The 57,671-nt window shown below is 65.5% G+C and carries 46 protein-coding genes (1 of these 46 running past the window's edge); 30 read left to right on the forward strand and 16 right to left on the reverse strand.

Annotated elements, in window-relative coordinates; translation table 11 throughout:
- Positions 1-152 precede the first annotated feature (152 nt).
- The 5 genes from pgsA (at position 153) to AB0L58_RS31840 (ending at position 3,971) form a co-directional block, all read left to right on the forward strand.
- Entirely contained in the window at positions 153-809 is a 657-nt protein-coding gene (gene pgsA, locus AB0L58_RS31820; protein WP_364392489.1) for a CDP-diacylglycerol--glycerol-3-phosphate 3-phosphatidyltransferase, read from the forward strand.
- The gene (locus AB0L58_RS31825; RefSeq protein ID WP_364392491.1) at positions 806-1,300 is read left to right on the forward strand and encodes a CinA family protein; all 495 of its coding nucleotides are present in this window, start codon (positions 806-808) and stop codon (positions 1,298-1,300) included. The genes pgsA and AB0L58_RS31825 overlap by 4 nt, the downstream gene beginning before the upstream one ends.
- Positions 1,301-1,434: 134 nt before the next feature.
- A complete protein-coding gene (locus AB0L58_RS31830; RefSeq protein ID WP_364392493.1) occupies positions 1,435-1,872 on the forward strand; it encodes a helix-turn-helix transcriptional regulator in 438 nt (145 codons plus the stop codon).
- Between the two features lie 201 nt (positions 1,873-2,073).
- Positions 2,074-2,910 carry a phage shock protein PspA gene (pspA, locus tag AB0L58_RS31835; protein ID WP_364392495.1) on the forward strand — a complete coding sequence of 279 codons (837 nt, stop codon included), beginning with the start codon at positions 2,074-2,076 and terminating at the stop codon, positions 2,908-2,910.
- A 167-nt stretch (positions 2,911-3,077) separates the two neighbouring features.
- Positions 3,078-3,971, forward strand: coding sequence for a hypothetical protein (locus AB0L58_RS31840; RefSeq protein ID WP_364392497.1), 894 nt, complete (start codon positions 3,078-3,080; stop codon positions 3,969-3,971).
- Positions 3,972-4,092: 121 nt separating this feature from the next.
- On the opposite strand, the gene AB0L58_RS31845 is transcribed toward AB0L58_RS31840, so the two are convergent.
- The 4 genes from AB0L58_RS31845 to AB0L58_RS31860 all read right to left on the reverse strand — a co-directional run bounded on the left by AB0L58_RS31845 (position 4,093) and on the right by AB0L58_RS31860 (position 8,704).
- A complete protein-coding gene (locus tag AB0L58_RS31845) occupies positions 4,093-5,454 on the reverse strand; it encodes a HEAT repeat domain-containing protein (protein ID WP_364392499.1) in 1,362 nt (453 codons plus the stop codon).
- Between the two features lie 85 nt (positions 5,455-5,539).
- Positions 5,540-7,207 carry a hypothetical protein gene (locus tag AB0L58_RS31850; RefSeq protein ID WP_364392501.1) on the reverse strand — a complete coding sequence of 556 codons (1,668 nt, stop codon included), beginning with the start codon at positions 7,205-7,207 and terminating at the stop codon, positions 5,540-5,542.
- A gap of 34 nt (positions 7,208-7,241) precedes the next feature.
- Positions 7,242-7,808, reverse strand: coding sequence for a suppressor of fused domain protein (locus AB0L58_RS31855; RefSeq protein ID WP_364392503.1), 567 nt, complete (start codon positions 7,806-7,808; stop codon positions 7,242-7,244).
- Positions 7,809-7,888: 80 nt separating this feature from the next.
- Positions 7,889-8,704 (reverse strand): GH-E family nuclease, encoded by an 816-nt coding sequence (locus AB0L58_RS31860; protein WP_364392505.1) that lies wholly within the window; start codon positions 8,702-8,704, stop codon positions 7,889-7,891.
- 232 nt (positions 8,705-8,936) lie between these two features.
- On the opposite strand from AB0L58_RS31860, the gene AB0L58_RS31865 reads away from it, so the two are divergent.
- The 5 genes from AB0L58_RS31865 to AB0L58_RS31885 all read left to right on the forward strand — a co-directional run bounded on the left by AB0L58_RS31865 (position 8,937) and on the right by AB0L58_RS31885 (position 11,671).
- Positions 8,937-9,566: a TetR/AcrR family transcriptional regulator gene (locus AB0L58_RS31865; RefSeq protein ID WP_364392507.1), complete on the forward strand. Its 630-nt coding sequence runs from the start codon at positions 8,937-8,939 to the stop codon at positions 9,564-9,566.
- Between the two features lie 19 nt (positions 9,567-9,585).
- Complete coding sequence (locus tag AB0L58_RS31870) at positions 9,586-10,251, forward strand: VC0807 family protein (protein ID WP_364392509.1); 666 nt, start codon at positions 9,586-9,588, stop codon at positions 10,249-10,251.
- A gap of 157 nt (positions 10,252-10,408) precedes the next feature.
- Positions 10,409-10,858, forward strand: a complete 450-nt coding sequence (locus tag AB0L58_RS31875) for an SRPBCC family protein (protein ID WP_364392511.1) — start codon at positions 10,409-10,411, stop codon at positions 10,856-10,858.
- Positions 10,855-11,199 carry a metalloregulator ArsR/SmtB family transcription factor gene (locus tag AB0L58_RS31880; RefSeq protein ID WP_364392513.1) on the forward strand — a complete coding sequence of 115 codons (345 nt, stop codon included), beginning with the start codon at positions 10,855-10,857 and terminating at the stop codon, positions 11,197-11,199. Before AB0L58_RS31875 ends, AB0L58_RS31880 begins: the two co-directional genes overlap by 4 nt.
- A 28-nt stretch (positions 11,200-11,227) precedes the next feature.
- The gene (locus AB0L58_RS31885) at positions 11,228-11,671 is read left to right on the forward strand and encodes an SRPBCC domain-containing protein (RefSeq protein WP_364392515.1); all 444 of its coding nucleotides are present in this window, start codon (positions 11,228-11,230) and stop codon (positions 11,669-11,671) included.
- 106 nt (positions 11,672-11,777) lie between these two features.
- On the opposite strand, the gene AB0L58_RS31890 is transcribed toward AB0L58_RS31885, so the two are convergent.
- Together AB0L58_RS31890 and kdgD are read right to left on the reverse strand one after the other, a co-directional pair.
- Positions 11,778-12,911 (reverse strand): mandelate racemase/muconate lactonizing enzyme family protein, encoded by a 1,134-nt coding sequence (locus tag AB0L58_RS31890; RefSeq protein WP_364392517.1) that lies wholly within the window; start codon positions 12,909-12,911, stop codon positions 11,778-11,780.
- 17 nt (positions 12,912-12,928) lie between these two features.
- A complete protein-coding gene (gene kdgD, locus AB0L58_RS31895; protein ID WP_364392519.1) occupies positions 12,929-13,843 on the reverse strand; it encodes a 5-dehydro-4-deoxyglucarate dehydratase in 915 nt (304 codons plus the stop codon).
- A gap of 269 nt (positions 13,844-14,112) precedes the next feature.
- On the opposite strand from kdgD, the gene AB0L58_RS31900 reads away from it, so the two are divergent.
- From AB0L58_RS31900 to AB0L58_RS31915, 4 genes are all read left to right on the forward strand, one after another.
- Complete coding sequence (locus tag AB0L58_RS31900; RefSeq protein WP_364392521.1) at positions 14,113-15,498, forward strand: MFS transporter; 1,386 nt, start codon at positions 14,113-14,115, stop codon at positions 15,496-15,498.
- 280 nt (positions 15,499-15,778) lie between these two features.
- Positions 15,779-16,540 carry a DUF4239 domain-containing protein gene (locus tag AB0L58_RS31905; RefSeq protein ID WP_364392523.1) on the forward strand — a complete coding sequence of 254 codons (762 nt, stop codon included), beginning with the start codon at positions 15,779-15,781 and terminating at the stop codon, positions 16,538-16,540.
- Positions 16,541-16,588: 48 nt separating this feature from the next.
- Positions 16,589-17,512 carry a hypothetical protein gene (locus AB0L58_RS31910; RefSeq protein ID WP_364392525.1) on the forward strand — a complete coding sequence of 308 codons (924 nt, stop codon included), beginning with the start codon at positions 16,589-16,591 and terminating at the stop codon, positions 17,510-17,512.
- A 344-nt stretch (positions 17,513-17,856) separates the two neighbouring features.
- A complete protein-coding gene (locus AB0L58_RS31915; protein ID WP_364392528.1) occupies positions 17,857-19,131 on the forward strand; it encodes a cytochrome P450 in 1,275 nt (424 codons plus the stop codon).
- 66 nt (positions 19,132-19,197) lie between these two features.
- On the opposite strand, the gene AB0L58_RS31920 is transcribed toward AB0L58_RS31915, so the two are convergent.
- The 5 genes from AB0L58_RS31920 to AB0L58_RS31940 form a co-directional block, all read right to left on the reverse strand.
- Positions 19,198-20,487 carry a cytochrome P450 gene (locus AB0L58_RS31920; RefSeq protein WP_364392531.1) on the reverse strand — a complete coding sequence of 430 codons (1,290 nt, stop codon included), beginning with the start codon at positions 20,485-20,487 and terminating at the stop codon, positions 19,198-19,200.
- A 233-nt stretch (positions 20,488-20,720) separates the two neighbouring features.
- The gene (locus AB0L58_RS31925; protein ID WP_364392533.1) at positions 20,721-21,959 is read right to left on the reverse strand and encodes a cation:proton antiporter; all 1,239 of its coding nucleotides are present in this window, start codon (positions 21,957-21,959) and stop codon (positions 20,721-20,723) included.
- 30 nt (positions 21,960-21,989) lie between these two features.
- Positions 21,990-23,717: a 3-deoxy-7-phosphoheptulonate synthase gene (locus AB0L58_RS31930; protein ID WP_364392536.1), complete on the reverse strand. Its 1,728-nt coding sequence runs from the start codon at positions 23,715-23,717 to the stop codon at positions 21,990-21,992.
- 39 nt (positions 23,718-23,756) lie between these two features.
- Positions 23,757-25,244, reverse strand: a complete 1,488-nt coding sequence (locus AB0L58_RS31935; RefSeq protein ID WP_364392538.1) for an NAD(P)/FAD-dependent oxidoreductase — start codon at positions 25,242-25,244, stop codon at positions 23,757-23,759.
- Positions 25,245-25,863: 619 nt separating this feature from the next.
- Entirely contained in the window at positions 25,864-26,979 is a 1,116-nt protein-coding gene (locus AB0L58_RS31940; protein WP_364392540.1) for a hypothetical protein, read from the reverse strand.
- A gap of 280 nt (positions 26,980-27,259) precedes the next feature.
- Here AB0L58_RS31940 and AB0L58_RS31945 point away from each other — a divergent pair, with 280 nt between their 5' ends.
- The 5 genes from AB0L58_RS31945 to AB0L58_RS31965 all read left to right on the forward strand — a co-directional run bounded on the left by AB0L58_RS31945 (position 27,260) and on the right by AB0L58_RS31965 (position 45,307).
- A complete protein-coding gene (locus AB0L58_RS31945; RefSeq protein WP_169811369.1) occupies positions 27,260-27,433 on the forward strand; it encodes a hypothetical protein in 174 nt (57 codons plus the stop codon).
- A gap of 120 nt (positions 27,434-27,553) precedes the next feature.
- On the forward strand, positions 27,554-28,258 hold the full coding sequence (locus AB0L58_RS31950) for a PIG-L deacetylase family protein (RefSeq protein ID WP_364392542.1): 705 nt from the start codon (positions 27,554-27,556) through the stop codon (positions 28,256-28,258).
- A gap of 522 nt (positions 28,259-28,780) precedes the next feature.
- Complete coding sequence (locus tag AB0L58_RS31955; protein WP_364392544.1) at positions 28,781-42,871, forward strand: amino acid adenylation domain-containing protein; 14,091 nt, start codon at positions 28,781-28,783, stop codon at positions 42,869-42,871.
- A gap of 10 nt (positions 42,872-42,881) precedes the next feature.
- Positions 42,882-43,811 carry an aldo/keto reductase gene (locus AB0L58_RS31960; RefSeq protein WP_364392546.1) on the forward strand — a complete coding sequence of 310 codons (930 nt, stop codon included), beginning with the start codon at positions 42,882-42,884 and terminating at the stop codon, positions 43,809-43,811.
- Between the two features lie 131 nt (positions 43,812-43,942).
- Positions 43,943-45,307, forward strand: coding sequence for a wax ester/triacylglycerol synthase domain-containing protein (locus AB0L58_RS31965; RefSeq protein WP_364392548.1), 1,365 nt, complete (start codon positions 43,943-43,945; stop codon positions 45,305-45,307).
- 68 nt (positions 45,308-45,375) lie between these two features.
- Here the strand turns inward: AB0L58_RS31965 and AB0L58_RS31970 are convergent, their stop codons facing one another.
- The 3 genes from AB0L58_RS31970 to AB0L58_RS31980 form a co-directional block, all read right to left on the reverse strand.
- Positions 45,376-45,675 carry a type II toxin-antitoxin system PemK/MazF family toxin gene (locus AB0L58_RS31970; RefSeq protein WP_364392550.1) on the reverse strand — a complete coding sequence of 100 codons (300 nt, stop codon included), beginning with the start codon at positions 45,673-45,675 and terminating at the stop codon, positions 45,376-45,378.
- Positions 45,676-45,891, reverse strand: coding sequence for an antitoxin (locus tag AB0L58_RS31975; protein WP_364392552.1), 216 nt, complete (start codon positions 45,889-45,891; stop codon positions 45,676-45,678). It abuts the gene before it with no gap.
- A gap of 244 nt (positions 45,892-46,135) precedes the next feature.
- Positions 46,136-46,528 carry a hypothetical protein gene (locus AB0L58_RS31980; protein WP_364392554.1) on the reverse strand — a complete coding sequence of 131 codons (393 nt, stop codon included), beginning with the start codon at positions 46,526-46,528 and terminating at the stop codon, positions 46,136-46,138.
- Positions 46,529-46,643: 115 nt separating this feature from the next.
- Between AB0L58_RS31980 and AB0L58_RS31985 the strand changes: the two genes are divergently transcribed.
- From AB0L58_RS31985 to AB0L58_RS32000, 4 genes are all read left to right on the forward strand, one after another.
- Positions 46,644-47,300 carry a TetR/AcrR family transcriptional regulator gene (locus AB0L58_RS31985; protein WP_364392556.1) on the forward strand — a complete coding sequence of 219 codons (657 nt, stop codon included), beginning with the start codon at positions 46,644-46,646 and terminating at the stop codon, positions 47,298-47,300.
- A gap of 349 nt (positions 47,301-47,649) precedes the next feature.
- Complete coding sequence (locus tag AB0L58_RS31990; protein ID WP_364392559.1) at positions 47,650-48,087, forward strand: AMP-binding protein; 438 nt, start codon at positions 47,650-47,652, stop codon at positions 48,085-48,087.
- Positions 48,051-48,479 carry an AMP-binding protein gene (locus AB0L58_RS31995; RefSeq protein ID WP_364392562.1) on the forward strand — a complete coding sequence of 143 codons (429 nt, stop codon included), beginning with the start codon at positions 48,051-48,053 and terminating at the stop codon, positions 48,477-48,479. Before AB0L58_RS31990 ends, AB0L58_RS31995 begins: the two co-directional genes overlap by 37 nt.
- A gap of 14 nt (positions 48,480-48,493) precedes the next feature.
- On the forward strand, positions 48,494-49,093 hold the full coding sequence (locus AB0L58_RS32000) for a hypothetical protein (protein ID WP_364392564.1): 600 nt from the start codon (positions 48,494-48,496) through the stop codon (positions 49,091-49,093).
- A 65-nt stretch (positions 49,094-49,158) separates the two neighbouring features.
- Here the strand turns inward: AB0L58_RS32000 and AB0L58_RS32005 are convergent, their stop codons facing one another.
- Together AB0L58_RS32005 and AB0L58_RS32010 are read right to left on the reverse strand one after the other, a co-directional pair.
- Positions 49,159-51,423 carry a hypothetical protein gene (locus AB0L58_RS32005; protein WP_364392567.1) on the reverse strand — a complete coding sequence of 755 codons (2,265 nt, stop codon included), beginning with the start codon at positions 51,421-51,423 and terminating at the stop codon, positions 49,159-49,161.
- Positions 51,424-51,706: 283 nt separating this feature from the next.
- Positions 51,707-52,405: a MerR family transcriptional regulator gene (locus AB0L58_RS32010; protein WP_364392569.1), complete on the reverse strand. Its 699-nt coding sequence runs from the start codon at positions 52,403-52,405 to the stop codon at positions 51,707-51,709.
- A 295-nt stretch (positions 52,406-52,700) separates the two neighbouring features.
- Here AB0L58_RS32010 and AB0L58_RS32015 point away from each other — a divergent pair, with 295 nt between their 5' ends.
- The 7 genes from AB0L58_RS32015 to AB0L58_RS32045 form a co-directional block, all read left to right on the forward strand.
- Positions 52,701-53,123 carry a hypothetical protein gene (locus AB0L58_RS32015; protein ID WP_364392571.1) on the forward strand — a complete coding sequence of 141 codons (423 nt, stop codon included), beginning with the start codon at positions 52,701-52,703 and terminating at the stop codon, positions 53,121-53,123.
- 53 nt (positions 53,124-53,176) lie between these two features.
- On the forward strand, positions 53,177-54,061 hold the full coding sequence (locus tag AB0L58_RS32020) for an ROK family protein (protein WP_364392573.1): 885 nt from the start codon (positions 53,177-53,179) through the stop codon (positions 54,059-54,061).
- A gap of 354 nt (positions 54,062-54,415) precedes the next feature.
- On the forward strand, positions 54,416-55,567 hold the full coding sequence (locus AB0L58_RS32025) for a GAF domain-containing protein (RefSeq protein ID WP_364392575.1): 1,152 nt from the start codon (positions 54,416-54,418) through the stop codon (positions 55,565-55,567).
- A gap of 122 nt (positions 55,568-55,689) precedes the next feature.
- Complete coding sequence (locus tag AB0L58_RS32030) at positions 55,690-56,685, forward strand: conjugal transfer protein (RefSeq protein WP_364392577.1); 996 nt, start codon at positions 55,690-55,692, stop codon at positions 56,683-56,685.
- 18 nt (positions 56,686-56,703) lie between these two features.
- Positions 56,704-56,964, forward strand: coding sequence for a hypothetical protein (locus AB0L58_RS32035; protein WP_364392579.1), 261 nt, complete (start codon positions 56,704-56,706; stop codon positions 56,962-56,964).
- A complete protein-coding gene (locus tag AB0L58_RS32040) occupies positions 56,961-57,488 on the forward strand; it encodes a hypothetical protein (protein ID WP_364392582.1) in 528 nt (175 codons plus the stop codon). The genes AB0L58_RS32035 and AB0L58_RS32040 overlap by 4 nt, the downstream gene beginning before the upstream one ends.
- Positions 57,488-57,671 carry the 5' end (the start) of an ATP-binding protein gene (locus AB0L58_RS32045; RefSeq protein ID WP_364392584.1) on the forward strand. Its footprint extends 2,345 nt past the window's final position, so the window shows 184 of its 2,529 coding nt (coding positions 1-184); the start codon lies at positions 57,488-57,490; the stop codon falls past the right edge of the window. Before AB0L58_RS32040 ends, AB0L58_RS32045 begins: the two co-directional genes overlap by 1 nt.

The following is a 57,671-nucleotide window of genomic DNA, read 5'->3' on the forward strand; positions in this document are numbered from 1 at the left end:
CGGGAGCGCAGCGAGCGAGCCATGTCACAGTCGTGCACGCACGCGCCGGAGCTGAGCGCCGGCGAGGTGGAGGCTGTTCGGGAGCGCAGCGAGCGAGCCATGTCACAGTCGTGCACGCACGCGCCGGAGCCGAGCGCCAGCGAGGCGGAGGCGTGAGCGTGCAGCCCGAAGAGGTCGATCGACGCTGGGGCGAACCCGCGGTCCGCACCGGATTCGCGCCCGCCCAGGCCGATCCCGTCGTCCCGCTGATGAATATCGCGAATGTGCTGACCATGCTGCGCATCGCGCTGGTGCCGCTGTTCGTGCTCGCGCTGTTCACTGGCGGCGGCCAGGAGACCGGCTGGCGGATCGCGGCCGCCGCACTGTTCGGCATCGCCGCGATCACCGATCGCTTCGACGGGCAATTGGCACGCAAATACGGCCTGGTCACCGATTTCGGCAAACTCGCCGATCCGATCGCGGACAAGGCGCTGATCGGTTCGGCGGTGATCGGGCTTTCGATGCTCGGCGATCTCGCGTGGTGGATCACCCTGGTCATCTGCGGTCGTGAGATCGGGATCACGTTGCTGCGGCTGGTGGTGGTGCGGCGCGGGGTGATTCCGGCCGGACGGGGGGGCAAATTGAAGACGCTGGTGCAGTCCGTCGCGATCGCCGTACTGCTGTTGCCGCTGCACGGCGGATTCGCCACGGCGGGCATGGCATTGATGTATGTGGCCGTCGCACTGACGGTCATCACCGGTCTGGACTATGTGGGGCAGGCGGCGCGGGTGTGGCTCGCGGGAGGTCCGGGCCGGACGCGCGGCGCATGACCGATCCGTTGACAACCGGAGCGCCCGTCGTCGAATTGGTCCGTGAGCTGGGTATCGCGCAGCAGACGGTGGCGACCGCGGAATCACTGACCGCGGGTCTGCTCGCGGCGACTATCGCCGGGGTTCCGGGTGCGAGTGCGGTGCTGCGCGGCGGACTGGTCGTCTACGCGACGGAACTCAAGCACAGCCTCGCCGGTGTCAGTGACGAAGTGCTCGCGACCGAGGGACCGGTCGCCGCGAGCACCGCCGAGGAGTTGGCCGTCGGTGCGCGGCTGCGCTGCGGCGCGGATTGGGGAATCGGATTGACCGGCGTCGCCGGACCCGAATCCCAAGGTGGGCATGCCGTCGGCACGGTCTTCTTGGGACTGGCAGGGCCCGGACATACCGAGGTCATGCGGCTGAAACTGGACGGTGACCGGTGGGCGATCCGAATCGGCGCTACCCACAGCGCGGTACGGGAGTTGCGTCGTATCGTGGGAGGCGACCACTAGCCGGGTGCTTCGGCGCCTGGTTTGCCACCGCGGGAACCAACCGGCCCCTGTTCGACGTTGTGCCAGAAAGGACGGCGTGCGCAGCGCTGGTAGGCGCCCCGCGGACCCGGTTACTGGGAGCTAAGGAGAACGACATGACGCTGCTGCGAGAGGCGATCGGGGACAGTCTGCGGCGTGCTCGTCTCGCCCAGAACCGGACCCTGCGTGAGGTCTCCACCTCGGCGCGCGTGAGCCTGGGATATCTGTCGGAGGTCGAGCGTGGCCGCAAAGAGGCCTCCAGCGAACTGCTCGCCGCCATCTGCGCGGCCCTGGATGTGCCGCTGTCGCGGGTGCTGTGGGATGTGAGCACGATCATGGCCGGTGCCGACGGACTGCCCGCCGCCGCGCCCGCCCAGACCGTCGACGCGCCCGAGGCCGAGCGGACCGCCGCGGCCGAGCCGGCCGAGGCCACACCGGAGCCCGCGACCGCGACGATGTCGGTGGCCGGTGCTCGCCCGCAGATCGCCGAGGACACCCGGATCGTCATTCCAGCGCCCAAGGCCGACATGCTGGTCCTGGTGAAAAGCAACTGATCGACGGACGAGAGGTGGCGTCCGCGGCCGACGCTGCGCACCGGTGCCGAAAGCGGATAGATTCTGTACAGGCGTCGGTTGGGCCGGGTTCGCCCGGCCCGGGTGCCACATGGTGGAGGATAGGCACATATCGGGTGCGTGACGGTCGCGCACTAGAGTCGCGGTAAAGCGCGGCGCATCTTATGGAGGCGGGATCAATCGATGGCTAATCCGTTCGTCAAGGCCTGGAAATATCTGATGGCCCTCTTCGATTCGAAGATCGAGGAGCATGCGGATCCGAAGGTCCAGATTCAGCAGGCTATCGAGGAAGCTCAGCGTCAGCATCAGGCCCTCTCGCAGCAGGCCGCATCGGTCATCGGCAACCAGCGTCAGCTGGAGATGAAGCTGAACCGTCAGCTCGACGATGTCGAGAAGCTCAATGCCAACGCGCGTCAGGCGGTCCTGCTGGCCGACCAGGCCGCCGCGGCCGGTGATACCGAGAAGGCGATCCAGTACACCAACGCCGCTGAGGCATTCGCCGCGCAGTTGGTCACCGCCGAGCAGGCCGTCGAGGACCTCAAGGTGCTGCACGACCAGTCGCTGCAGGCGGCCGCGCAGGCCAAGAAGGCGGTCGAGCAGAACGCGATGCTCTTGCAGCAGAAGGTCGCCGAGCGCACCAAGCTGCTCAGCCAGCTGGAGCAGGCCAAGATGCAGGAGCAGGTCTCGGCATCGCTGCAGCAGATGGATTCGACGCTGTCCGCGCCCGGCACCACGCCGAGCCTGGATGCCGTGCGCGAGAAGATCGAGCGCCGCTACGCGAATGCGCTGGGTGCCGCCGAACTCGCGGGCAATTCGGTGCAGGGCCGGATGCTCGAGGTGCAGCAGGCCAGCATCCAGATGGCCGGACACAGCAAGCTCGAGCAGATCCGCGCCTCGATGCGCGGTGATGCGCTGCCCGCCGGTGGTGCGACCGCGCCGGCGATCAATCCGGGTGCGGCGCAGGCGAATCCGGCGCAGCCGCAGCCGCAGATGAACAAGGGTCAGACCGCGCAGCAGTAGCCCGTCGTTCGAGGTAGATACAGCGTTCGAAGTAATTACAGTTCGGCGAGGACTGGTTCGGTGGAAGACAAGGCACGGGTACCTGGCGGGTCGGCCGTCGGTCATGCTCGGGCCCTGCCTGTCCGGCCACCGTTGGTCGCGCCGAACGCGTGCCCTGGAGGAGAGCGATGAGCCCGCAGGGACCTCGCGAACAAGGTAAGGGTGGCGGTCGTCGTCGCGGTGCCGCGCTGGTACGCGCACAGGCGGCTCTGGCACCACAGCCGGGGAGCCTGCCCGAAAGCCTGCGCGAGGTCGGCGAACATGCGCTGGTGGCGGTGCGGCGCTGGGCGGATCCGCGTGAGCGGGAGTTGCGCAAGCGTCGCCGGGCTCGCCGCCGCAGCTTCCAATTGGGCACGGTCGGCGGTCTCACCACCGCGGGAACCGTTGGGTTGATGGTGATTTCGGCACCGGTGTGGGCCGTGGTCGTGGTCGGCGGGGGAGCGGTGGCACTGGTCACCGGCACCGCGCTGAGCGCCCGCCGCTACCTCCGAATGCGCGGCGCGCCGCTGCCGCAGGCGGTCTTCATGCCGCGCAAACAGCCACCGCCGTGGTCCTGCGCGCGTGGGCCGATTTCTCGCCTGGTTCGCGCGGAGAAGGCATTACATGGGCTCGGCACGCAGATCGCCCGCTCGAATCGCCTCCCCGAAGACGAACTCGTCGACATGATCGAAACCGCGGGCTCGGGTGCGGCCGCACTGCACGCGCTGGCCGCCGATATCACCGCGATGGAACAGGCACTCGGCGCCATAGGCCGCTCGAAATCTGTTGCTGCCGTTGGTCTTACCGAGAATATGCAATTCGCGCTCGGCCGCCTCGATAGCGGCGTCGCCGAGTACGAACAGGTGGTCGCCGCGGCCGGGCGGATTCTCGCGGTTCCCGAAAGCGCGGTGCTGCGGCACAATTTCGACACCATCGTCGCCGATCTGCGCGATGCGGCCGACCGCCTCGATGGGTGGGCGCAAGCCCTCACCGAGGTGGCCGACCAGCACGCACCCACTTCCCTGCCCCCACAGCGGAGCTGACCAGCGAACACCGTGCTCTCGGCCCCCGCGGGGCCGAGGCAATGCCGGGCGATAGCGCCGCTGCCGCAATGCAGCTGGTCACATCGCCGCCATCGAACAATAGCTCTGAAACGGCTGCCTCTTACGTGCCGCCTGCGCCGCGGTGCCCCAGGCGCCGCCCGCACGCGGTCAGTGCCAGCACACCGTGCCCCTGTGCACGGGTGTTCGTGTCGATCCGTGACGGATCGACCGAGGTACGTCCGGCAATGAGCATCGGTCTTACTGTGTCGGGAATCCCGTCCTGCTGCTGGCACCCGTCGCGGGCCGAGCGGTCTTCGATCTCGGTCGAGTCGAACGGCAGGCCGTTCTCCGCCGCATGTCCCTGGCCGACCCGAATCGGGTCGGCATGTTCGTTGCGGTCACGGTAGTAGTAGCGCATGACCTCGCCGTGCTCTGCCAGGCACCAGCCCCACCAGTCACCGCAGCCGCTTTCGTAGTTCTGGCCGTACCAATGCGCCTGCCCGAACCGCTCACTCAGCGCCGCACAGCGGGCCTGCCGTTCCTGGTGCTCGCGTCCGTCCGGGGTGTAGTCGGCATCGATGTCGAGCATCCGGCTCATCTCATGATCGTGGCGATCGAGTTCCTCGGCGGCCACGGATGTGCCGAACACCAGGATCCAGCCTTCGAGCACCGGACTCACATACATCCGCGCGCAATCGGCATGTTCTTCGTAAGCGGTGCGGCTGTGTCTCGAGTCGTGGCCCCGCCAGATGTCGGTACCTATCGACCAGGTCACCGCAACCGGATCGGACAACTCGAACGCCTCCAGTACCGCGGCCCGGTCCGTGGTTCGGACGGCATACCATCCATCTTGCGGGACAAAGGGTTCGGGAACATCTGCCGCGATCTTGGCCCGCATCCATCGGGCCAGCACCGCCAGGTCGCGTGGTTCGGGTGTATCCCAGCCGATCTGGGTGAGCGCCGCCAGCGCATACCGCCGCTCGGGCATCCGAGAGTCTCGGACCCGGCGCAGCAACGGCACCGCGGACCGACCCAGGCGACCGAACGCGCTGATCGCCTCGTCACGCACCCGCTGTTCCGGATCCGCGAGTAGCGGTACCAGCAAGGGCGCATATTCACGACGGCGGCGGTAGCCGAGTACGAAGGCGCTGTCCGCGCGTACCTTCGGATCCTCAATGCAGACCATCTCGAGCGCGTATCTCGCGGTGTCCGACGCTGCCGCGATATCCAATACCTGACAGCACAACTCGACGGCGTCCGGGGTCTCCGCAATCGCAAGTTGCTCGATCACCGCGCGGTAGGCAACCGGTCCGAACCGCCGCAGCACCGCGATACCGCCCACACGGTCGACCCGAGCGGCTGGATCCAGCAGCTCCCACAGTATCGGCTCGATCAGATCATCACCTGCGGCCACTATCGTCTCGACTGCTTTCGCGCGGAGATCAGCATCGGCAAGCCCGACTACAGCAGCTGGTAGCTCCATGCATCCGTTCCTACCATTCACCGCGGCCGAACTCGACAATCTGCAGCCGACCCCGAGTAGTGATCGAGCCACTTCGAAATACGCGCTAGGTGCGTGGGCGTGGGCGGTCCTCGGCGGCCGATGCGCTGATGGCCGGCGGTTCCGGTGTCGCAGGGATGTTGGATTCCGTTTCGGCAGACTGGGTTTCCGGTTCGTTCGTATCCTGATCCGATTCCGATTTGCGGTCGGTCCGCACCCATGGGCTGGGGCGTGTGGTGGTCGGTGCCGTCACCTTGGGTGGGCGGATCGACCGGCGGGTGGTCGACCAAGGGGAGGTGACCGGCTTGCGGTCGGTCAGCTCGAGCTCGGTCGGTCGGTCGGCAGCGGGACGAGATATCTTGCGCGCAGCCGGTTTACCGGAGGTCGGGCGGGGAGCCGATGCCCCGGGGGCGGCCGTCCATGGGGTCGCCGGTTCCGACTGGCCCGTCGGTCCGACGGCTTGTGGCACGAAGTGGGCTGACCCGCTGGCAGTTGTTGCGCCGAGATCGCTGTCTGCTCGGCTGCCGAGTGTGATCGGGCCGGATTCGTGGGTATCGATACGACCGTCGGGTTGCCCGACCGACTGGGATGCGGCCGCCGAGGGCTCGGTCGCCGGGGAGTCTGTCGTACCGCCGCGAAGAGATATCTGCTCATTCGGTGTCGAATCCTCGACTCCGCCCGGTGTGGTTGCGCCCGCCATCTCACCGGTTGGCGCACTCATCGGATTCGAGAGACCTGCTCGGGACGCCGATGCGGTGTCCGCCGTGTTCGGGTGCTGGCCATCCCTGACTTTGGCTGGGTTTTCGGCACCGGGGGCGGGTTTGTCGGAGATCTCGTGACCGGCATTGGTTGCCCGGACGTCTGCTGGACCTGGATGGTTGGCGGTCGACCCGTCGGCCGACCGGTGCGGCGAGTCGACACCACTCGTAGGAAACGGTCGGTCGAAATCGGTTCGGGTCGATGGCAGATCGCTTGCGCCGCGCTCAGGAACATCCGAGTTGTCGGGAGCGTCGGGGCCCTTGGTGGTGAAGTCGAGCTTCGAGACCTGATCGCGGAAGTTCTCGGCATGGCGCATGAGGTCGTTGGCGTGCTCTTCGAGCAGGTTGGAGTAACGCAGCACTTCATCGGGTTCGATGTGCAGCGGCAGGTCGGCCGAACCGCGTGCTGGCGGAACTCCCAACGCATCGCTCGCCGCGTCATAGACGACGCCTTTGATGATGTCGTCGATGGTGTGTTCGAGCGGTTCGATGGCCTTCATGGCCACCTCGGCGATCAGATATGCGATCAGATTCTGCTGCATCTGATCGCATATCCGGCGCGCCGCGGTGGCCAGCAGGGGAGCGGTTGCCGGACCCGCGGGCGTCGCGATGATGGCGGCGTAACTCAGTGCCAGCGCCGCCAGCTCGGTGAGTACCGCAACCTTCACGACGGTGATCACATCGGCGGCGATATCCAGTGCCCCGGCCACCACCTTGCAGGCCGTGTCGAGATCCGCCATGTGGGTCCTACTCATATGCGCCCAGACCGAGATCAACTGTTCGTACGCATACCCCGAATAGACCGATCCCATATCCTTGATGGCACCGGTGGCGGATTCGTGTGTCTGCTGGACATTCCCGGCGAATTCGCGAACGTGCTCGCCGAGCCTCCGCACATCATCTTCGTTGATGTCCGGATACGGAATACCGCATAAATTCAGGAAGAGTGCTGCCTCGTGCGGCATTTCGATAGGCATCTACACCACCCGAACCTTGCGGACCCATACATGTCTATACCGCGGACCCCCGGTTGATATCCAGGAGATCCGTCCGGTTCTCCGCCCAAATCTCCCACAGTTCGTCCGGGCTGTTCTCATCCGCGAACTCGGCTTCCTGTCGCGTTATGGGCAGGAGGGTGATCAGTTGCAGCACCGGCTTCCCGTCGGAATTGCGCAACAGGTCGAATTCGTCACCGAAAAAGGGGCTGGGATAGCCCAGGACACCATGAATTTTCGTCTCCGTGATCAATGGGGTGTCATTGACCAGAATGGAATCGTACTCTATTCCCCGCTGATTTCGCAATATCAGATCAGCGATAATTCCGACAATGTAGTGGGAAAATCCTTCTTGTCCGGTATTCAATGTGCAGACAAGTTCCTCGGGCAATAGTGACGGCATTTCATGAAAACGCAAGCCGTTGGTGATCACCGACGTGACCGGATGTTCGTCGTTATCGTAGAAGATGAGGTCGTAGCCCCGGTTCCGGCCCTCGATCTCGGCCGGTTCGGCGTAGCGAAATTTTCCGAGATGCTCGCTGTTGTGCTCGAGCAGATTCGGGAATTGGCTTGCTGAGGTCAAGAGTTACCCTTCGCTTATGCCGGATGTCCAGGAGTTGTCGCGCCGATCATACCGCTACCGGCAGCCTCGCTGACGCACGATCATGGGCCGCTTCCCGGCTTTTTGAGCCCTTTGACAATCGTCGTGGGGTCGGGTGCTCCTGGTAGCGGCGGATATTTCTCGGCCAGTTGGGCGTAGATACCGTAACCCGGTTCCGTGGACTCGTGGCCGTGACCTCGATTCGCGCTCCGCTCCTCGAAGCGAAATTCGGGCAGGTTGACGTACGCATCCTTGTAGCCTGCCTCGTCGATCTTGTGGTAAATCGCGAATTGCTGCAAGCGCCAATTTTCGCCACCTTCGGGGTGGCCTATGTCGGCCTTGTAGGGCGCTGGCTTGGTGAATGCTTCATTACCATTGACGACGGATGCCTCGGTCGGGCCGACCTCGTTCTTCGCCTTCCATTCCTTATACGATTCCGGCGCCGCAGCCTTCTTTGCGTGGCCCTTATTGTTGAGCTCGAAATACTGGGGTTCACCATTGGGCTTCCGTATCACATCGACCGGAACCTTCGTCGTATCGCAAAGCAACCTGCCGTCGGCCAGCTGCTCCGCATTCTTGAACACATCATTCTTGGTTTTGGCGGGAAAACCCGGGCGTTTATTCTCGTATACCCAGTCGTTGAGCTTTCCGGTGATATGCGCCGGTTTGCTGTTTATCGGACTCGCCGGCGGTGTGCCGGTACGCGCTTTCCACCTGAACTGATCCGGAGTTTTCAGCTGATCGTAGTGAATATACTGTAAGTTGCCGGTACGCAGTTCCGTGACCGTATTTACCAGGGGTTTTCGTATGGCAGGTGTGACCTCGTCGAGGCCCTTCACCAGGCGCAACCCCAGCAATACCATCTCGTCGGCTATCATAATTAGCCGCCCAAGAGTGCCTGAATATTTTCCATGTTACTGTCCCCTCCGATCGGCGCGGTCGCCGAGTCTCCGTCAGCAATCGACGTAGATTATCAACTTTCAACTTCGAGTTGCCGAACATAATAGAATACATCTGATAGAGGAATTTCCCACTCTTGGGAAGTGTCCTCCGGTTTGCTTGTCCAGGTCGACTCTTGCTCGCCCGAGCAAAGCGATCTATGGTTTGCTCATGCAAGCAAGAAGTAGGTCAGCCAAGCAAGACGAGCGGACCTTCACCGAGACCGCGCGTCGCGCGCAGATTGTGAACGCGGCGATCGCGGTGGTCGCCGAGCACGGCTATCCGAATGCCTCGTTCGCGAAGATCGCCGAACAGGCGGGGCTGAGCAGCACCGGCTTGATCTCCTACCACTTCCGGGGCAAGGATGATCTGATCCGTGCGGTTGTCGCCGAAATCATGCGCGTGGCTTTGGAATTCGTGAGCAACAAGCTCGACGGAGAGGTCGACTACACGACTCGGCTGCGCCTGCACTTCGCCGCCAATCTGGCACTGCTGGACGAGTACCCCGGACATCTGCGGGCGTTGTCCAGCATTATCGCGAATGCGCCTACGGGTGATCCGCAGGCATTCGGTCTAGGTGAGCATCTGGCCGATTTCGGCCGTATCCAAGAGGAGCGCATCCGAGATGCGCAGCGGGCCGGGGTGTTTCGTGACTTCGATCCCAAGATCATGGTCATGGCCATGCGGGGTGCACTCGATGCGGCCATCGCCCGCGCCTCGGTCGACCCCGACTTCGATACCGCGGCCTGCGCCCGCGAACTGGCCGACCTCTTCGACTATGCCACTCGCAAGCAGTCCTGATCCCGACCGGAGTCGAATCATGAATCAACAGCAGACGATTGCAACCGACCGCACCCCGCGGCAGAAACGTGCCGCAGTGCGCCGCCACCTCGCGCGTCAGTTGACTGTCGAACTGGTACTCCCGCTCGGGGGTTACTACGCATTGCGTGCGGCCGGAGTGAATCCGTGGCTGGCGCTGGTCGCGCCCGCCCTGCTCACCGTGCCGTTCCTCGCCCACGGCGCGCTACGGAAGCGTCGCATCGACATGGTCGCACTGTTCACGCTCAGCATGATCGTGGTGGGGACGGCGATGTCGATGGTGACCGGTGATCCGCGCACGCTGTTGGTGCGCGACAGTTGGATCTTCGGCGCGCTGGGTTTGTGGGTGCTGGCCACGCTGCTCACCGAGCATCCCTTCATGCGCAGTGCCGCCAGGACGATTGTCACCGTGAAGGTCGGCGAAGAAGGCTATCGGCAGTGGGATGCCCGCTGGGACAGCGACTCTCGGTTTCGCGGCCAGCTGCGGGTGCTGACCGCGGTGTGGGGTCTCGGCTTCGCGCTCGATGCCGTGGTGCGGGTTGTGCTCGCCTACGCGCTCCCGGTCGATTCGGTGCCACTGGTGAGCACCGTGCAGTGGCTCGTCGTCCTCGGTGGCCTCTTCGCCTTCCAATACTTCTACGTAACCAGACACGGGCTGAAGGTCTGAGTACCGACGAATCCCCCGGCTGACCGTGCGCGATGGTCTTGCCGGGGTTCTCTGCTGTCCGGAGGCCCGATCGCGCCAATATGCAACCAATGGTTGCGCTATCGAAGGTGGTCGGCTAGCGTGATGTGCAACCAAATGTTGCACATGGAGGAAGCGTATGGAGTACGGCAGCATCGAACGCGAGATCTACGTCGACGCCTCGCCCGAGGTGGTTTTCGAGGTGGTCAGCAGTCCGGCACATATCAGCGAATGGTGGTCCGACGCGGCCGATTTCGAGGCGACTCCCGGTGCGGTCGGCGAGCTCGTCTTCGGCGACCGCGAACACGTCGCTCCGATCACCGTGGTGACCGTCGAGCGGCCACGGCTGTTCTCGTTCCGCTGGTGCTATCCGGCGGGGTCGGCCGACCTCGCCGACTCGCTACTGGTCATCTTCGAGCTCACCCCGTCGGGCGCGGGCACCAGGATTCGGCTCACCGAGACCGGGTTTCGCGAGATGGGTTGGGAGGCGGCGAAGTTGGAAGAGGTCTACAACGACCACGTCGCCGGTTGGGACAGGTTCGTTCCGCAACTCGGCGAGTACATCGCGCGGCTGGTGTCGACCCCGTGACCAGCACCGTCGACGACGATCTGTGGTCCGCGGTCGGGGATCCGACCCGTCGGCGGATGCTCGACCTGCTCTTGGCGGCCGGTGCCGGCACGGCCACCAGCCTCAGCGAGCAGCTGCCCGTGACACGGCAGGCCATCGCGAAACATCTGGGTGTGCTCGACCGCGTCGGTCTGGTACACGCCACGCCCGCGGGGCGGGAGCGGAGGTATCGGGTGGATGAGGCACAGCTGGCCCGCGCGGTCGCGCAATTGTCCTCGGTCGGGGCGGCGTGGGACGCCAGGCTCCGGCGCATCAAGCGGATCGCCGAGGCGATTCAGCGCACAAAAGATCAGCAGCAGTGAAAATCCGACACCGGGAAGAGGATCGAAAATGGTAGACATCCTGCACAGAATCGCGATCGAAGCATCTACGGCCGAGGTCTATACGGCCCTGACTACCGTCGAAGGGCTCGCAGGCTGGTGGGCGACCAACACCCAGGGCAAGGGCAATGACGTCGGTGGCGAACTCCAATTCCGTTTCGATGCCGGTGGATTCGATATAAAGGTTCTGGAGCTCGACCCGGGCAAGCGTGTGCTGTGGGAAGTGATCGAAGGCCCCGAAGAGTGGATCGGCACGCACGTGGACTGGAGCCTCCAGCAGGTCGAGGACTACGCCGTCGTGCTCTTCGAACACGAAGGCTGGAAGGAGCCGGTGGAATTCATGCACCACTGCAGCACCAAGTGGGCGGTCTTCCTGTTGAGCCTGAAGTCGTTGGTGGAGACCGGAAAAGGTGCGCCGGATCCGCACGACGTCAAGATCGACAACTGGAACTGACGCAGTAGTTTCCAATCACCTGAACGACGCGGCGCACCCGAATCGGACAGGCGATCACCATGCACCGGCGTTCGGTCTCGGGGCCGGTGCATGGTAACCGCGGCGATCAGGAGTGGATGGTGTGTTCGGCGACGGTCCAGGCGCGGGCTTGATCGCTGAGGGTGATGCCGAGACCGGGGCGTCCGGACAGGTGCATGCGGCCGTCGGTGATGTCGAGGCGCTCGTCGAAGAGGGGATCGAACCATTCGAAGTGTTCGACCCAGGGTTCTCTGGGGTACGCGGCGGCGAGGTGGATGTGGATTTCCATCGCGAAATGTGGTGCCAGTTGCAGGTTCTGGCTGTCGGCTAGGGCCATCACCTTCAGGAATTGGGTGATGCCGCCGACGCGTGGTGCGTCCGGCTGCACGATGTCGGCGCCGTGGGCGGCGATGAGTTGGGTGTGTTCGGCGACGCTGGTCAGCATCTCACCGGTGGCGATCGCGGTGTCGAATGCGGTGGCGAGTTGGGCGTGGCCGTCGAAGTCGTAGGCGTCGAGGGGTTCTTCGATCCACACCAGGTTGAACGGTTCGAAGGCCCGGCACATGCGGCGGGCGGTCGGACGGTCCCACTGCTGGTTGGCATCGACCATCAACGGCACTCGGTCGCCGAGTTTTTCGCGCACCGCGGTGAGGCGGGCGAGATCGACGGCGTTGTCTGGGTGTCCGACCTTGATTTTGATGCCACCGATGCCGTGTTCCAACGATGCCGTGGCACGGTCGAGGACCTCTTCGATGGGGGCGTGCAGGAAGCCGCCGGAGGTGTTGTAGCAGCGCACCGAATCACGGTGGGCGCCTAGCAGTTTCGCCAGTGGCAACCCGGCCCGTTTGGCCTTCAGATCCCACAGGGCGACGTCGAAGGCGGCGATCGCCTGCACCGACAGCCCACTGCGACCGACCGAAGCGCCCGCCCACATGAGCTTGTCCCAGATCTTGGCGATATCGCTGGGGTCCTCACCCAGCAGCACGGGCGCTATCTCGCGGGCATGTGCGAACTGGCCCGGTCCGCCCGCGCGTTTGGAATAGCTGATGCCGATACCTTCGAGCCCGGCCTCGGTGCTGATCTCGGCGACGAGCACGGCGACTTCGGTCATGGGCTGCTGCCGACCGGTCAGCACCTTGGCATCGCTGATGCCGGTGGGCAAGGGCACGGTGACCGACGAAACCTTCACGCCGGTGATCCGGTCGAGGATGGGTGAATCCATGGTGGGAGTCCTTCGGGTCAGGCGATTGTCTTCACGAGGGCGGTCAACTCGGCCAGTTCGGCCTCGGTGAGGTCGGTGAGCGGCGGGCGGACCCGGCTGGATGGTCTGCCGACGGCGGTGAGCCCGGCCTTGATGATCGATACCGCGTAGCCGGGTCGGCGGTCGCGGATGTCGAGGTAGGGGATGACAAAGTCGCGCAGATGCGCGTAGACGGTCGCGCGATCGCGGGCGCGGACCGCGCGATAGAAATCGAGCGCGAATTCGGGGGCGAAATTGAAGATCGCCGAGGAATAGGTGGTCACACCCATCTCGGTGTAGGGGAGTGCGAAGGTTTCCGCGGTGGGCAGGCCGCCGATGTAGGTCAGCCGGTCGCCCATCCGGGCGTATATCCGCGTCATCGACTCGATGTTGCCGACGCCGTCCTTGAAACCGATGAGGTTCGGGCTGCGCTCGGCCATCCGTGCCACGGTCACATCGTCACAGGCGGCATTGGCGCGGCTGTAGAAGATCACCCCGAGCGAGGTCGCCGCACATACCTGGGCCACATGTTCGACCAGGCCGTCCGGTGCTGCTTCCACGAGATACGGCGGCAGTAGCAGGATTCCGTCCGCCCCCGCCGCCTCGGCCGCCCGCGCTTGTTCCACCGCCATTCTGGTGCCCGCCGTCGCGGGCGCGATCACCGGAACCCGTCCGGCGGTCTCGGCTACCGCGGCGCGCACCACGCGATCGATCTCCGCGCTGGTCAGGGCGAAGCCTTCGCCCGTGCCACCGGCGGCGAACAGGCCCGCGACCTCATATCGGGACAGCCAGCCGATGTGCTCCCGATAGGCTCGCTCGTCGAAGTTCAGTTCGGCGTCGAAATGGGTGACCGGGAAGGAGAGCAATCCGCGCCCTAGCGCGGGTCCCAATTCCTCGGCGGATAGCTGCGACACGGGTATCCTCCTGGCAACGGAAATTGCTGATTTCTCTGGAGATTAGGTCCGGCGCCCGATGCCGGTCCAACACTGTTTGGAAATCAACCGATACTCGAATGGCATCGGTTCCCGACTATGCCGGGTTCGATCGGCGCACTCTCGTTCGGGTATCGCTCAATACCGAATTGGTGTTCGACGGGTATCGCTTCCGGCCTTTAGCCTCCTTGCACACCCATTGCAGGGTGATCCGGCACACACACACCGCGGCCGGTCACAGGAGGACAGTGATGCTGAAACGTGAGACTATGCCCGCCGACGGCGGCACCCGCGCCGTGGCGGCAGCCACCGAACAGCGGCCCGGTCGTCGCATTCCCACGCGCTATCTGGTGCTCGGGCTGTTGTTCATCATCACCGCCGTCAATTATGCCGATCGCAGCAGCCTGTCGATCACGGGCAGCGCGGTTCGGGCGGATCTCGGATTTTCCACCATCCAGCTCGGCTATATCTTCTCGGCATTCAGCTGGGCCTATGTCGTCGCACAATTGCCCGGCGGGATGCTGCTCGACAGATTCGGCGCCCGGCGGGTCTATGCGGCGAGCCTGGCATTGTGGACGCTGGTCACCGCGGTGACCAGCCTGGTCGGTCTGATCACCACCCCGGTGCTGGTCGCATTGTCGATCGTATTCGGATTGCGATTGCTGCTGGGGGTATTCGAATCACCGGCCTTTCCGGGTAATGCGCGGGTCTCGACCATGTGGTTCCCGACCGCCGAACGTGGCCGGGCAACAGCGGTTTTCAATTCGGCGCAGTATTTCGCGACCGTGATGTTCGCTCCGGTAATGGCCTGGATCACCAACCAGTTCGGCTGGCGCTGGGTATTCGTACTGCTCGGCGTGCTCGGCTTCAGCTTGGCCGTATTCTGGTGGCGCTGGCTGTATCCGCCGCGTGCGCACCGCCGCGTCACCCAGGCCGAACTCGACACGATCGTCTCCGGTGGCGCGCTGGTCGACCTCGATACCACCAAGGGCGAGAACGCGACTCGACGCACGCGGCTGGATCGGCGGATGCTCGTGCGTGTCTTCTCCACCCGGCCGCTGTGGGGCGTCTATGTCTTCCAGTACGCGGTCAACGCACTGACCTACTTCTTCATCACCTGGTTTCCGATCTATCTGAACAAAGGCCGCGGCCTTTCGCTGGTGCATGTCGGATTCGTCGCCGCACTGCCCGCGCTGGCGGCCTTCATCGGCGGCCTGGTGGGTGGCATAGTGTCGGATGCTCTGTTGCGTCGTGGCCGTTCACTGACGGCGGCGCGCAAAATCCCGGCCGCCGTTGGCATGCTGCTCGCGACCCTCATCGCACTGTCCAACTTCAGCGACAGCACCACCGTGATCGTGGCGATTTTGACCGTGGCCTTCTTCGGCAAGGGCATCGGCTCCCTCGGCTGGGCAATCACCACGGATATCGCACCGACGCAGGCGGTCAGCTTCGTGAGCTCCACCATGAATGCCTTCGGCAATATCGCGGGCATTGTCACCCCGATCGTCATCGGCTATCTGGTTTCCTCGACCGGCTCGTTCGATACCGCGCTGTGGTTCGTTTCGGCACATGGGCTGCTCGCCGTGGCCGCTCTCGTCGGTATGGGCACCATCCGTCGTATCGAATTCGACGCCTGATCCGTCACCCGGCAACATTCTGAATCGGTGCCGCCGCCCGATTTCACGGGCGGCGCGCCGGCCACGTCGGATCTGCACGTGGCAACCGACGGCCGCTGAGTAGCGGCACCTGCCACGGACATCACACCTCGCGACACGCGGAATGCGTTGGGACACCATCCATCCGGGCCTCGGCATCGAATAACAGGTGATCGATGTGCTGACGCGGGCCGAGGTTGCTCTCGGTAGCCGCGTCATGGAGCGGAGATCTGGTTGGAGTGTCCTGGGAGGTGCGTTGCCAATGCTGTTGATATTCATCGTGCCCGTCCTGGCGGCGATTATCGCGGTGGCCATCTTCGTGATCGGGGATCGGCTGCGCCCGGATTCGTGGGTGTCGACCGAGGAGGAAGCGGCCGGGGCCCTGGTACTGGAACTGATCAACACGCTCTTTCTGGCGGTGGTCGCCTTCGTGGTGGTGATCTGCTGGCAGGAGTACGACAACGCGCGCAATCACACCGTTGCCGAGGCGAAGGCGCTGGTGGATACGTATTGGACCGCGCATTCCATGCCGGACCCGGAGCGCCGTGAGATCCAGGGCCTGGTACGGGATTACACCGATCAGGTGCTCACCCGGGAGTGGCCGGTCATGCAGGTGGATCGGCAGTTGAGTCAGCCCACCCAGGACACCTTCGACAGCCTGCGTGATGCTGTCGCGTCGGTGCATACGACGGATCCGGACGTCACCGATCTGCGCACCAGTGCGATGTCCAGTCTGGATGCGGCCGCTGACGCGCGTCAGGACCGGGCCATGGACGCGAGTTATCAGATGCCCGTATTCCTTTATGCGGCTTTGTGGTTCGGCACCGTGTTGCTGTTGTGTACCGGAGTGCTGTCGGGTGTTGAGGTCACCAAGCGCAGTGTGCTGATGAGCGCGCTGCTCGGTGTGGTCGTGGGTACGACGGTGCTGGCGATCTACAACCTCGACCGGCCGTTCTCCGGCGGCAACAGTGTTCCGAAGGACGCCTTCGAATATGCCATCTCCCGCTATGCGCACATCACCTGACGTGCCGCTCGAGACCTGCGCAGCTGCGACGGATGGGATACCGGCACCATGGCATTTGTTGTACGAACACGAAGGGCCGCACTGAGTTCGGCCGCGGCTACGGCGGTGCTGTTCTGTACGGGTGGGCCGGCGGCCGCTGATTCGCTGCTGCCCGAGTTGCCGGTTGTCGGCGATATCGCGACGGGGAGCACATCTTTCGACGCAATCGGAACCGGGAGTGCGGCCGCGGATCTCGGGACCGGTAGCGGTTCCTACGGTGGCGTGCTGGATCTCGAGCCGAGAAGTGCCGCCACCGGCGGCGCGCAACTCGCCACCGGCGGTGCAGCATCGGGTGGTGCGAAGCAGGATGCCGCGAGCGGCGCGGGTGGAATCGACAGTGGCGTCGATGACTCGGCCGCCGGCGGCCGTGCGGATGTGACGGCTGGTGCGGGCGATTCACTCGGCCTTGCCCCGGGCAGCGTCCAATCCGCCTGCACCGGCAGTGCCGTAATCGGCAGCGCGACAATACTGCTCGGTCTGGTGACCGGCAGTGGCGTATTCGGTCTCGGTTCGGTCGGCCCCGGTCTCATCGGCACCGGTTCGGTCGGTCCGACGGGATCCGGGCTCGGCAGCGTCGTCGTCGGCAGTGCGATGACCGGCAGCGCACTGCTGACCTGTCTGCTTCTACTCCCGGCCCCCGAACCCGCCGTGCCCGGCATGCCCCTCCAACTCGGCCCGTCGGCGCCCCCGCCACCGATACCGGCACCGGCCGCATCGGTCAGCCCACCGGAATTCGACCCCGCCGCACCGGCACTCGCGATCGCCCCGGAAACGCCGATCCGTACCACGCCCCATCGACCACCGGCTGCGGCGGCACCCGTCCCGGAAGATCCGATCGCGTGGAACCTGCTGGAACTGGTGACGATCATGGTGGTCACCGTCCTTACCGTGGTTCGCAAGATTGCTGTAGGGCGCAACAGGCGAGCCGAATGATGCCCGCGGGGGAGCACTGATCTGCTGAACCCGGGCGAATGCTTGCTCGAACGGCGGTTGGGGCTGCGCGTCTCATGAGTGTTGGCTATCATGACGGCGGACACGCAAGAACTGGTCTGGGGCAACGGATTTGGATCGTGAGCGGAACCGGCAGGCAGCTCATGACCGCACCACACGTGCTGCCCACGCGGGGCAGATCGGCGCGACTGAAGTCGTGCGGGCAGTTTGTTCGTAATCCGTTGTCATCAACCTGCCGAAGTTCGCAGCTGTGACGTAACCGAGGCCAGTGCTGGGTCTGCTCGATTGTCAACGTTCTTTAGTTTTCAAAAGTTCGGAGTTCATCTGTGGCAACGCACACACATCACCCGCCCGAATCACGGTCCTCGGTTGGCGGCTCACCGGGCATCGCGGCCGGGCCGCGCATCGTGATGTACACCCCCGAATTCGCCGCCGACCCACACCAGGCCTATGGGCGGATGCGCAAACAGTTCGGTTCACTGGTACCGGTGGATCTCGCCCCGGGCGTACCGGCCACGCTGGTGATCGGCTACTACACCGCGATCCGCATTCTGACCGATCCGGACCATTTCCCGGCGGACCCCCGGACCTGGGAGCGAAACATCCCGGCCGAGTGCCCGGTGCTCGGCATGATGAAGCGGCGGGAGAATGCCCTGCGCACCGACGGGCAGGAACACAAGCGCTATCGCGAGTCCACCAGCGCGGCAATCAATGACGTCGATCTGCTCGGCATGCACGCGGTGATCGAGCAGATCGCGATCCCGCTGATCAACAAGTTCTGTGCGGACGGGCACGCTGATGTGCTGCAACGCTACGTCTTCCCCGTGGTGTTCACCGCCGTGAACACCATGCTGGGCGTCGATTCCGATATCGGCGCGCGACTCGCGGCGGCGCTGGATGCCATGTTCGATGCCGGGGCCGATATCGGTGCGGGCGACCGCATGCTGCACGAGGCGCTGCGATTGCACATCGATCGCAAGCGGGAGGAGCCCGGTGCCGACATCACGACTCGATTGATGCGCCATCCGAGTGGTCTGACCGATGAGGAGGTGATTCAGCAGCTGGTGACGTATTACGCGGTCGGGGTCGAGCCGCTGGTCCACCTCATCGGCAATGCTTTGCGGCTGATGTTGACCGACGATCGGTTCGCCGCGGGCATGCACAGCGGTAGTCTCTCGACCCGCGACGCGCTCGATGAGGTGTTGTTCACCGACCCGCCGCTGGCGAACTACTGCATTTCCTACCCCCGCCAACCGGTTCTACTCAATGGCGTGTGGTTGCCCGCCCACCAGCCGGTCGTGATCAGCGTGGCGGCGTGCAACAGCGATCCGACCGTCAATGCCGTCGACGGCGTCGACCGTGATGGCAATCGTTCACATCTGGCCTTCAGTGCCGGACCACACATGTGCCCGGCACAAGACGCCGCGTATCTGATCGCCCAGGAGGCGATCGACCAACTTCTCGATGCCCTGCCCGAGATCGAATTGGCCGGTCCGGCCGCCGAACTCGGCTGGCGCACCGGGCCGTTCCACCGCGCGCTGACCGCGCTGCCGGTGGTCTTCCCGAAGTCCGCTCCGTTCCCGGAGTTTCCGCTGCCCTGAGATGTGCGTCCTGCCGCGCCGAGGGCCGAGATCGTCGATCTCGGCCCTCGCCATGGCGGCCGACACCTACATGACTTTCATCGGCGCGGCCGGTGTGAAGACAACCGGGAAGGCGGCCATCGCACGGTGGAAAGGACCCGGTCGCCAGACGAGCTGATCCTCGGGTATCCCGAGTTGGATATCGGGAAGTGCGTCGAAGAGTTGATCGATGGCGTACTGAACGGTCAGGTACGCAACGCCTTTGGCCGGGCAGTTGTGTGGACCGGCGCTCCACGCCAGGTGCGAGCGATTGCCGAGACGTGTTCCGTCGGCGTCTTCGTTGCCGCGGATCTCCGGGTCGTTATTGCAGCCGGTGAGGCTGATGACGACCGGTTGGTCCGCGGGCAACCAGATATCGTCGACCATGATCGGCTGGCGTGGGTAGGTTGTGCAGAAGTTCGCCATGGGGGGGTCGTTGAACAGAACTTCGTCGATCGCGGTGATGGTCGAGAGGTTTCGGCCGAGGACGTCCGCGCATTTGAATCGGTCGTCGGTGATCATCAGCAGCAGCGCATTCGTGATCAGGTTGCGCTGCGCTTCGAATCCGGCACCGTAGAAGCTCATCAGTTGCGCGAAGATTTCGATGTCGTCGAGCGCCGCCGGGTGGTGTGCCAGCCGTGAGGTGACATCGTCGCCGGGATGCTCGCGCTTGAGCTGGATCAGCTCCAGCAGGGCCTCCTTGAGCATCGCCATGCCCTGGGCGCTGCGGACTGTGTCGAAGCGCGCCGCCATACCGTTCGCGACCCGCTGCCCGATGTCGGGTGGGCAGCCGACCATGTGGTTCAGGACACCGAGGACGAGCGGGAACGCGTACTGGGTAACCAGATTGGCGTTCCCGGCCTTGCAGAAGGTGTTGATCAGCGGGATGGCGATCTGTTCGATGATCGAAGGCAGCCCGTGCACATCGATTCCGTCGATGCCCGCGACGGAGGCGTCTCGATAGCGGGCGTGGGTGGCCCCGTCGTTGTATCGCGCGGCCGGAAACCAGGCCATCATCGGCAGCACCGGGCAGTCCTCGGGGACGGTCCTCTGCCAGGTGCGGGGGTCGGCGGGAAAGTGGTTGGGGTCGTTCAGGATTCGCACTGCGGTCGAGTAGCCGATCACGAGCGTCGCGGGTACTCCGGGGGCCAACTCGATCGGAACCAGCGTGCCGTACTTACGCCGCATCTCGTCATAGGCGTAGTGCGGGTCGGCGACGAATTCCGCTGTGTACAGCGGAATCCGGTCTGCGGTGATGTTCGATGATCCGTGCTGAACGGGGCAAACGCCGGTCGTGGCGGTGTGCGGTTCGGACGTGGGGGAATGCGGTGTGGTCAAAGACGTTACTCCAAACGGTGGAACAGAATTCGACAAAGACTGAATCACTGGGCGCGGGCAGGTTCGGCGAACACGGTCAGCGGTGCGGTCGTCGAGCGTTCGAAACGACACACCTTTCGTAGGACCTTTACGGAACCTGGCGACTTGCCCACGCTAGCAACATAGCAACGGGCCGACAGCGATGCCGGGCGAACCTGGTTGCGACCCGGTCGGTTCGAGCGTGTCGTCGTCGACTATTCGACCCGACCGCCGATGGTCGAGTGGGTGACCGGCGCGGCTGGATCGGTCCGTGGCGTTTCGAACGCCCCGATCAGTCGCAGCAGCGGCGCCGTCATCGCCGTGGTCACCAACGCCATCACGACCAGTACCGAATACAGTTGTGAGCCAATGAGTCCCGTGCTGAGCCCGACGTTGAGTATGACGAGTTCGGTCAGGCCGCGGGTGTTCAGCAGGGCCGCCAGTGCCGCCGCCGACCGCGATGACAGACCGGTCAGCCGCCCGGCCACGTAGACGCTTCCGAGCTTGCCCGCGATGGCCACCACCATGATCACTACCAACTCGCCGATGGCGGCCCGGTCGATCGCCCCGAGATCGACCGCGAGCCCCGCCACGACGAAGAACCCGGGCAGTAGTACCAAGCTCAGAATCCGGGCACCGGATTCGACCGCCTCGCGTCGCGCGCGCGGGAACACCACGCCGAAGGCGAACGCACCGAATATCAAATGCAGTCCGATCCATTCGGTGATCGCGCCGAGCAGCAGCGCGCCGCCGACACCGACCACGATCATCGTCTGCTCGGTGCCCGCCGCGGCCAGCCGCGCCAATGCCGGACGTACGATCCACCACGTCACCGCGACCACGGGTACCAGCAGCCCCAGTCGCCACTGGCTGCCGGTTCCGGGGTGCGCGACGGCGAGCACGACGGCCAGCGCCGTCCAGGCGAAGATGTCGACCAGCGCCGCGCAGGCGAGGCTGAGCTGACCGATTCCGGTGCGCGTCAGCCCACGATCGTGCAGGATCCGGGCCAATACCGGAAATGCGGTCACCGCCAGCGCGCAGCCGACGAATAGCGTGAAACTCGGTAGGTCACCGGTACGGTGCCGCGCGAGCGCGGTCGCGGCAATGCCGCATCCCAGGACGAACGGCACGGCGTAGGCGGCCAGCGATACCGCCGGGATCGACCGACGGCTGTTGCCCGCGAATACACTGCGGTCGAGTTCCAACCCGGCGACGAACATGAACACCGCGACGCCCACATTGGCGAGCAGGGTCAGGTATGAGCGGATCTCGTGTGGAAACAGCATGTTCGACAGGTGCGGTCCCAGAACGGTCGGGCCCGCGAGTATTCCGGCGGTGATCTCCCCGATTACCGCGGGCTGGCCGACGCGCTCGGCCAGCCACCCCAAGATTCGGGCCGCTGCCATGATGAGGACGAGATCCATGAGGACCACGACGATTTGACTACTTTGCACTTGCTTCTCCCTCGCGATCGACGGGCGTGATCAGTGTGCCCACATCGCGTTCAGTGTGGTGATGACACAGTGCAAGGCCCGTGCGGTATCGATTCTGGTGTCGAGGCGACCGCGGGTTTCGCAGTCGAGGTGAAGGCCGGCCGGGGCGGTGCCCGTGATCCGACAGGCGCTGACGAATGCGCGGATCGCGGCGGTGGGTTCGTCGGCGTGCATCGGATCACACATCCAGCACACCGGGGTGCCGCATCGGGTGGCCGCCTCGAACAATGCGGGAAGTGCGGTGGCGGTACGGGTCCCGGACAGCGCCGGGATCAGTGTGAGCCGACCCGGCCGACGCGTGGGATTCAGGTATCGACATAGGAACTCGACATCGTCCGGTGTTGCGGTCGGGCCGAGCGTTACGGCCAGTGGGTTGCGGATCCCGGCGGCGAAGGACAGATGCTTGGACGTGAATTCGTGATTTCGGTTGCCGATCCACAGCAGTTGGGTCGAACGGTCCCACTCCTGCCGTGTCGGCCGACCTCGAGCCGCATCCGACTCGCAGGACCTGACCATGCGCGAGATATGGAGGGGCGCAATGGAACTGTACAGTTCACGGGAGGCTGTCGGTGCGTTCGCCGCCATGGGCAGCATCGCGGCGACCTCGACGAGCAGATCACGTGCCACCGACGCCGGGTAGCGGTCCGCGGCGCGGCGCAGCATGTCGACACAGCGTGCGATGGGTGGGTTCGCGACGCGCCAATTCTCGAGCTGTCCTGCGACCCGGGGGTATTCCGCCGGCTGTCGATTTCCAAAGGAAATATCGGAATCTGCTGGTGCCCCGCATGATTCGTCGTTATAACGCAATCGGCCGATGGTTGCGATCGGCATGTCGAGTCCGTGGTTCAGGACCGCGGCGGCACAGATTGCCAGCGCACGGCGGGCGGGCAGTGTCGCGACATCGACCGCGGCGGAGGTTTGGGCGCCGAGATGCACCACGAATGCCTGCCCCCGCGCCGCGGCGGCCAGATCGGCGGTGAGCGCCTCGCATTCGCGCGGCTGGACCAGCGTGGGCAGCGCTCGCGAACACGGCCCGTTGCCGTCCGGCGATTCGGTATCGCAGCCACCTCGGCGTGCTGTGGCGGGGTGGGACGGTTGCGATCGGGTGTATTCCGGTTCATCGGCCCAACTCAGATCCTCATCCGAGATGGGGGCATGTTCCGGCGGCACGACACTGGGATTGAATATCTCGCGGATATAGCACAGCGGCCGATGATCGCCGAGCATGATGACGTACGCCTTGGCCGCACAGACGCGACCATCGAGCCAACGCGTGACGCCCGCCCGAAGCACATGTCGTCGCTGGGATACACCCCGGGAGATCAAGCCGCGTCCGATCGGCACATGTACATCGTCGGCGCCGGAGGCGGCGGCCGGACCGCTCACGGCCACGACATAGTTCACCGATGCGGTCACCATGTCGGCATTGATCAGACATGAGCGGCGGACGATGACGCGGTCGGGACCGGCCAATCGCAAGGCGTCGGCGACGGTGGCAGGGAGTTGCGCGGCGGCGAGTTCGTCCTGGCGCAGCACCCGCACCTGGAGATCCGTGCCGAGTATGGCCTCGAGTCTCGGCTGGGTGAAACCGTCGGTGGCCAGCAGCATCCGGGTGAGCGGATGGTCGAATCGCGCGATCTGCTGTGTGGCTGTCCGGGAACCCGAACCACCGACCGAGGGGTCGCCCGGTGGTTCGGGGTCGGAGCGCGTGATAGTCATCGGGACCGACTCCGCGCTGTGGATTTCACGAAGACCGGACTAGTACGCGGTGGCGTCGGCCGCCTTCGGGGGTAGCACCGGACGCGCGATGGCCTCGACTTCGGCGGCGTCGCGGGGCCGCGTGGTCAGACCGAGTACCGGTTCGGTGGTAATCCGCACATCGTTCATCACCGTATCCGCCAGCGGATCACGCCAGTGGTCCCACACGACCGACATATCCAGGTGACCCATGTACTCGAGGTTGGCCGACTCCGCATGCAGTTTCGCGGTCTCGGAGAGCTCGGAGGCGATCGTGTCGGATGAGGTACGCACTTGCTCGCCCGAGGATTCGTCCACATCGGTGAGCCCGGCCATGATCCTGGTGAACGACACCTCCGGGGTGTCGCCATCGTGTGCCTCGGTGAGTTTGCTCGCGTGCGAGAAGTACTCGTCGGAACCGATGTACTTCTCGTACATTCGCGAGACCAATACCAGGAATCGGGAGTAGGCCCGCCGGGCACTGTCCTCGTAGAAGGCCATCGCGTCGGTCTCGCTCATTTCGCCACGCAGCGTGGTCGCGATCGCGGCCGCGGCGACGAGCCCGCCGTACGTCGCCAGATGGACACCGGTGGACAGCAGCGGATCGAGGAAGGCCGCCGAATCGCCGACGAGGGCATAGCCAGGACCGCTGAACCGATCGGACACATAGGAGTAGTCCTGCTCGGCCTTGACCTCGGCGACCTGCTCGGCGCCTTCGAGCAATGCGCTCATGGCCTTGCTGTCACGAATCGTGTTGTGGTAATAGGCATCTCGCCCCTGCTCGCGTAGTCGCTCGCCCGCCTTGCGTGCGGAAACCACATAGCCGACGCTGAATCGGCCATTGGACAGCGGGATATGCCAGAACCATCCACCCTCCGGAGTGGATACGACATTGATCGCGCCTTCGGGGCTGTCCGGGTGCAGGTGCGCGCCTTCCCAATACGACCACACCGCGACATTGCGGAAGGCCGGATGCTGCCGCCGCATATTGAAGCGCCGTTTGGCCAGCAGGCCGTATCGTCCCGAGGCGTCGACGAGAAAATCGAATTCGGTGGTCCGAGTGCGGTTGTCGCCGGGGCCGGTCCATTCGACGGCAACCGGACGGTCACCATCGAAGATTACGTTTTCGACGTTTGCGTTCTCGATCACCTGCGCGCCTTGGTCGGCCGCGTTGCGCAGCAGAATGTCGTCGAATGCGTCTCGCTCCACCTGGTAGGACCAGGCTTCGGCATCCACGAGCTGGGACCAGTCCAATAGCCAGTTATCGTGCTGCCACTGGAAATAGCCGCCTCGCTTGATCTGGAAGCCGTGCGCCGCGACCTTGTCGAACGCGCCGGAAAGACGCAGTGTCGACAGGCACGATGCGAGCATCGACTCGCCAATGTGATACCGCGGGAACGTATCTCGTTCCAGAAGTGTCACGCGTATTCCTGATCTGGCAAGCAGGGCCGCGGTTGTCGACCCTGCTGGGCCGCCACCGACAACGAGGACATGCGGATCGTTCGACATAGCACACTCCTTGGAACAGCGGACACCAACACGGACTGTGCGTCCACATCGGTAACCGAACCAATTCCGGTCCCACGGTGGTGGATCAACCCGGACGGAGCGTCGCCATTAGTTAGCCATCCGCGACGACGCCCCCGTCAGAGTGTAGCGGTAAGTATCGAATCATCAACCGCCAGAGTCGGTTTGGTGTACGCAGACAATTCGTGGTAATCGGTGTCCGAAGGGTAGCCGATACCCCGAACCGGACCTGCTCGCCGCACCGCCCCTGCAAAGCACGCCAGGGCAGGTGTCGGATTCGGCGGCGCGGTGTCCGCGGATGCATATCAGCGCAGCACTTTTCGTCGAGACCGTGCGCCGTGATCGGAGGGAGTCGCCTGGGCGTGACAGGCGAGGCTGTTCGGTGTCGTTTGGCATCACCCCGCTCTTCCGGCAAATTCAGAGTAAAGCCCAAACCGGGTCCGCGCGAGGGCGTTCGCAAAGTTGACTTCTGCGATTGGCGAGCTCCGTGCGGCGATCAACTCGCGGATTGCGCTGCGGTAGAGGCAATTTGCCTGGCCAGGGCACAGCAACGCGGGTGCGAACTCATCGAGTGCGCACCCGCGTCGGCTGATCGTGACCCCTACTCGGGCCTCTGTGCTCCGGCCCGTGCGATCGAGACCGTGGCCTCGGCGGCGTGCTGGGCGGTCTCGGGGGTGCACCGTCCGAGTCCGCATGCGGTGGCCACGCCGAAGGCATCGCGACCCAGCGCCGCCTCGAAAAGCGCACGCGCGCGGTCGCTGTCCTCGACGGAATCCGTGGAAACCACACCCGCGATCACGCGCCAGTCGGTGGCGAGTGATCGCAGAGGAGCGTAGAAGTGGGGTTCCAGTGGTGCGGGCTCGGAGCCGTACGCACACGGAATATGTACCGGAGGCAGTGGCACCTCTTGCCGATCCAGTAGTCGCGCAGTGCGATTGAGCAGTGTCACCGCGGGCGCCAGGCTGCGTGGGGCCAGCAGGCTCTTGTGCTGATAGTCGCCGTAGCACAGATGCACGGTGGTTTCCGCACCGATCTCGTGCAGCCGTCCGAGGACGCCGGCGAGCTGACGCGCCACCAGCGGGGCCAGCGCCCACCGCGAACCCAGTTGTGTCGCTTTGACCATGCTCAACAGCGCGAAGGGGGACTCCAGCTGCCACACGATGCGGTCGCCGTGCCGAGCGACTACGTCCGATACCTCCTGGACCACCGCTTCGGTGAACACCGGCAGCTGCCGCAACGCGGCGACCGCGAGATTGCCGTGCCGCAATGCCTTTCCGACCGGCAGTCCGCCGGATACGGCCGCACCCGCGAAGACGAACATTGCCAGATCCAGTGGATTCGGCAGGCTTATCTGCACTTTCGTCTCGGCCAACTCCGGCCGTTCGCGCTGCAAGGACTCGAAGGCCGCCACCACTTCACCGATGCGCTCGACCCGGTCCATCGACACATGCTGTGTTCCGAGCTCGCGGCCCGACCGGAGGCCGTAGCTGGGGAAGTCGCTGTAGTCGGCGTATCCGCCTGCCTCGACGATCTCGAAGACATCGGAATGCTGCTTGCGAGTCAGCAGGTAGTCCATGATCCAGTCGGGGTCCAGATCACAGGGCAATGCAGTGACCGGCGAGCCCGCCGTGCGGTCGGCGAACCATTGCAGGACAGCGCGATCACCTGTCATCAGGTCCGCGGGAAGACTGCCGACATAATGTGCGTACCTGGTCATAGGTGACCCCTTAAGGTTCGGAATACATACAAGCGGACAGACACTAGTGTCGCAGGTGTGCCGGACCACACAACTTCGACGTTTTCCGTTGTCACACTTGGAAATTCGGGAAGTTGACTCGATGTGGCGCCTCGGATCCGGTGCCGACGAGAGGTCAGGGTGAACCCTGATCTTCACCCGGATATCAGTGCTGAACTGGTGATTTATCGGTATCCGGCTGCCAGCATCGAAGTGTCGGATCGTCGGATGGCGGTTCGCCCGAGACCTTCTGGAGGCTGGCATGTTGTGGAAAATCATCGGTGTCGTAGCGGTCGTCTGGATCGCGCTCGCCATCATCGGTGCGTTGATCAAGGGGCTGTTCCCGATTCTGGTGATCAGCGCGGTCGTCTTCGGGCTGTACCTGCTGTACAAGGCGGTCGCGGGCTCGGACAACTCCACCGTGAGCAAGCTGTAGCGTCCGACCGCGGGCCCGCCGGGACTCCGGGCGCCGCGGTTTTCCAGAGGTGGGCCGTGCGCTGTACCGCGGACAGCGCACGGCCCATCCGTGTTCGGGGCATCTGCTTGAATGACTCGCGTGGAGCAGGTTCCCGAGGATTGGCGGCGCGGTCTCGTCATCGTGGCGCATCCGGACGATATCGAATACGGTGCGGCCGCGGCGGTGGCGCGCTGGACTGGGCAGGGCAAGGACATTCGCTACGTCCTGGTGACCTCCGGCGAGGCCGGGATCGCGGGCATGCCGCCCGCCGAGGCCGGACCGCTGCGCGAGGCCGAGGAGATCGCCGCCGCCAAGGTGGTCGGCGTGCACGAGGTGGAATTCCTCGGCTATCCGGACGGCCGCGTCGAAGAAACCCTCGGCTTGCGTCGTGACCTGGCCGCCGCGATTCGTCGCCATCGTCCGGAATTCGTGGTGCTGTTCAATTTCGGCGACATCTGGGCGCCCGGTTATGCGAACAGCGCCGACCATCGTGCGGTCGGCCGCGCCGCCCTCGACGCGATTTCGGATGCAGGCAACGAGTGGATATTTCCGGAACTCACCGAAGCTCCGTGGTCGCCCCGGCTGGCTGCGGTGGTCGGCCCGAGCGGCACGCACGCCGTCGACGTCACCGACACCATCGAGCAGGCCGCCGCCTCGCTGGCCGAACACCGCCGCTATCTCGAGGTGCTCAGCCCCGAGCCGGTTGCCGACCAGGTGCGGGCGATCGTCGACATGGCGACCGCCGCGAGGCCCGGCTTTCCCGCCGCCCGCGCGGTCGGTTTCGAGCTCTACTACTTCGGTTGATCGCTGTGACGACAGTCACATCGACCTCCGGCATCGAACCCGCTTTCACGAAAATGTTGCGGAAATCACGTCGACCGGTGACGACCGGCCCGGTCGCGGGTCGGACTGCTCGACGAATCGCCTTGTCGGTGATCGGCCGGTCATCTGCACTGATGCTGCGAATGCCGTTGTCACCGGGGGTCGATCAACAGCGGCGATTCCGTTTGCGCGGGGGAGACGCGACGGGCCGTGTGCCATCGCCGTGATAGCGAAAACGTACCGATCCGAGGGTTGCGGCCGAGGGTGGGCACGCAATGGCCCACCTTCACCTAGGCTGTCACAGGCCGTGTTGTGCAGCCGACCGCGTTTCTTCGAGCGAATGTCGTAACAGATTCCCGCTCTTGGGGATAAGTGACAAGTTCGCTCTTGTAAACTCGAACGCTTGGCTCGCGGCGGTATAGCGGTCCATTAGTGAAGTATGTGCGTTCCATTATGCGGGTGCGGTCTTTAGGCGCGCAATAGGTGAGAGGTGTAGTACCGGAAATGGCAAGGGATCGTCGTTCCGCACGTGGTAGTCGGCGCCGGGTCGGTCTGCTCTTCGGGAATTTGCTCGCGGCCGCTGTGGAGCCCGCCGCCGACGCCGTCGCCATCCGGTTCAACCCTTCGGGCGATCCGTCCGATGACAGGCAGCTGACCTATCGCGAACTCGACGAGTTGTCGTCGCGGCTGGCGCGCGAGCTCATCGAACACGGGGTGGGCGCGGGTGATGTGGTGGCGATCGGTATCGCGCGCAGCATCGAATCCGTGCTTGCCGTATGGGCGATCGCGAAGACCGGTGCCGCATATGTGCCGGTGGATCCCGCATATCCGGCCGACCGTATCGCGCACATCCTCACCGACTCCGGTGCCGTACTCGGGTTGACCACCACGGCACACCGGTCGGTGCTCGGCGCCACGGTGGAGTGGATCGAACTCGACGAACCGGCGCACGCCGGACGCATCGCCGAGCGCCCGGCCCATCCGATCTCCTACACCGACCGGGTTCGTCGGTTGGACGAGCGGCACCCCGCCTACGTCATCTACACCTCGGGATCGACCGGACGGCCCAAGGGCGTCGTGGTCACGCACGGCGGGCTGGCCGGATTGGTTGCCGCGCAGCGCGACCAGTACGGGGTGACGGGGGAGTCGCGCGTGCTGCACGTCTGCTCGCCCAACTTCGACGTTTCGGTGCTAGAACTCCTGCTGGCCTTTTCGGCCGGTGCGACATTGGTGATCGCGCCGCCTTCGGTGTTCGGTGGGACCGAACTCGCGGATCTGCTGCGGCGCGAGCGCGTCACCCATATGCTCATCACCCCGGCCGCCCTGGAATCGGTGGATCCGGACGGACTGGACGAACTGCGGGTCGTCGTGGTGGCCGGCGACAAGTTCGGGCCGGAACTGGTCGGCCGCTGGGCGGGCGAGCGTGCGTTCCACAACGGCTACGGCCCCACCGAGGCGACGATTCTGGCCACCGGCACCCCGCCGCTGGTGCCGGGCGAGCCCATCACGATCGGCACGGCCATCGCGGGTATCGGTGCCTTCGTTCTGGATTCCCGATTGCGCCCGGTGCCCGCCGGGGTGATCGGCGAGCTGTACCTGTCGGGTCCCGCACTGGCACAGGGCTATCTCGGACGGCCGGGCCTGACCGCGGACCGGTTCGTGGCCAGCCCGTTCGGCGCCGATATCGGCAGCCCGGGCGCGCGGCTGTACCGCACCGGCGATCTGGTGCGCCGCACCGAATCCGGCGCCACGGAGGGCGGCGTCATCGAGTACCTGGGTCGTTCGGACTTCCAGGTGAAGATTCGCGGCTTCCGTATCGAACTCGGCGAGATCGACAACGCGCTCACCAGCCACCCGGAAATCGACTTCGCGGCGACCCTCGGCAGGACGCTGCCGTCCGGCGCGACGGCGCTGGTGGCCTATCTGCTGCCCAGGAACGGGGCCGAGGTGGACACCGCGGCGCTCGCCGAGTTCCTCGGGGAGTCGCTGCCCGCGTACATGATTCCGGCCGCCTTCGTGGTGCTGGATGAGATCCCGCTGACCCCGGTCGGCAAACTCGACCGCGCGGCGCTGCCCGAGCCGGTCTTCGCCGCGCGCGAGTTCCGCGCGGCGGAGACGCCGGTGGAGGAGATCATCGCCGAGGTATTCGCCGAATTGCTCGCTGTCGAGCGCGTCGGTCGCGACGATTCGTTCTTCGCCCTGGGTGGCGATTCGATCCTGTCGATCCAGCTGGTCTCGCGGGCAAAAGCACGCGGTGTCGTCTTCACCGCCGCGCAGGTGTTCGAATATCGCACGGTCGCGGCCCTGGCCGAGATCGCCACCTCGGCCGATGCCGTCGAGCCGGAGCGACTGGCGGAACTGCCCGGCGGTGGGGTCGGCGAGCTGCCGTTGCTGCCGATCATGTCGGCGATGCTGCCGAATGACTCGTCGTATCAGCGGTTCTCGCAGTCGATGGCGCTGCGGCTGCCCGACGGCATCGAACGGGAGACGCTGGTCGCGACCGTCGGTGCCGTCCTCGACCACCACGACATGTTGCGGGCTCGGTTGCGCGAAGCCACATCCGACACCGCCCGCATCTTCGAGGCGTTGGAGCCCGGCGCGGTCGATGTCGACGCGCTGGTGCATCGGGTCGAGCTGCCCGCCGATATCGACGACGCGGAGTTGTCGCGGCGAGCCAGTGTCGAGTACGACGCGGCGCTGGGCCGACTCGATCCGGCGAATGCGGTGATGGTGCAGTGCGTCTGGTTCGCCTTCCCGCCCGGTGGCCGTCGTCGCGATGTATTGCTGGTTGTCGCGCACCACATCGTTATCGACGGAGTCTCCTGGCGGATTCTGATTCCGGATCTGGCAATCGCCTGGTCGCAACTCGCGGCGGGGCAGCCGGTGGCGTTGCCCGCCAACGGAACCTCGATGCGGCGTTGGGCGCACGCCCTGCGCGATGTGGCGCAGGATCCGGCGCGGATCGCGGAACTGCCATTCTGGCAACAGGTTTCGGATACCGAAGATCCGTTGTTCGGTGCGCGTGCGTTCGATCCGGCGGTGGATACCTTCGCCACCGTCGATCGCGTCGAGGTGACGGTGCCTGTCGAGGTGACCGATGCGCTGCTGACCGCGATTCCGGGCCGGTATCGCGGTGGTGTCAACGACGGCCTGCTTTCGGCGTTGGCGCTGGCGGTGAGCAAGTGGCGTGGCGAAAGCGCGGGCGGCACCGCGCTGGTCAAGTTGGAAGGCCATGGGCGCGAAGAGGGGCTCGTCCCCGGCGCGGATCTTTCCAGGACCGTCGGCTGGTTCACCAGCGCGTTCCCGGTCCGGCTCGATCTCGCGGGCGCCGATCTCGCGGAGGCGTTCGCGGGTGGAAAAGCCATGGGCGACATCGTGAAATCGGTGAAGGAACAGCTGCTCGCGGTCCCCGACAAGGGGCTCGGCTACGGCCTGCTGCGCTACCTGAACGCCGAGACCGCAGCCGAATTGGTCGGTGCCTGCCAGATCAGCTTCAACTACTTGGGCCGGATCTCGACTGGCGAGATTCCGGCGGAACTCGGCGCACTGGGTTGGGTGCCGGTCGCGGATCTGGGCCAACTGGATGCCGAGCTGGATCCGGATATGCCCGCCAACGGCGTGATCGACATCAATGCGATCGTCACCGACGGTGCGGATGGACCGCAGCTGGGTGCGTCGTTCGCCTTCCCACGCGGGTTGTTGTCGCGGGAGCGGGCGCAGGAATTCGCCGATCTGTGGGTCGCGGCACTGCGCGCACTGGCCGAGCACGCCAAGCACCCGGATGCCGGTGGGCTGACGCCGTCGGATCTGCCGTTGGTCACGGCCGCCCAGACGGATATCGAAGTGTGGGAACGGAATTACCCGGCGCTGTCGGATGTGTGGCCGCTCGCGCCATTGCAGTCCGGGCTGCTGTTCCACGCGCTGCTCACCGAGTCGAGCGTCGATGTCTACACCACCCAAACCGTCGTGGACCTGAGTGGCGACGTGGAGGTCGACCGACTGCAGGCAGCGGCGCAGGCCATTCTGGACCGCTACCCCAACCTGCGGACCGCGTTCGTCGCCAGCGCCGACGGCCACGCCGTGCAGGTGGTCCTGAACCAGGTCGAAATGCCATGGCGTTCGGTGGATCTGACGGAGCTGCCCGAGCCCGAGCGGTTGGCGGAATTGAAACGACAGGTCGCGCTGGAGCGCGAAACCCGCTTCGAGATGTCGGTTGCGCCGCTGATCCGGTTCACGTTGTATCGCACCGAGCAACAGCAGTGGCATCTGGTGGTCACCTCCCACCACATCCTGCTCGACGGCTGGTCGATGCCGCTGCTGATGCGAGATGTGCTGGTGCTCTATGCGACTCGCGGCGATCGGTCCGCGCTGCCGCGGGTGCCCTCCTACCGCACCTTCCTGAGCTGGCTGGCGGGCCGGGATCGGGCGGATTCGGAGCGTGTGTGGGCGCAGGCGCTGTCCGGTGTGGACGAGCCGACCCAGCTTGCGCCCCAACCGCGCACGGCCGAAGGCCAAGAGATCGGCCGGGTAGTCACCGAGATCGACGCCGAGCGCACCCGCCAGATCACCGAGCGGGCCGTTGAACTCGGCGTCACCGTGAATACCCTGATGCAGGCGGCCCTCGGCATCCTGCTCGGGCGGCTCACCGGTCGCGATGACGTGGTGTTCGGCACCACTGTATCCGGCCGCCCGGCCGAGCTGCCGGGCGTCGAGTCGATGGTTGGCTTGTTCATCAATACGCTGCCGGTGCGCGTGCGGATCGACGGCAAGCTGGCGATCGGCGAGTTCCTGCAGTCGCTGCAGCGCGAGCAGGCTGCGCTGCTCGACCACCACTATCTGGGTCTCACCGATATCCAGCGGATCGCAGGTGCCGGAGCACAATTCGACACCCTGCTGGTTTTCGAGTCGTACCCGATCGACCGGGACGCGATCACCGCGGCCAGTTCCATCGACGGCATGTCGGTGACCGGTGTCGGCACCAGCGACGATACGCACTACCCGCTGACGCTGCTGGTGACCGCGACCTCGACGCTCGAGCTGACCTACAAGTATCAGGGCGACCGGTTCCGCGCCGATGAGGTGGAATCCCTTGCCGCACGGCTGACTCGGGTGCTGGACGCACTGCTCGGCGAGCCCACCGCACCGGTCGGCGATATCGACATCATGCTGAGCGACGCCGAGCGGGATCGCGTCCTGGTGGAGTGGAACGCTACCGGTCATACCGTCGAACCCGAGTTGCTGCTGGACGGCTACCGGCGCGCGGTTCAGGCGCATCCGGAGCGGGTCGCGGTGGTGTACGAAGGCGCTGAGCTCACGTACGGGGAACTCGACGAGCGGGTGAATCGCCTTGCGCGCCTGTTGATCTCGCAGGGTGTCGGTGCGGAATCGCTGGTCGGCCTCGCGATCCGGCGTTCGCTGGATCTGGTCGTCGGCATGTACGCGGTCCTCACCGCGGGCGGTGCCTACGTGCCCGTGGACCCGGATCATCCGGCCGATCGCGTCGAGCACGTGCTGACCGCCGCGCGGCCGGTGTGCGTGCTCACCACGACCGCGGATGCCGTACCGGTGCCGGACGGAATTCCGGTGCTGCACATCGACACCACGGATCTGGACGGATTTGCCGGTTCCCCGCTGGCGGCCGGTGAGCTGCCGCGGCCGGTGCGCCCGGAGAGCCTGGCGTACGTACTGTTCACCTCCGGCTCCACCGGACGGCCCAAGGGCGTAGCGGTCTCGCATCGGGCGATCGGCAACCATCTCGCGTGGATGCAGTCCCGGTATCCGCTGCATGCCGATGACGTGTACCTGCAGAAGGCCGCCTTCACCTTCGACGCCTCGATGTGGGGCTACTTCATTCCGCTGCGGGTCGGCGCCACGCTGCTGATGGCCACCCCCGACGGCCATCGCGATGCCACCTACATCGCGGAAACCATTGCGGCGCAGCAGGTTACCGTTACCGACTTCGTGCCATCGATGCTTGCGGTGTTCGCCGCCCACACGCCCGCGGGTGCGATTCCGACACTGCGGCACATCATCGTCGGCGGCGAGCTGCTGCCCGCGGAGACCGTGGCCGCGGTGCGCGCGGTCTGCGACGCGTCGGTGCTCAATGTGTACGGGCCGACCGAGACCGCGGTCGCCGTCACCACCTGGCTCGCGACCGCCGAGGATCGGGGTGGCCTGCCGATCGGATCGCCGGTCTGGAACAGCCGCCTGTACGTGCTGGATTCCCGCCTGCGGCCGGTTCCGGCCGGGGTCACCGGTGAGCTCTACCTCGCCGGTGATCAGCTGGCCCGCAGCTATCTGGGGCGCGCGGATCTGACCGCGGAACGGTTCGTGGCCAACCCGTTCGGAACGGGCGAGCGGATGTACCGGACCGGCGACCTGGTGGCCTGGAGCGCGCCGAGTGTCCTGAAATACCTGGGCCGCACCGACTTCCAGGTGAAACTGCGCGGACAGCGCATCGAACTCGGCGATATCGAGGCAGCACTGCTGGCGCAGCCGTCGGTGAGCCAGGCGGCCGTCCTGGTGGTGTCGACGGAGCTCGGCGACCAGCTCGTGGCCTACGCGGTCGCGGCGCCCGGCGTGGATATCGAGGTGGAGCCGCTGCGTGCTGCGCTGGCGGGCACGCTGCCCGCGTACATGGTGCCGGCGACGATCATGGAGCTGGCCGAGTTCCCGCTCAACACCAGTGGCAAGCTGGATCGCCGGGCTTTGCCGCGGCCGATGCTGGCCAGCCGGGAATTCCGCGCGCCGTCTACCCCGTTCGAGGAGATCGTGGCCGAGGTATTCGCCGAGGTGCTCGGTGTGGACCGAGTGGGTGCCGACGACGACTTCTTCGTACTTGGCGGCAACTCGCTGGTCGCGACCCAGGTCGTGGCCCGGCTGAGTGCGGCATTGGGCGCGCGGGTGCCGGTGCGCACGCTGTTCGACGCACCCGTGGTCGCCGAGTTGGCGCTGCGTATCGTGCCGGATGCCGCGAACGCGGATCGGCCGCCGTTGACGCGGGTGGTGCGGCCGGAGTCCATCCCGCTGTCGCTGGCACAGCATCGGATGTGGGTGCTCAACCAGGTCGATACCGAATCCCCGTCCTACAACCTGCCATTCGCCATCCGGCTCACGGGCACCCTGGACGTGCCCGCACTGCGCGCTGCCGTCGTGGATGTGCTGGAGCGGCACGAGGCGCTGCGCACGAGGTTCCCGGCCGACGGCCCGGACGCGATGCCGCGCCAGGAGATCCTGTCCGTGGCCGAAACGCTGCCGAACGGACTGGAGGTCGAAACCACCGCCGATCCGGACCGGGTCGCCGCACTGCTGTCCGCCGGATTCGATATCACCGAACATCCGCCCGTGCGCATCCGGTTGTTCTCCGATCCGGCGCGCGAGGAGCATCTGCTCGTCCTTGTCACGCATCACATTTCGGCGGACGGCGTCTCGCTGGCACCGCTGGCGCGGGATCTGGCGACCGCCTATCTCGCGCGCACCGCGGGAACCGACCCTGGTTGGGCGCCGTTGCCGGTGCAGTACGCCGACTTCGCGCTCTGGCAGCGCGAAGTCATCGGCACCGAAGACGACGAGAACTCCATCGCCGCACAGCAATTGGCGTATTGGCGGCGACACCTGGCCGGTGTGAGCGAAACCGCGCGGCTGCCGCTGGACCGTCCGCGTCCGGCGCAGGCATCGCTGCGCGGTGGCTCGCTCGACATCGCCGTGCCCGCACAGGTCCACACTGCCCTGGCCGAGCTCGCGCGCCAGCACAATTCGTCGCTGTTCATGGTCGTGCACGCCGCACTGGCCGCGCTGCTCGCGCGGCTGTCGGGTGGCTCGGATATCGCGATCGGCACACCGATCGCGGGTCGCGGTTCGGCCGAGCTGGATGATCTGGTCGGCATGTTCGTCAATACGCTGACCCTGCGCACCGATGTCGATCGCGGCGCCGCGTTCGCGGCATTCGTGGATCAGGTCCGCGACATCGATCTGTCCGCCTTCGCCAATGCGGAGATGCCGTTCGAGCGGGTGGTCGAGGAGGTGCTGCCCGCACGGGCCATCACGAGCAATCCGCTGTTCCAGGTGATGCTGTCGTTCCAGAACATCGAACAGCCGACGCTGGCGTTGCCCGGTCTGACGGTTTCGGCCGTCGATACCGGTGAGATCGTCGCGAAATTCGACCTGCAGGTGATCGTCGAGCCGCGTCGGCGCGCGGATGGCTCGCCGGACGAGCTGGTCATCGGCTTCGCCTATGCGACAGATGTTTTCGAGGAAGCCACCATTGCGGGCCTGGCCCGACGGTTCGAGCGGATCCTCGCCGCGGTCGCCGCCGATGCGCAGGTGATCGTCGGTGCCATCGACATCCTCGACGAGGCGGAACGGGACCGGGCACTCGCCGCGCCCGTTCGGACCGCCGAACCGAGCTCGACCGAACAGGTCACGCTGCTGCCGCAGCTGTTGGCCGATGCGGTGGACAACAATCCGGACGGTGTCGCGGTGGTCTTCGTCGATGCCGCGCGGCAGCTGGGCGAATGGGAGTACGTCGACCTCGACGAGCGCTCGAGCAGGCTGGCTCGACTGCTGATCGACCGTGGCATCGGCCCGGAGGATCTGGTCGCGATCGGCATTCCGCGCTCGTTGGAGTCCGTGCTCGCGGTGTGGGCGATCGCCAAGACCGGTGCCGGATTCGTCCCGGTGGATCCCAACTACCCCGCCGAGCGGGTCCGCCACATGATCGCGGATTCGCATGCGGTACTGGGACTTACGGTGGCCGAGGTCGGCGCCGACCTGCCCGACGAGGTGCCGTGGCTGACCATCGACGCCGACGATATCGATCGGCGGCTCGACGACTACAGTGCCGATCCGGTGACGGATGCGGATCGGCTGCGGTCGTTGCGCGCGGCCCATCCGGCCTATGTCATCTACACCTCCGGATCGACCGGCAAGCCAAAGGGGGTGGTCGTCACACAGGCCGGTCTGTCGAGTTTCTGTGATGAACAGCGCGAGCGCTACCGGGTGACGAGCAGTTCGCGCACACTGCATTTCGCATCGCCGTCATTCGACGCGTCGGTGCTGGAGCTGCTGTTGGCCATCGGTGGTGCCGCGACCATGGTGGTGGCGGCGCCGTCGGTTTACGGCGGCGAGGATCTGGCTGCCCTGCTGCGCCGGGAGCGGGTGACGCATGCGTTCATCACGCCCGCGGCACTGGCTTCGGTCGACCCGGCGGGCCTGGACAAGCTCCGCGTCGTCGTCGCCGGTGGCGAGGCCTGCCCGCCGGAGCTGGTGCGGCGCTGGACGATTCCGATCGCCGGGCGGCGTACCCGTGAGTTCTACAACGGATACGGGCCGACCGAGACCACGATCATGACCAATATCAGCGCGCCACTGGTGCCGGGGGAGACCGTCACCATCGGCGGGCCGATCCGCGCCATCACCGAGTACGTGTTGGACGATCGGCTGTCGCCGGTGCCGGACCGCGCCGTCGGCGAGCTCTACATCACCGGCGCGCAGGTGGCCCGCGGCTACCATGAGCGCCCCGCGCTGACCGCCGCCCGATTCGTGGCGAATCCGTTCGATCGCGACGGTGCCCGGCTGTACCGGACCGGCGATCTGGTCCGCCGGACGGTCGACGGCGCGCTGGAATATCTGGGCCGCAACGACTTCCAGGTCAAGGTTCGCGGCTTCCGCATCGAACTCGGCGAAATCGACGCCGTCCTCGCGGCACACGACACGGTCGACTTCGCGGTCACCGTCGGACACGAAATCGCCAGCGGTGCAACCATTCTCTTCTCCTATGTGCATGCCGCCGCCGATGCGGTCGCCGATGCCGACGAACTCACCGCATTCGCCGCGCGGAGCCTGCCGGCGCATATGGTGCCGACCACCGTCATGGTGCTCGACGAGATTCCGCTGACCCCGGTCGGCAAACTCGACCGGGCCGCCCTGCCCGCGCCGGTCCTGCATACCCGGGCATACCGTGCGCCGTCCGGACAATGGGAAGAGCTGGTCGCGGGCGTATTCACCGAATTGCTCGCACCCGCGACACCGGTCGGCGCCGACGACGATTTCTTCGAATTGGGCGGCAATTCGCTGATCGCCACCCGGCTCGCGGCGCGACTCGGCGCGGCATCCGACACCCGGGTTCCGGTGCGCCTGCTGTTCGAGGCATCGACGGTCTCCGCGCTCGCGGCCAGGCTGAGTGAGCACGAGGCCGGAAGCGACCGTCCCGAGCTGATCGCCGGTCCGCGGCCGGAGCGGATTCCGTTGTCGGCGGCGCAGCAGGCAATGTGGTTCCTCAACCGCCTGGATACCGCCTCGATCGCCTACAACGTGCCGATGGCGGTGCGCTTGACCGGTGCCATCGACACGCAGGCACTGCGGGCGGCGATCGGTGATCTGGTGACCCGCCACGAGATTCTGCGCACGGTCTACCCACCCATCGACGCCGGTCCGGTGCAGGTGATCCTGCCTGCGGCGCAGGCGATTCCGCCGATGCCGGTGCAGACCATCGACCCGGCCGACCTCGTGGCCGAGTTGGCAGCGTTGGCGAGAACCGTCTTCGATCTCACCGTCGAGGTGCCGGTCCGGGTCAGCCTGTTCGACCTCGGCGACGGCCCGGACGGGCGCGAATATGTGCTGGCCCTGGTCGTGCACCACATCGCCGGCGACGGTTCGTCGATCGGCCCGCTGGCCCGCGATCTGATGGTCGCCTATGCGGCACGCTGCGCCGGACAGGCGCCGAATTGGACGCCACTGCCGGTGCAGTACGCCGACTACAGCATCTGGCAGCGCGAACTGCTCGGTGCCGAGGACGATCCGGAATCCTTGGTGGCCAAGCAGATCGGGTATTGGCAGCAGGAATTGGCCGGATTGCCGGAGCAGCTCGACCTGCCCTCGGATCGCCCGCGCCCGCTGCTGCGGTCCTTCGCCGGTGGTCAGGTGTCGGTGCAGATCGACGCCGAAACCCACCGCGCGCTGGCCGAATTGGCGCGGGCCAAGGGTGCGACGGTGTTCATGGTCGTGCACACCGCGCTCGCCGTACTGCTGGCCCGGCTGTCCGGGACCAACGACATCGCCATCGGCACGCCGACCGCCGGGCGCGGCGACGCCGCGCTCGACGACCTCATCGGCATGTTCATCAATACCCTGGTATTCCGAACCCGTTACGAAGGCGGCGCGCGTTTCACCGAGCTGCTCGCACGGCAGCGGGAGACCGATCTGCAGGCGTTCGCGAATTCGGACGTGCCGTTCGAGCGGTTGGTCACTGTGCTGAACCCGGTGCGCTCGACCGCGCGGCATCCGCTGTACCAGGTGGGGCTGTCGTTCCAGAACCTGGACCGCGTCGCACTGGAACTGCCGGGGCTGACCGTTGCGAGCCTGAATGTCGGCGTCGAGGTATCGCAGTTCGATCTGCACTGGTACATCGGCGATGCCTACGACGAGGCGGGCACGCCGCTGGGTATCGGCGGCATGGTCACCTACGCCGCCGATATGTTCGACCCCGCCACGGTGCAGGGTTTCGTGGACCGGTTCGCGCGCCTGCTCACCGCCATCGCCGCTGATCCCGATGCGGTGCTCGGCGAGATCGCGCTGACCGATGCGACCGAACGCGCCGAGCTGCTGTCGGATGCGGCCGCCACCGCGCACCCGGTATCGGCGGATCACCTGCTGACCGGCTACCGCAGTGCCGTGGCGACGACACCGGATGCGGTGGCCGTCGTCCACGACGAGACCGTCTGGACCTATCGGGAATTCGATGAGCGCGTCAACCGCCTCGCCCGACACCTGATCGCGCAGGGCGTCGGCCCCGAATCCGTGGTGGCACTGGCGATACCGCGTTCACCGCAGCTGGTCGCCGCGATGTACGCGGTGCTGACCGCGGGCGGCGCCTATCTGCCGCTGGACCTCGACCATCCGGCCGACCGGATCGGGTACATGGTGGCGACGGCCGAGCCGGTCTGCGTGCTGACGACCGCTGGCGACCCGGTACCCGTCACGGGAGTTCCCGTTATCGATATCGACACCCTCGAGCTGTCGGAATACTCCGGCGAGCCGGTCGATTACGGCGAGCTGCGTGCGCCGCTGCATGCCGATCATCCGGCGTACGTGTTGTTCACCTCGGGTTCGACCGGTCGGCCCAAGGGGGTCATGGTCTCGCACGGCGCGATCACCAACCAGATCGAATGGATGGTGGCGGAGTACGGGTTCGGTCCCGAGGATGTCTACCTGCAGAAGACGGCGACGACCTTCGACGTATCGCTGTGGGGTTATTTCGCCCCGCTGTGGGTCGGCGCGCGGCTGGTGCTGGCCGCACCGCACGGACAGCGCGATCCGGGCTATATCGCCGAGCTGATCGCCGGCAACCAGGTGACGGTCACCGATTTCGTTCCTTCGGTACTGCAGGTCTTCCTGGCCGCCGCCCAGGTGCCGCAATTGGCCTCACTGCGTGCGGTTTTCGTTATCGGTGAGGCCTTGCCACCCACCACGGTCGCCGATTTCGCCGCGCTGTCGGATGCCGGACTGCACAACCTGTACGGTCCCACCGAAGCGGCGGTTTCGGTGACGTATCGGCCCGCGACCATCGACGACCGGTTGACGGTGCCGATCGGTGTGGCGCTGTGGAATACCCGCACCTACGTGCTGGATTCCCGGCTGCACCTGGTACCCGCCGGTGTCGTCGGCGAATTGTATTTGGCGGGAACCCAATTGGCGCGCGGCTACCTCGGCCGCGCCGACCTGACCTCGGACCGGTTCGTCGCCGACCCGTACGGCCCGCCCGGTGCCCGGATGTACCGGACCGGTGACCTGGTGCGCCGCCGCGCCGACGGGGTACTGGAATATCTGGGGCGCACGGACTTCCAGGCGAAGATCCGTGGCCACCGGGTCGAGCTGGGGGAGATCGAGGCCGCGCTGCTGGCGGATCCGTCCGTCGCCCAGGCCGTCGTCGTGGTGGTGAAATCGGAGGCCGGCGATCAGCTGGCCGCCTATGTGGTGCCCGCAACCGACCTCGAGGCGGATGCCCTGCGCGATTCGCTGTCGCATGTGCTCCCGGGCTATATGGTGCCCTCGGCCATCATGGTGCTCGAATCCTTCCCGGTGAACAGCAGCGGCAAACTGGATCGGGCCGCGCTGCCACGGCCGGTCCTGCGTGTCCGCGAGTACGTGGCACCGGCGACCGATACCGAGCACGCCGTCGCCGAGGTATTCGCCGAAGTGCTCGGCATTGCTCGCGCCGGCGCCGAGGACGATTTCTTCGATCTCGGTGGTACCTCGCTGCTCGCCTTCACCTTGCAGCGCGCCCTGGCCGGCCGGCTCGGTATCGACGTGCCGATGGCGGCACTGTTCACCGCGCCCACCGTGCGCGGCCTGGCCACCCGCCTCGACAACCCGGACGAGTCCGTGGCCGCGGTCCCGGGCGCGGACCTCGCGACGATCACCACCGATGCCGTGCTCGAACCGGAGATCGATGGTGCCGGTCGCGCACCGGCTCGGGTCGAGGCCCCGCGCAACGTACTGCTGACCGGCGCAACCGGATTCGTCGGCGTGCATCTGCTGCGGGAACTACTGTCCAGCACCGAGGCGACGGTCTGGTGCCTGGTGCGCGGCGACGACAGCGAGCGGGCCTACAAGCGGATCCGCGACGCCATGCAGCTGTACCGGATCTGGGACGACGCCTATCAGGGGCGGATCGTCGCTGTCGCGGGTGATCTGGCCGCACCCGGACTCGGACTCGACCGGTCCGACTACGCGCGGCTCGCCGAGCAGATCGACACGGTCTACCACAACGGAGCTCGGGTCAATCACATCGAGCCTTATGCGCGGTTGCGCGCCGCCAATGTGTCTGGCACTCGTGAGGTGTTGCGGTTGGCGACCACCGGTCGGATCAAACCGGTGCACTTCGTCTCTACGGTCAACGCCGTGATTCCGAATGCGCCCGCCCCGGATTTCGTCGGCCGCGAGGATGCGCAACTGCGTGTCGACGAGGTATCCCAAAACGGTTACGTGGCAAGTAAGTGGGTGGCCGAACAACTGATCCGCCAGGCCGGTGCCCGCGGTGTGCCGGTGAGCATTTACCGTCCCGGAACGGTCTGCGGCGATCCGCGGGTCGGGGTGAACAGCGTCGACGACTCGTTCTGGAACATGATCCGGGCTGCCGCCATTCTCGGACTCGCCCCGGAGGTGGGCGACGCCACCATGTCGCTGGTGCCGGTGAATTACGTGGTGGGCGCGATTGTCGCGCTGGCGGAGCAGCCGCCGGCCGGTGCGGCGTACCACCTGGTGAACACCCGGCCCGTGGCGATCGGCGATATCTTCGACGCCCTGCGCAGGCACGGGATTCCGGTCGAGATCGCATCGATCGAGGAGATCGCGACCAAACTGGCCGCGGAAGCGGCGGCGCGCGATGCGAGCGGCGACGATTCGCTGGTGCGCGCCGCGTTGGTCAGCGGCAACTACGGTGGTGCCGCGGCCGCCGTCGAGGACACCAACACCCGAATCGAGTTGGCGCAGTATGGAATCCACTGCCCACCGATCGATGCCGAGGCGTTGGATGCCTATGTGAGATCCTTCATCGATGCGGGTTTCTTCCCCGCTCCGAGTGACGTCCAGCTGTAGAGAGGAAAGTATGACCGCCGACGACCAGTCCCGTCCCGCTGCCGCCTCGGGCACCTTCGCCCTCGGTGGTGACCTACCGGTCCGGCGCCTGGGCTATGGCGCGATGCAGCTGACCGGTCCCGGTGTGTGGGGCGAGCCGAAGGATCCGGACGAGGCGGTGCGCGTTCTGCGTCGCGCCGTCGAGCTCGGTATCACCCTGATCGATACCGCGGATTCCTACGGTCCGTTCGTCAGCGAAACCCTCATCCGCCAGGCCCTGCACCCGTACCCCGAGGACCTGGTCATCGCGACCAAAGCCGGACTCGCCCGGCCGCGTCCCAGCGAATGGGTCCCCATCGGCCGCCCCGAATATCTGCGCCAACAGCTGGAATTGAGCCTGCGCCATCTCGGCGTCGACCGCATCGATCTGTTCCAGCTGCACCGGATCGATCCGCAGGTGCCGCTCGCCGACCAACTCGGTGAGCTCGCGGCGCTGCAGCAAGAGGGCAAGATCCGTCATATCGGCCTGTCCGAGGTGACCGTCGCACAGCTCGACAAGGCCCGCAAGATCGCCGATATCGTCTCGGTCCAGAACCACTACAACCTCGCCAACCGCAGCGCGGAGGACGTGCTCGAATACGCCGAGGCGAACAATATCGCCTTCATCCCGTGGTTCCCCATGGCTACCGGCGATCTCGCCCGTCCGGGTGGACCGCTGGACGATCTGGTGCGCGAGGACGCCAGCCCGTCCCAACTCGCACTGGCCTGGCTACTGCGCCGCTCGCCGGTCATCCTGCCCATTCCCGGCACCTCCAGTGTGGCGCATCTCGAGGAGAACACCGCTGCTGCCACCATCACGCTCACCGACGACGAATTCGCCGCCCTGTCCGCGGTGAGCACTCCCGCTTCGGGGGGCGCACGCGGTTGGCGTTCCCTGCTGCCGAAGGTGTCGCGTAGCTGAGGAAGCGTCGGGTCCCCGGCGATGCGGCCGGGGACCTCGGGTGTTCGGATCGGTGGCGCCGACACCCGATTCGGATTCCGACGGCCGCTGTCGGATGGCATAGTGCGGCAATCGCCGACGACGAGAGCAGCATGATGTATGAAGCACAGCTGGTGGCCAATGACGCCGCCTATTACTACTTGGCCCGCTCGGGTCGGGGCACCGACTGGCCGATGTGGTGGGTATTCGACAACGGCGACACCCCGCTGACCGCCGCCGATATCGCCGACCACTTCGGCGCGCGGGCCGAACTGCTCGAACCGCTGCGCCGTCGGATCCAGGAGGTGCCCGGCGGGCTCGGGCACCCGTTCTGGGTGGTCGACGACCGTCCGATCGACACCCACATCGTCACTCATGCTGCGGCGCAACTGGATTGGGAGTGGTGTCAGAACGAGATCGGGCGCATTCTGGCGCAGCCGCTGGACGCTCGGGTCAGCGCTTGGCAGCTGCACGTATTTCCGAACGTGACCGGTATAGCGACGCCGAGCGGCGCGGGCGCCGTTGTGCTGATGCAGATCAGTCATGCGCTGATGGCCGGTCCGGCCATGACGTCGCTGTCGGAGGCGTTGTTCGCCTCGGTGCCGTTGCGGATCGAAGGGCAGGGCCCGGCCACGCGGGGTCCGCGCCCGGCGCTCGCCGCCCTGGTCGGTGTGCTGCGCTGGCCGTTGCAGGCCTTGCGGTTCAACATCCGCGTCCGGCGTGAGATGCGTCGGATCGCCCGCGAAAACGACGACAGCGGCCCGAACACGCCACCGGTCACCGCGACCCGGCTCAATCGCCGGATCGGGCCGGGACGCGCCATGCGGTCGATTCCGTTGGAACTGCGGGTCGTTCGTGCGCCGGGGATCACGGTGACGGCCCTCGGGCTGACGGCGATATCCCACGCCATGCAGCGCTATCTGGAAAAGCGGGATGGCTCGTGTCCTGATGATCTCGCGGTATTGGTGACCGTCGCGGTGCCCGACGCGCCGGTGATGGGTGTCAATTACGTCGGGGCTGCCGCGGTCGAGCTGGCCGCTGCGGAACCCGACCTCGCCGCTCGTGCGCGGGCAGTCGACGCCACGCTTCGCGTGCGCCGCGATTCGCCGTCGGGTCGCCGGGAACTCAATCGACTCGGACTCATCGACCTGTTGCCGAGTCGCACCTACCGAACGCGATTCGGTACGCTCGCGCCCGCCGACCCGGATGCCCCGGCCTACGCACATACTATCCTTACCAGCATCCGCTGTGAGCCGACCGTCGAATGGTCGCTGGCGGGCAAGCCGTTTCGCTTCGCGGGCATGCTGCCGCCGGTGTATCCGGAGATCGGTTTGGCGCATTCGTTCGTCGGCGCGGGCGACAGCTTCACGGTATCGGTGGTATGTGATCCCGATATCGTTGCCGATCTCGACGACTACTGCGAGATCCTGCGGGAGTCGTGCCGAGAAGTCGCGGCCGCCCTCGGCGCCCTGGCATAGCGGCTCGGACCTCGGTATCGCAGTCGTACCCTGCTTCTGGGCGGGTTGGCGCGCGCGGCCGGATTCGATTACTTCAGGTCGTAGGCAAGTCGCAACGCCTCGCTGAGAGCTTCCTCTTGGTCGGGATAGAACCATCCGATCTGCTCGCCGAGATCGGCGACGGGGATGGTTTGCACCAGGTCGAGGTTTACGACACACCGCTGTGCCAATCCATTGCGAGTGCTCAATTCCACCTCGGTGGACAGGCCTCGGATAGTTGTGGTTATAACGGCGACGGTGACTTGATTCACGTGTGGCCGGATCAGTTCGCGTGTCAGTACCAACGCCGGGCGCACCTTGTCGAGTCGGGCGCGGTGGATCGGGCGCATCTAGTCGACGTCCAGCGGCGTGCGTGCGGCGTGACCAGCGACGGCAGCAGCGTCGGAGTCATCAGCGGCCGCGAGCGCACGGATATCGGACTCGGCGAGGATGCGCCGTCGCTCGCGTTCGAGGGCCGCCAGGATGTATGCGGTCCGGTTAGTTGTGTGTGCGTCGATGAACGCGGCCATATCGTCGGGAATGCGGACTGCGACCTGAACTGTCATGCGGTCAGTATACCGGATTGGTATGCAAGACCTGGTGCATGGCCGCACCCTTTTACGGCCGATCGGCTCGATCCCCGCAGCCACGTGCCCTCTGACTCGAAATTCGACCACGCCCGCCGCACGCACAGCGTCACTCCAGGCGCATTCGCGACGGTCGCGATCCGCAGATAGTGCCCACCGACCCATCGTGCTGCGGTCGGCGGATCCGTGCCGTCGCGGCGATTCGCTGGATCCGTGCACTTGATTATCGGTCGCCCGCGCTCCGGGGGCGGAGCTCTTGGGCGATCAGTGAATCGACGAGATCGTTGAGATCCGATACCAACCCCGCAGCGCCGCCGTGGTGCGCGAGGTTGTGCAGGTCGAGCCGATCCTCGTGGCGGTCGTACAGCTCGTAGTCGAACGCGGATCGTGGTCCGTGGACCGTCTGCGGCGTGGCATAGCGCCCAAAGCTATGGCGCGATGTAATCGCCCCGCGCACAACGTATTTCGCACCGGGAAGTTGACCGCCGCTGGATTCGGCATCGGAGGTGACGAGGATGGCGTCGCGAACGGAGCCCGCGCGGGTCGATAGCGGCGTGAGATCGCGTCCGACCGTCGACCCCAGCGAGCACCGCGAGGGCGGGCACGAGATTGACATGTGCGGTCGGGCAGGTGACCGTTGTGCTGTGCGCCGCAGTACTTCTCGGGTCGACACAACCAGCGGCATGCGCAGATTCCCGCGATAGATCATCGCGCCTTTCTTCGAAGTCCACGTGCGCCACCGAGTTCGCCGTGATCGGCGATCCGGGCCACGACGGTATAGCCCGCGGCACCGCTGCGATCCAACGCATCGAGCACGGACGCGGTCAATTCATCTGTACTGCACAGCAGTTCAAACGCGGCGGCTCGCGGACCAGGGCTTGCGCGGCACGTCGGTCACCACGGTGGCCCGGGAGGCGGGTTTGTCGCCGTCCGCGGTGTACTTCCATTTCGCGGATAAGGAGGCGTTGTTCATCGCGGCGTTCAATCGGGGCGCCACCCGGATGTGTGACGATGCGCTCGCGCTGCCGGGGCCGGTGGACACCGTGTACTGGCAGCAGGTGGTCGGCCGATTCGCAACCGCGACGGGCGCCTATCCGTTCGTGCATCGAGTGCTCGCCGGACGGGAGCCGGAACTGCTGGCCGGACTCGCCGACGGCGATGTGCCGCAACGGAATCGGGTCGCGCTCGAGGCATCGGTGCGGGCCGGTCAGGAGTCCGGGACCGTCGCGGGCGATGTCGATCCGCACGATACCGCGATCGTGCTGGAGGCCATTTCTACCGCGGTCGTCACCACCGTAGTGCAGTTCGGCGGAAGGGCACGTCGGGACGGGTCGATGCCATCGGACGATTCGTGCGAGCGGCCATCACGCCGGATCGGAATCCTTTAGGCGGCGGAGTCGAAATAGTCTGATCCCCTGACAGGGCAGCACCATCCCATTCCCAAAAATGGGAACGGGGATTTTGCAAGCGACCGTGTTGTGGCGGTACTCTTCTGCACCTGGCACCGCTAAGAATTGGACCTCGATGTGGTGCTGGAGGCGTCACGATGCGGAAAGGCGTTGGTCGCGCGGCCCTTCGGGTTCCATTGCTCACCTCTTGTTCCCCCTTGCCGGGAGGTGCCGGGGATAGCTGCCGCGACCTGCGATGGGTGCCGTTCGTGACCCCACTCCCGATTGCGGAATATTAGTATTTCGCAACGGGAGTGGGATACCGCCCGCGCCATCGGAAGAACAATTGATGGATGCCTGCGATCGGCCGTTTCCGGTTTCCACCGACGCGAATCCGCTCCTGTCATTCGGTCAGTTGGAAGCGTGGGCCGAGACCGTCGCGTGGTGTTTGAAAAGAAATGGCGTCGGCGCGGGTGACGTGGTGGTCGCCGAACTATCGAATTCGCCTGCCTTCGCGGTCGTAATGTCGGCCGTCTGGAATATCGGTGCGGTATTCGCACCGGTGGATCCGCGGCTGAGCGCGCGGGAGAAACAACAGATTTTCGGACTGGCCGGACCCGGGTGGTCGTCGCACCGACCCCGGGCTGGGTCGATTCGCCAACGCTACTGTGGCGCAACCCGTTCGAGCCTCCGACGCAGCTCGAGTGGGTCCCGGCTCCGCACGCGCATCGCACCGGCTGGGTGCCCACGGTGTCGGCACCCACGGTGCACGAGGGCGATCGGCTGATCCTGTTCACCTCCGGCTCCACCGGAGCGCCGAAGGCGGTGGCGCTGTCCGAGGCCGATATCGCGGCCGGAATCGCCACTGTCGCAGACCATTTCGCACTCACCCCGGACGACCGCACCATCGCGCTGCTGCCGTGGGCGCAGAGCCACGGCCTGTTCGCGAACCTGATGGCGACCCTGCGCAGCCGGTGCACCAGTGCTGCCCGCCGCGGGCGAGGCGCGCCAAACGCACCGACTGCTGGATGCGGCGGCGCCGACCTGGCTCACGGTGCTGCCGATGCAGCTGGCCGGTATCACCGCGGGGCTGGTGGCATCGCGAAAGCGGGCGCGCAGCATGCGTTTTCTGCGCACCGCCTCGGCGCCGCTGTCCCGCCTCGCCGCCGAGCGCGCTGAACGGCTGCCCGGTCGTGGAGGCATTGGAGCTCGCCGAAACCAGTCACCAGGCGGCGGCCGATCCGCCATCGTGGGAGCGGGTGCCCGGCACGGTCGGCACCCCGACCGGTGTCGAATTCCGGCTGGCCGGTGACGAAATCGCGGGCGGCCGCGAACTACAGGTCCGTGGCACCACACTGTTCAGCAGATACGTCGGCAATCCCGCGGCCACTGCGGCGGCCTCCACGGCGGACGGCTGGCTGCGGACCCGCGATGTGGCGCGCCGGGAAAAGGACGGACGCCTGCGAATCCTGGGTCGGCTCAGTGAAATCGCGCACCGCGGCGACCAAGCGGTGGCACCGGTCGACGTGGCGGCCGCGCTGGACGAACATCCGGACGTCGTCTCGTCACTCGCGACGCGGGTGCCCCATCCGCATCTCGGCGACGATGTCGCGGCCGTTGTCCATTTGCGCGACGATTCGCAGACCACCAAACGCGACATCATGCGCCACTGCCACGCGCATCTGGCCGAGCACCAGATGCCGGGGCAGTTGCGCATCGTGCAGCGACTGCCCCGATTGCCGAACGGTAAGCCCAGCCGTCGTGTGGCGGCACAGTTGTTCGAAGTGGGCTGAAAGCAGCGATCGTCACGAAGCCGTGCTGGACCGTAATCCTCCTGTCCAGCAAGGCGTTTCCGTGATCAGAACGTCGGTATCGCCTTCGACGGCGTGAGAGTGCTGCTGCCCGTCCAGTACTCGGGCAATGCCATCTTCTGCAGGATTCCCGATGCCGCGGCGAAGTCCTCGGCTTCGGCGGCCGCCAGGTACTCCCGACTCAGGTGCACATTGATGAACCGGTTCATCAGCGCGGCGCGCTCGCGAGTTACGGTGCCGGTCAGAGTAGGCAAGGTGTTTCCGGTGCCCGACACAACATCCCGGATGGCATGGATGACCGGTTCGGTGGGGTTGTTGAAGTAGTCGCGCAGGAACTGCTGCTCCGGCGCGGTGAAGCTGCTGAACTGCAGACCGGGATCGGCGAACCGACGTTCCGCGAGCCGATGCGCGGTCCGCTTGAATAGCGCGATATTGGCCGGGGTCTCACCTAATTTGAGCACGCCGAGCGAGGCAATGGCCTGCCCGACATGTTTGTCGCCGTCCCACATGTTCGGCCCCCAACTCGTGCGGTAGTTGTAGGCCTTGATGGCGTTGGTCCGCATCTCCTTATCCTTGAATCCGGCGCTGAACAAAGCCGCTTCGGCATCGCCGAGGCTGGCGCCGCGGTCGATCACGCGGTCCACCGCGACGGCGGCGCCCATAGGAGTGTGGCCATATGTGGCCGCGGCCGATCGCGCGGAGTCGATGATCTGCTCGCGAGTGCGGTAGTAATTGCGGATCCAGCCGAAGCGGCCCGCCTCCGCAGCCTGCACCATATTGGCGAGCTCCGCCTCATGGCGCAGCCTCGATCGGGAGCTCAACGGCGAGCGCCTGCGGCCCATGAGATATTCGGTCACCGGCGAGGCGTTCACAGTGTTGAGCGCGGCGAGTCCGGTTATCAGCCGCTGGGTTCCGGACATCCCGCCCGCTCCGACCATCGATCCGCCACCACCAGCGGCTTGGGTCGCATGTCCGGTCGCGAGCACACCACTGATCCGCCCCGCTATCCGGGCGGGTGCGCCGGCAAGGCTTCGGCTCATTCGACGTAGCAAGACGATTCCGATGATCATGAACGATCCACCGATGAAGATCACCGCGATGCCGTGGCCCCGCGCCTGTTTGAATACATCGCCGAGAACCAGCGCGTAGATGCCGAGGTATACGGTGAATGCGATCATCTTCCCAGCCGATACGAAGGCATCGACCAGATTGCGCAGCAGGAAGGTCTGGCTCGGGCCATAGACATATCCGCCCGCGGCGAAGCCGAAGATTGCCATGAAGGCGTGATAGATCGCCTCCGCCGCGGCCACCACGATCTTTCCGGAAAGGTATACGCCGAACATCAGCAGGACGGCCGCAAAGACCAGCAGCAGCAGGCCGGTGCAGATCTGGCCCGCATTGGGATTCTGCGTTTTGGTGTACGCCGCGACGTCACCGCAACGCTTCATACCGCTGGTGACCTTGTCGTCACTACCGGCCAAGACACCGTCCGACCATGCGGCTCGACACACCGGTGAGTCGTCCACGACATGGCCGAAGTTCCACACCTGCAATGGATAACGCACGAAATTGTCGGCGAGCGTGCCCTCTATCGAATCGACGACCACATTCGGGCTCGGGTTCGATTGGCCGTTGAGGCCCGCGGCTACCGCCACGCCGACGTCGCGTCCCTGCGCGAGCAAACCATCTGAGGAAAGGACATCGGCCATCGGATGTGCCAGGTAGGGCACGCTGAACAAGGCGACACCGATCATCGTCACGACTTGAAGTGTGGCTTTGGAGAAGTATCCGCGAACGATGAACCAGCCCACGGGTACTCCGCCGACAGTCACCGCAAGCACCAGGATGACGGGCGTGCCGACTTGTCCGGCGAGCGTATCGGCGACCCGGGTCAACGGCTCTGCAATCAGGTCGAGCCAGCGAAAACTCACCACGTAGTCGATCACCCAGATGCCGGTGACCTCGGTGGCCATGAACCCCGCGAATTCCAGATCGAGCGCGGTCGACAACGCGGCATCGCCGGGATGGAGAACGCTGCCGTGGTTCGTGGCGAAGACATAATTCGCCAGCGGAACGCCGTGCGAATCCCGGACATTCATCCAGCCGACGCCATCGATCGTCGACGATCCGTCGGTCGTGGTTCCCGACTGCGCCGTCGCCACCGCGCCGAGCGTCATGGGAATAACGAATAGCATGAATACGCCGAGCAGCAGCCGGGCCGTTGTTCGGCGCAGCCGAGTCGCGCCGACCCAGTGCCCGAATCGACGGACGGCCGCGCGCGGCCGCCACCGCGACGTATCCCAGAACTCCAAGTCCGACAACGCATCTGAGCGGTCGGTTCTACCCGATCTGAGCCGCGTGTCAACGAGATTATCCGATCGCCCGAACACGCATATAAACGTAATGGTCGACTGAACACCGAAAACCCATTGGGCTCAGGATGATTCGTATAGATTTCGTATGAAATTCGATGACTGTTGCCGACCTCACATCAATTCATGTCGGCGATGGGCTGAATGGCATCGTCCAACGGATACCCGATGTGTATTCGCATTACAAAATGTCCGTCGCACGCCGGACCGATCGAATTCGATATCAGCTCGGCGGCAGTTCGGAATGTCTGGCGAAGGCCTGATCGATCAACTCCGACGTGGCGCGTGTGGCGATCAGCCGGGCGATGGCCAAGTCAGATTCGAGTTTGGCGCGATCCTTCGGTGTGCGCCCGGACTGTTCGTAGACCTGGCCCGCCAGGAAGTAGAACAGTTGCGTCGCGTACTGATCGGCGATCTGATTGCAATCGGCTCTGAGCCGCTCGATCAGTTGGAAGGCGTCGCGCGCGGGGATACCCGCATCGGCGAGTCGGGTGGTCAGGTCGGCGCAGCGTGGATTGGCCACCCGGTACGCCTCGTGTGGATCGCCACTGTCGGCGAGTGCCTGCTGCACGTACTCCGGAAGTTCCGGGGGCGGCTTGCGCTGCGGACGGGGGGAGCCTGGCGCGGCGACCGTTGTCGGCTCGGAGACGGCCTGGTCGTTGACGCCCAGCACCTCCGCCAATCCGTCACCGCGATCCCAGGCCTCGAGCAGTTCTCGAATCCCGTTCAACTTCATGCCCCGACTGAGCAGACGACTGATGGTCTGCAGTCTGTTGAGGTGATCCGACCCGTAATAACCGATGCGTCCTCGGACGTCGGGGGAGGGGAGGAGTCCTCTTTCGTGGTACACGCGGACGCTTCGCACGGTGGTGTCGGCCGCCCGCGCCAGTTCGTCGATCGTGTACTCGGACTCAACAGCCATATCCATAGGAAACCACAATTCGCCCCTTAGCGGATGGCCCGCGACCAAATGTACCGTTAACTAACGATACGTCAGGATCACATGTTGGTCAACGTGCCGTTAAGTAGCGGCAGAAACGATTGCCGAGTAGCCCGATCGTGGGTTAACGTTCGTGGACCAGCAATCATTGCTGGCCCTTCCGGGGACTGTTGAGCAGCCCTGATGACCGCCCGACCAATGGGCCCGCACAACGAAGTTGGCGCGCCCCTCGGCATCCCCGGAGACGGCTATGAGCATTACGCAATCTTCCTTAGTCATGGAACCCGTTGCGGCGGCAAAGGTTTCGACGCTTCCGACGGGGTCGGCCCATCGGCCCCCCTGTGCGGACGGACCCGACGACTGGGATCTGGATGTCGGTACTCCGGACTCGTGGCGTGCGGCGATGCGAATCTGCGAGAGCTGCCCGGTCTTCGCGAAATGTGAACAGTTGGCGCAGACGCTGATCGAGCGCGGCACCGGCCCCCGCGCCATGATCTGGGCCGGAGTGCCCTATGACAGCGCTGGAAAAGTTGTCCCGGACCTGGACCGCCACCGCATCACCCCGATCGACCACAAGCGGCCGCTTCGAATCATCCGAACCGGTTCGCGCCCCGCGCCCGCCGATCCGATTCCGGCGGCGCCGCGGCGCCACATTGTGCTGGGTCGTCGGCTGGAGCCGACGGGAACCGGCGCGCATTGAACTATGCTCCGTCCATCACTCACGACGAATCCAACTATGGCGGTGTGTAACCCATGACGGTGTTGGCATTGGAGATTGGGTCGCGCAGTCTCGCGGCGAGTCAGGTGTCCGATGACATTGGCGAAGAAGGTATCCAGCGATGCCCGATTCCGGCTCGCGGGGTCTGGGACAGTTGCCGGGATCTGCTGCTCGACGTGGCGGGCGGCAACGAGATCACACGTGTAGGCATCGCCTCGGTGGGGCCGATCGATATGGCGGCCGGTGTGGTGGCACCGTCGGGAATCACCGAGTGGCGGATGGGTTTCGGCCTGGTCAAGGCGGTGCAGAAGTTATTTCCCAACGCTTCCGTGCATTTGGGCCTCGATGGTGCCTGCCAGGCCGTGGCTGAACGCCACTTCGGTCGGGCGCGTGGAGTGCCGGACGCACTGGTGATAATACTGTCCGATCGCATCGGCGCTGGCGTGCTGGTCGGCGGTCTCGTCGTGGTCGGCCGCACCGGCAACGGCGGGCAGCTCGGACATGTGCTGGTTCCGGGCTTCGACGACGTGTGTGAGTGCGGCGGTCGCGGGTGCCTGGAGGCGGTCGCGGGCGGCCTTTCCATGCTGAATTGGGCGCGCACCCAAGGCTGGCCCGGAAAATCTGTGGATGACCTGCTCGAGGCCGCCGGCGAGAGTGACGAGATCGCGCTGGCCGCGCTGAATCGGGCCGGAACGGCGCTCGGGCGGGCAATCGCTTCGTCGGCCGCGCTGCTGGATCTCGATCTGGTGGTAGTCGGCGGACGACTTGCCAAGCCCCATACCGCGCTGTGGAAAGCGCTGGGCGCGGCCGTGGCGATACATGCCAGGCTGAGCTTTCTGACCGGATTGCGTGTCGTGCCATCCGAACTCGGTGAGATCGGAGTGCTGGCGGGGGCGGGGGCACTTGCCCTCTTGGGGTAGGCCTGACCTTCGGTCGGATCGGTACTCGACCCCGCACCCGTCTATCGAGTTCGCCGTGTGCTCGTTCGGGCATCATGCCGCGCCTTTCGCGCGTGGCATGATGCCCTGTTCGACGGTCGTGCGAACTCTGGTGGACCGTCGGGAATTCAGATGGTTAAACGTGGGTTCCTAAAGCGCATGTTAAGAAACGACCTCTCAGCGAACCCCGGCTGATCGGGTGATGCAGACTGCATGTGATGTCGACATCGGGAAACCTATTGAACGAGCCGTTGTTTAGCGGTACATTGTTCGTGTCACATGGTGTCGCCCCTTGGGTGGCAGCTTCCGAAAGAACGGCTGGTGCGGGCGAGAGCGATGGCGAGTGGCGCAGTAATTCCTTGGGTAACGATCGAGACGTTGACGTCCGAAGAGATGTCGGTTGCGTCGGTGGGGGATGCGCCGCGGGATTTTGCCGACTGGCAGCGCGTGCTGCAGCGGCTGTTGGCAAGGACGCCGGCTCTTTATGACAGCCTGAAGACTCGGAGTCTGATCGAGGCGCTACGCGCGGCCCGCGAGGGGGCCGAAGATGTGGATCTCACGATCAAGACCGGTTCGGGGCCGCACATGTTGCGGATCCGGCCGGTGTTCGGGCCGGGTGGGGATGTGCACGCGGTCCGCCTGTGGGTGGGGCCCGCCAGCGCGGACTGCCCGGTGCCTTCGGCCGCAGTGGGTGCGATCTGGGACCTCGGTTCCCAAACCATCCAACAGCCGATCGGTGCTACCCGACTGACCGGGAATTCGGCCGAACAGTACGCACCGGTGATGTCGATCGCCGAGTTGTTCCATCGGATCTCGGGCTTCAATCGACACGCCGAAGTGCTCGATCTGCTCTATGGTCCCAGGGCGGGGGACAAGCTCCAATTCGATGTCACGGTGACCGAAGGGTCCGAGCGGCCGGGGCGCTGGCGCATTACCATTCGCGCGCGAGACGACGATCGGACCCGTGGTGCGTGGCTGCTGATCGAAGATGTCACCTCGGATGTCGAGCTGTCGGAGTGGCCGACGTTGGAGCGTGTCGGATTGCGTGAAGCTCATCGCCGGGCGGGAACGCACCTCGCGATCGTGCAGACCGAGCATGCCAGCATCTCGCACTGGCTGACCGATCCGGCCCCGTGGATTCGATGGGACTATCTGTTTCGGCCGGTCGACGTCTTTCATCCGGACGACCGCGGTCGTCTGATCGGGCTCACCGACCGGTTGCAGTCCGGGGATACCGCGGGTCTGACGGTGCGAGTGCTCAACTATGGCGGCGGCTATACGCCGACGTCGATGCTGCTCTATCCGTATCCCGGATATCCGAACCGCCAGCTCGCGATCGCGCAACTCGTTCGCATCGCCGACGATGTGCCCATGCTGGAATCCGGGCGCCATGCACCGGAATCCACGCAGGGGGCCGCGCCGATCGGATACGACGATCAGCTGCGATATCGGCTCGCTCATCGGTTGAAACGTAGTCCGGTGTTCTGATCCCGCTGTCCCCAACGCTGGGAACGGTAGGGCGGCCGGAAACGATTGTGCTCTCTACCATTTCGAAAGTGCGGACAATGGCTGGCAGATCGACGGATTCGGGCGAAGAATTACTTCGCCGAATGGTCGCACGCCGCCGCCGCGACAATGTGATCGTCGGCGTGCTGGCCGTGTTGGCTGTGCTCGGCGGTGGCCATGCGGTCCTCGATTGGTTCGCCTCGGATCCACCGCCACCGTCGGACAGTGCCACCCCCGCGACCGTCGGTCGCGCGCAGTTGGCCGGTTCCTTCGCCGAGCAGTTCATCATGACCTATCTGGGTTCGGTTGCCGGACAACAGGATCGGCTCGGCGAATATGTCGGCGCCAGTTCGCAGCAGATTACGCTGCCGACTACGGCGCGGCAGGTGTCGGAGCCGAGCGTGGTATATGTATCGCGCATCGGGAGCTTCGACTCGCTCGAGGTTTGGTCGGTGACTGTATCGGTGCGGGTTGGTAAGTCCGCCCCGGGTGCAACCAGCACCACCGGCGCTACCGCCAACAACACCGGTTCGGACGCCCGTCAGTTCTATCGGGTCGGAGTGTCGGTGCTCAACGGGCGTCTGCGGGCGCTCTCGCTGCCCGCGCTAGTCGAGCCGCCCAGCCGCGGTGCGGATCTGGCGCAGGCATATTCCTCGCCGTGCACGGCGGATACGCCATTGTCCCAGGTTGCGTCGGGGTTCTTGACCGCTTATCTGACCGGCACCGGGGATGTCGGCCGCTACGTCACCTTGGACGCCGGGATCACCGCGTTGCGTCCTGCTCCATACACCACGGTCGAGACGGTCGCGGTGATTTCCGATGACAACAGTTGTGGCACCGCGCGATCGGCGGCGCAGGTGCTGGCCACGGTCAACCCCAAGGGGGACGGTGGGGCCGCCGCGACGCTGGCCTACCCGCTGACCATGGTGCGCAATGGCGGCCAGTGGCAGGTGCAGTCGGTGGATTCGGTCCCCGCGCTGACCAGTCCACCGGCCGTTGTCGCCGAACAGGACTCCCGCGGAAGCAGTGCCCCGACCTCGGCCACCTCCTCCTCGGTGCCGTCTTCGGCGGTGCAGATTCCACGAGCTACCCAGAACTGATACGAAAGAGGCAGGCCCATGGGTAATTTGGCAGCCATCCTGTACGGGGTGCTGATCTTCATCCGCTGGGCGGGGTTGATCCTGATCACCATCATCAGCATGGGAGTGCTGATCTCCGAGGCGGCCAAATCCCGGCTCTCCCCGGCGAAGATCCTCGCGGTGACGGGCTCGGCACTATTGGCCGCGGTCCTGTTCTGGGTATTGCCCACACTGGTCAACTACGCGCGCACCGACTCCAACATCATTGTCCCGGATCACCCCATCGGGGGCTATCGGTGACCCAAGTGATCAAGGTTTTCACGCCCATCAAGCGCGTGCCGACCATGATCGGTAAGGCCCAGAACGGGCAGAAACTGCCCTTCGGGCCGTACACCCTGCCGCAGGTCGCGGGCGCGGTGGTGTTGATGGTGATCACCTCGGTATGCGCGATGGCATTTCCGGTCAATCCGGCGGTCACCTTCCTGATAGGTCTGGTGATCACGATCGGGGTGGTCTTCGGCTTGGGACTGGTGCCCTACACCGGTGTGCGGATGACTTCGCGGGCACTGTGGGTGTTCCGGCTGATCGTATTTCGCAAGCCGGTGTCCGCGTCCGGTATGCCGGTCAACGCCGATTCGGCGCGCCACACCTTGTTCATCGAAGAGTCCGTAGTCCTGGTCCTGCCGGACCGTCCGACCGGGGAGCCGGTGAACGCGAAACCTGACTCCCGGCTGCTCGATGTGATCAACGTGCGCGGCAGCGGCGCGGACTTGGGTAACTGGATAGACGCCAACGGCGGTTCGGCGTCGGAAGGAAGCCGCTGATGGCACTTGGACGAGATCTGCAGCCCACCGCCGCGATTCGCGGAAATCTGCAATTCACCCACTCAGGTCTGGTCACCGCGACCTACTTCATCAATCCGCTCGGCTACGGGTTGCGCAAGGCGGGTGACAAGCATGACGTGAAATTGGCCCACCATGCCCTGATCAGCAGCCTGCCGAGCGGTT

Origin of the sequence: Nocardia sp. NPDC052112 (assembly GCF_040680135.1) — a bacterium.
Taxonomy (GTDB): domain Bacteria; phylum Actinomycetota; class Actinomycetes; order Mycobacteriales; family Mycobacteriaceae; genus Nocardia.

Bases quoted from the DNA above. Each gene is read 5' to 3' on its own strand.
- AB0L58_RS31865 (WP_364392507.1), top strand. From the start codon at position 8,937: ATGCAAGCAAGAAGTAGGTCAGCCAAGCAAGACGAGCGGACCTTCACC.
- AB0L58_RS31845 (WP_364392499.1), bottom strand. From the start codon at position 5,454: ATGGAGCTACCAGCTGCTGTAGTCGGGCTTGCCGATGCTGATCTCCGC.
- AB0L58_RS31930 (WP_364392536.1), bottom strand. From the start codon at position 23,717: ATGACTATCACGCGCTCCGACCCCGAACCACCGGGCGACCCCTCGGTC.
- AB0L58_RS31960 (WP_364392546.1), top strand. From the start codon at position 42,882: ATGACCGCCGACGACCAGTCCCGTCCCGCTGCCGCCTCGGGCACCTTC.
- AB0L58_RS31905 (WP_364392523.1), top strand. From the start codon at position 15,779: ATGCTGTTGATATTCATCGTGCCCGTCCTGGCGGCGATTATCGCGGTG.
- AB0L58_RS32030 (WP_364392577.1), top strand. From the start codon at position 55,690: ATGGTCGCACGCCGCCGCCGCGACAATGTGATCGTCGGCGTGCTGGCC.
- AB0L58_RS32015 (WP_364392571.1), top strand. From the start codon at position 52,701: ATGGAACCCGTTGCGGCGGCAAAGGTTTCGACGCTTCCGACGGGGTCG.
- AB0L58_RS31825 (WP_364392491.1), top strand. From the start codon at position 806: ATGACCGATCCGTTGACAACCGGAGCGCCCGTCGTCGAATTGGTCCGT.
- AB0L58_RS31935 (WP_364392538.1), bottom strand. From the start codon at position 25,244: ATGTCGAACGATCCGCATGTCCTCGTTGTCGGTGGCGGCCCAGCAGGG.
- AB0L58_RS31955 (WP_364392544.1), top strand. From the start codon at position 28,781: ATGGCAAGGGATCGTCGTTCCGCACGTGGTAGTCGGCGCCGGGTCGGT.
- AB0L58_RS31980 (WP_364392554.1), bottom strand. From the start codon at position 46,528: ATGTCAATCTCGTGCCCGCCCTCGCGGTGCTCGCTGGGGTCGACGGTC.
- AB0L58_RS31940 (WP_364392540.1), bottom strand. From the start codon at position 26,979: ATGACCAGGTACGCACATTATGTCGGCAGTCTTCCCGCGGACCTGATG.
- AB0L58_RS32035 (WP_364392579.1), top strand. From the start codon at position 56,704: ATGGGTAATTTGGCAGCCATCCTGTACGGGGTGCTGATCTTCATCCGC.
- AB0L58_RS31890 (WP_364392517.1), bottom strand. From the start codon at position 12,911: ATGGATTCACCCATCCTCGACCGGATCACCGGCGTGAAGGTTTCGTCG.
- AB0L58_RS31885 (WP_364392515.1), top strand. From the start codon at position 11,228: ATGGTAGACATCCTGCACAGAATCGCGATCGAAGCATCTACGGCCGAG.
- AB0L58_RS31860 (WP_364392505.1), bottom strand. From the start codon at position 8,704: ATGATAGCCGACGAGATGGTATTGCTGGGGTTGCGCCTGGTGAAGGGC.
- AB0L58_RS31910 (WP_364392525.1), top strand. From the start codon at position 16,589: ATGGCATTTGTTGTACGAACACGAAGGGCCGCACTGAGTTCGGCCGCG.
- AB0L58_RS31830 (WP_364392493.1), top strand. From the start codon at position 1,435: ATGACGCTGCTGCGAGAGGCGATCGGGGACAGTCTGCGGCGTGCTCGT.
- AB0L58_RS31850 (WP_364392501.1), bottom strand. From the start codon at position 7,207: ATGCCTATCGAAATGCCGCACGAGGCAGCACTCTTCCTGAATTTATGC.
- AB0L58_RS31970 (WP_364392550.1), bottom strand. From the start codon at position 45,675: ATGCGCCCGATCCACCGCGCCCGACTCGACAAGGTGCGCCCGGCGTTG.
- AB0L58_RS31875 (WP_364392511.1), top strand. From the start codon at position 10,409: ATGGAGTACGGCAGCATCGAACGCGAGATCTACGTCGACGCCTCGCCC.
- AB0L58_RS31975 (WP_364392552.1), bottom strand. From the start codon at position 45,891: ATGACAGTTCAGGTCGCAGTCCGCATTCCCGACGATATGGCCGCGTTC.
- AB0L58_RS31945 (WP_169811369.1), top strand. From the start codon at position 27,260: ATGTTGTGGAAAATCATCGGTGTCGTAGCGGTCGTCTGGATCGCGCTC.
- pspA (WP_364392495.1), top strand. From the start codon at position 2,074: ATGGCTAATCCGTTCGTCAAGGCCTGGAAATATCTGATGGCCCTCTTC.
- AB0L58_RS31990 (WP_364392559.1), top strand. From the start codon at position 47,650: ATGGATGCCTGCGATCGGCCGTTTCCGGTTTCCACCGACGCGAATCCG.
- AB0L58_RS31840 (WP_364392497.1), top strand. From the start codon at position 3,078: ATGAGCCCGCAGGGACCTCGCGAACAAGGTAAGGGTGGCGGTCGTCGT.
- AB0L58_RS31870 (WP_364392509.1), top strand. From the start codon at position 9,586: ATGAATCAACAGCAGACGATTGCAACCGACCGCACCCCGCGGCAGAAA.
- AB0L58_RS31900 (WP_364392521.1), top strand. From the start codon at position 14,113: ATGCTGAAACGTGAGACTATGCCCGCCGACGGCGGCACCCGCGCCGTG.
- AB0L58_RS32010 (WP_364392569.1), bottom strand. From the start codon at position 52,405: ATGGCTGTTGAGTCCGAGTACACGATCGACGAACTGGCGCGGGCGGCC.
- AB0L58_RS32020 (WP_364392573.1), top strand. From the start codon at position 53,177: ATGACGGTGTTGGCATTGGAGATTGGGTCGCGCAGTCTCGCGGCGAGT.
- AB0L58_RS31965 (WP_364392548.1), top strand. From the start codon at position 43,943: ATGATGTATGAAGCACAGCTGGTGGCCAATGACGCCGCCTATTACTAC.
- AB0L58_RS32025 (WP_364392575.1), top strand. From the start codon at position 54,416: ATGGCGAGTGGCGCAGTAATTCCTTGGGTAACGATCGAGACGTTGACG.